This is a genomic window from Streptomyces sp. NPDC032472, assembly GCF_040636955.1.
Taxonomy (GTDB): domain Bacteria; phylum Actinomycetota; class Actinomycetes; order Streptomycetales; family Streptomycetaceae; genus Streptomyces.
In genome coordinates this window covers 1-57,671 of the sequence record NZ_JBEZVK010000038.1, presented here as the reverse complement: position 1 = coordinate 57,671, position 57,671 = coordinate 1, and the positions used below count along the sequence as shown (strand labels likewise).

Below are 57,671 nucleotides of genomic sequence, written 5' to 3'. Positions count from 1 at the left end.
CGGGCCTTCTATAGTCGTCAGCTGTGTGATGCGAAGGTGGCGATCACCCACTCCGTGATGGCACGCCCCAGGCCGGTGAAGAAGCCACCGATTGCAGCAGCTATCACGACGGACTTGCCCTTCTGGCCGGCGTTCTCTCGCTGCGTACCCTTGGTCATCGGGTCCCTTCCAGCTCGTTGGGTCCTGTCGATAGCCCGTCGGTTGGGTTGGACGCCTCCGGCGGGCTGTCCCAATTGCAGCGCCGGAACTACAGTGTTCAGGTATCAGCTGGATCATCCTGGACTTCACGGGGGCTGCAAAGACGATGGCCAACAGGCGGCGTCCGGTGTCCTCGGACATTCCGGCTGGGAGGTTCGCCAGCGAGCTGCGCGAGTTACAGCGTCAGGCCATGGCATCGGCAGGTTCTCTGGAGGCCATGCGCGCGCTGTCGGCCGAGCGAGTGGCGGCAGGGCGCGAGTGGCCCACCAGCAGATCTGCGATCTACGCGGCCTTGAACGGAACGAGTTTGCCTTCCGTGGAGACTCTGTGCGCGATGGTCGCGGCATGGGCACCACGCAGGGCCGCCGATATCGCTACCTGGCTACGTCGGCGCGACGAGGTGCAGGATGAGTCCATTGCGTGGCGAGCAGCCACAGCTCAACGACCAGCTCAGCCAGGCAAGGGGCGGCCTTTCTCCGAGGTCGACGCTGTTGAATCCCCAGTCATCCTTGTGGCCGAGGCCAAGCGGTCGCTCCGCGAGGCGCTGATCGCCAAGAATATGACGGTTTCGGAACTGGCAGCTGAGAGCGGATTGGGAAGGACAACGGTCTATCAGGCGCTTGACCCCTCTGGTGCAGTTCCGTCGCGTCGCACGATCATCAAGCTGGCCGGCCCGCTGGGCATGGAGGCTATGGACCTCTTCAACCTCTTGCTGTCTGACCTTTGATTGCTCGGCGTAGGTCTGGCTGGTGCAGTCTTAGGAACCCGGCGCACCTCGACGCCACTGAAGGGCCCAGCAGGGCATGGCGGTCGTGCTGCACACCAGGCCTCTGCTGCCGTTTACGAGTACACAAGCCATGCCAGGTACGCGAAGGCACAGCGGATCATGCAGAGGGCGACGAGTCGGCCGAGTCACGCGTCCGCTGAGGCTTCTGCATCACGCCGTGGGAGGACCTGCGCGAGGCCCACCTGGCCCGGCTCGCGGCCCAGCCCCGGCCGTCGCCTGATGGCCCCGCAGCACAGCCCGCACCGCGCCCGGATCGCCTTCTCCGACTCCGCCGCCAAGCAGCTGGAGAACATCACCAGCGAGGCCGAGATCCACGCGCTGGACCGCGCCCTGGTCGTCGTCTCCGACGACCCCGACGTCGGCGAGGCCCTGCCCGCCGACAGCGCCGGCCCCCAGCTGCGCCAGTACACCGACGACATCGAGCACGTCCGGCTCCTGTACTGGGTCACCGCGCTGCGCAGCGTGGTGGTCGTGGCGTATGTGGAGGTTTGAGCTCGGCGGGTGTGCGGTTTGTGTGCGGTTTGGGGTGTGGTTCGGCGTGTGGTTTGGTTACTGTGTGTGTAGGCTGCCGGGTGGAGGTGAGCCCTGTGACCACGGAGAACGAGCTGTTCAGTGCGGTGGATGCGCTGCTTGAGCACGTTGCCCAGGAGACCCTGCCGCCGCCTGCCGAGCGGAGGCGGCTCCGCGAGGCCGCCGGGCTGAGCCAGGACCAGATCGCCACTGCCCTGCAGACCCGGCGCGAGACCGTCAGCGGCTGGGAGTCCGGCCGCAGCGAGCCGCGCGCGCCGAAGCGGGGGGCGTACGCCAGGCTGCTGGAAGGGCTGGCGGAGCGGTTCCCGGCTCCGGAGGAGAGTGCCCCCGGGTCTGCCTATGAGTCTGCCTCTGAGGCTGAGCCTCCTCCCGTTTCCGGTTCTGTTGCTTCTGCCCCGGTCGCCGTGCAGGCGCCGGTGCGGGTGCCCTCCGGTGGGGGTGAGGGGCGGTTTCCGCATGGGCCGCTGGTTGTGCTTGATGCTGACGCCGACCGGCAGGTCGTTGCGTACGGTGTCGGCGGGCTGGTGTTGGACGTGCCCGCCAAGTCGCTTCCCGCCCTGGTGGAGTGGGCCCTTGGGGAGGGTGGGCTGGGTGCGGCCCGGCTTGTTGCGAACGGGCGGGACGCCGATCCGGTGCTCGTGCTGACCGATGCCGCTGCCGAGCGGTACGGGCTGCCGTCAAGGCTGTCCCAGGAGGAGCGGCACGCCGGCCGACTGCCGGAGGACCACAAGGTCGTCAAGCAGCTCACCAAGGCACAGTGGCAGCTGACCCGGCGCGGGCTCGGGCCGTGGGCGCGGATCTACCGGCCCGCGCAGGGCGGCAAGCGGTCGTGCGTCCAGTTGTGCGTACTGGGCTGGGACGCGCTCGACAGCCGGTCCTGGGGGCGGGCCGCCGAGCTGCCGCCGGCGGAGCTGGCGCGGCTGCTGGGTACGTACGCGACCCGGGTCATCACCCCGCGCGGGTCGACCGCGGTCAACGGCCTGGAGCTGATGACCGCTCTGCATCCGCCGACCCGGGCCGGGCGGCCCGATGCCGACGGGCGCAGGAAGAGCGAGTACAACCCCGGGTCGCTTGGCAGTCAGCCGGTGGACTGTGCGCCGCCGGAGGCTCCGGACGGGCATCCGCTGCTGGCGCACCTGCCCCGGTTCCACCAGCGGGGCCCGGCCGAGGTGCTGGTGGAGGAGGCGTACGACTGGGCGCGGCCGCTGACCGACGAGGAGTGCCTCAAGCCGTACGTGGTGGGCATTGATGTGAACATGGCCTTTGCCGCGGGGGCGAACGGGGCCGTTGTCGGGCTCGGGGCGCCTGTACATGTCGAGCGGCCTCGGTTCGATGTGAAGGTGCCCGGGTGCTGGTTGGTCGATCTGTCCCATGTGGAGCTCGATCCGCGGTTGCCGTCGCCTTTCACCCCGACCGGTGAGCGGCCCGAGGGGCCGGCCTGGTACGCCACCCCGACCGTCGCCTACGCGGTGGAGCTGGGGTACGAGGTGCGTCCTGCGGAGGGCTGGCTGCGCAGGGAGACCGGACGGTACCTGGACGCCTGGTACCAGCGGCTGCGCGACGCCTATGTCGCCACCATGGCCGACCTCGGTGTCACCACGGGCATGGAGCCGCAGGCCTTCCTGGAGGCGATGGCCCGGCACCGGGAGGTCGACCCGGAGCTGGCGCTGGTGCTGTCCGCGATCAAGGCGACCGTGAAGGGCGGTATCGGCAAGCTCCGTGAACGGCCCCGGGGTGGCGGCTGGCGCCCGGGTCAGCCCTGGCCGGCGCTGCAGCGCCCGACCTGGCGCCCGGACATCCGTGCGGCCGTCATCTCCCGGACGCGGGTCAACATGCACCGCAAGATGGTCAAGATGGCCGGCGCCACCGGGCTGTTCCCGGTCGCCGTGCTGTCGGACTGCGCCGTGTACGCCTCCGACGGGCCGAGCCCGCTCGACTTCCTCCCGTACGAGGACGGCAAGCCCCTCAAGGGAGGCTTCCAACTGGGTGTCTCCCCCGGCATGGTCAAGCACGAGGGGACGCAGACCGTGCTGTGGGCGGAAGGCGTGCGCGAGGAGTACGGGAGCGAGCTCAACCTGGCCCGGTACATCAAGGACGGCCAGATCACGGCCAAGGACAGCGGAGAGTAGGCGGGTCCGATGGCCACGGTCGGCGAAGGGCTCGAGGAGGCGCTGCAGCGGGCGTTCACCCGTCCTGTGCCCAAGAGCGCGGGCGCCCAGGTGCGTTTCCTCGTCAAGCAGTACAAGGGCCGTACCGGGGAGGTCGCCCGGCTGCTCGGGATCAGCCGGCGCACGGTGGAGCGGTATGTGAAGGACCAGCTCAAGCACCCCCGGCCGGAGCTCGCCGCCCGGATCGAGCGGGAGGTGCGCAGGCGGTGGCAGCCGCAGGTGCGGGCCAGGGCGAGGAAGGCCGCCGCCACGACCACCGGCATCATGATCGACACGCGGGCCCGGTTCGGCTACACGGCCGCGCCCGGCACCACCGACGACGCCCGGATGCGCCACCTGACCGTGGCCCTGCCGCCGGAGTTCGCCGGGAGGCTCTTCGACGCCCAGCAGGCGGGGGCCACCGAGCAGCGGCTGCGGCAGATCGCCGCCGAGGGGCTGCAGGAGACCTACTTCAAGGACCACGGGCGGCGGGCCCAGGGGCTGCTGGTCGAGTACACCGAGCTCGAGCACATCGAGTTCGAGCTGTAGGACGCCCGTACCGGGCCTGAGGACCGGCACGGAGCGGATGGGCCCCGTTGCGGTCCGCGCCCGGGTGTCGTCCAGCAGGACGAAATCGGGGGCCCGGTCCGGCTCGGCGAGCAGCCGTGGCTGCGTGCGGTGGCCATGCTCGGATCCCAGGCGCCCGGGAGGGCTCCTCGGCCTCCCCCTCCCCCGGTGCTCCCTCCCCCGGCTCGGGGGACTGAAGCCCGGCGAGCACGCTTCGGTCCCTGTCCCTTCGGTCCCTGCATAAACCTGCAGGTCAGGGGCTCGGGTCTCGGATCACAGGGACCAAAGGGACTCAAATCTCTAGTTATGAGCTACTCAGGCATACCCAGTAATACTTACGCGGGCGCATACACGCACGCACGTAAAGGCTGGAAGTAGGGATTCTGAGTCCCTTCAGTCCCTGGCTGTTGGCAGCTAAGGCTGTGACCTGCGGTTTTGTCCAGGGACTGAACGCGCAGGGACTGAACGAGGGTCTGGGCGATTCAGTACCTGGGGCGGTCCGGCGGAGGACGAGAGGAGCCGGGAAGCCGCTGCCGGGCACAGGGACCGAAAGGGACCGAGGAGTCGGACCGCCGGAGGGTGAGGGACTGAGTCCCTGCCCCGGACCGGGTCGCGACACGCCCGGGTGTGCACTGGCTTTGGAGAAGGGGCTTCTCGGGACAAAGCAGTTGGAAACTGTCAGGGACCGAGGGACTGAAGGGACTGAACTTCGGATACGGCGGAGATTGCATCCCGAGCGGTCACGATCTCTGGGGTAGTCTCCGACATAGTGAATCTTCAGTCCCTCTGGTCCCTGAGGTGCAGGTCAGCGCACACCTCGGAGAACAGCCCCGGGGACAGCAGCAGCCGCCACTAACAATGCGTCAAGGAAGAGCCAGTGCCCGTCCATTCCGAGAGCCTGCCACACGGTGAGAGTGGCAGGACGGCACGGGACGTGGCCGCCTGGATGGCCCGCAGGGGCTACCCGGTGCACCCCCTGGCGCCAGGGACCAAGACGCCCGCCCCGAACTGCCCCGACTGCCGCAGCGCCCAGCACCCGCCGCAGGAATGCCCCTGCCGGGTCCGGGGCCGCTGGTGCCACGGCTTCCACGCGGCCACCACGGACCTGCCCACGGTGCTGCGGTGGTGGGAGACCGAGCCGGCGTTCGGTGTAGGGGTCTCCTGCGGGCCTGCCCGGCTGGTGGTCATCGATGTCGACGCCCACCGCACCCCGCTGCCGGACCGTCAGCGGCTGCTGCCCGGGATCCCCGTCGACGACCGTGTGGACCTGACCGGGCTGCAGAACGGTTTCGACACCCTGGCGCTGCTGGCCGCGTTCCGCTCGCGGCCCCACCCGTGCGACGACGCCTCGACCCTGCGGGTGCGTACGCCCTCCGGAGGCATGCACATCTGGTACCGGGCGCCCAAGGACGGTCCGGGCTTCCGGTCCTCCAGCGGCTCGAGCCCCAAGGTCGCGCTCGCCTGGCAGGTCGACGTCCGGTCGGTCGGCGGATACATCGTGGCGCCCGGGACCCGTACGGCCGCCGGCGTGTACGAGGCCCTGCCGGGCGCGCGGCTGCCCGCGCCCCTGCCGCTCTGGCTGACCGCCGAACTCACCCGCACCGGGCACTCGGTCGGGGCGGGCCCTGCCGAGCCCTCCCGTGGGCCTGTGGCGGCTCGTACGCGGCGGCCAGGGGGCCAGGGACCCGGACGGGCCGGACAGCGCATCCTGGCCCCGCTCATCGACGAGGTGCGCGCCTGCGGGGCCAGCCCCGCGGGAACGGCCTTCAGCGAGAAGCTCAACCGGGCGGCGTTCACCGCGGGCGGGCTGGCCGCCGCGGGCCACTTTGCCGCCGAGGAGTTCCGCCGACTGCTCCTGGAGGCCGCAGACCAGGCACGACCCCACCAGCCGCGCCGGAACCGCCTCATCGTCGAAACAGGGCTGAACGCCGGAAGCAACCGACCCATCCACCCCAAGGAACGCCCATGAGCAGCGCCGAAAGCACGGGGTTCAACGCCCAGGCAGCGGCGGAACAGCTCGCCGCGTTCACCACGGACACCGTCACGCCCGCCCGGCGCCTGCCCGCCCAGCAGGGGACGGCCCAGGCGGCGACGGGGGCTGGCGACTTCATCGCCACGGGTCTGCTGCGCAACCTCACCGACCGGGGCAACGCCAAGCTGTTCGCCCACCTCCACCACGACCGGTTCCGGCACGTGGAGGGACTGGGCTGGTACGTGTGGGACGAGTACCGGTGGAAGCGCACGGGCGGGGAGAAGGCGGCGATCTGGGCCGCCGGCGAGATGGCGGAGGAACTGCCCGACCACGACCCGCGCGGCGTCTTCACCGACCGGGAGCTGGCGCAGCACCGCAAGCGCGCGATGTCCACCTCGGGCGTGAAGGCCATGCTCACCCAGGCCAAGGCGTCGCCCGAGCTCGCCTTGGACCCCGACTCCCTCGACGGCGACAAGTACGCCCTGTGCACCCCGTCGGGCGTCGTGGACCTGCGCACCGGAGACCTGCACAAGCCCGACCCCACCCGGGACCTGCACTCGCGCGCCACGCACCTGGCCCCCGAGGCCATGCCGACGCCCCGGTTCCACGACTTCCTGAACCAGACCTTCGGGGACGACGACAAGGGCAAGGAGATGATCAACTTTCTCCATCTCCTGCTCGGCTACTCCATCACGGGTGACGTGGGCGGCCAGGTGCTGCCCTTCCTGTACGGCGTCGGCGCCAACGGCAAGTCGGCCCTCCTCGACGTGGTCATCAAGATCCTCGGAGACTACGCGGACGTGGCCCCGCCCGGCTTCCTGATGGAGCGGGGCAAGTTCAACGAGCACTCGACCGAGTTGACGGAGCTCCACGGCCGTCGCCTGTTCGTGTGCAGTGAGCTCAAGCCGCACGACAAGTTCGACGAGGCCCGCGTCAAGCTGCTCACGGGCGGCGACCGCCTCAAGGCCCGCCGCATGCGGCAGGACTACTTCAGCTTCGAGCCGACCCACAAGCTGTGGCTGCTGGGCAACCACCGCCCCGAGGTCGGCACCGGCGGGCACGCGTTCTGGCGCCGGATCCGGCTGATCCCCTTCGAGAAGGTCGTCCCCGACCACCGTAAGATCGACAATCTGGCCGAGGCACTGGTCCAGGAGGAGGGTCCCGGCATCCTCCACTGGATGATCCAGGGTGCCAAGGCCTACCTTGCGACCAAGCCGGCCCTGACCGGGCCGAGCGTGGTCCGTACCGCCACGCAGGCCTACGCCACCACCGAGGACCACATCGGGCGGTTCCTGGCGGAATGCTGCACCACGGGGGCGGACCTGCCCGAGCCCCGCGACCTCAAGGTGGAGCAGGGCGCCCTCTACCGGGCCTACAGTGCATGGTGCCTCGACGGCGAGGGCCTGCGCCCCGCCACCACGCGTGCGTTCGCCACGCGTATCCGCGCCGAGGTCGGCGTCGCCTCACCCAGTGAGATGCTCCGTTCGAACGGACAGAAGTTCTATCCCGGCCTGGCCCTCCTGGCCGACGAAGAACAGCCACCGCGCGACGCGAACAGGGCAAACGTGACGTGATCGGCCGACGTGTGCCGCCTCCCCGGGGCGGGCACGCCTACGATGGACAAGGAAGATGAACAGACCCACCAGCCGGCGGTGGCCCACAGGGCCCTGCCGCATACCGGTATCGGCGTCGCTCGCGGCGTGGAGGACCCAGGGGCCCGGAAGGCCCGACGTGAACGAGGAAGGACCCAGGCCATGAGCTCGCTACTGACAGCAAGCGATCTCGCCCACGAGGACAAAGTGGTGTGGCTGGAGGACCCCGAAGAACTCGATTACGTGCGCCAGGCCCTGGACAAGACCCCCCGGCGCCGGGGGAAGCCGCGCTACCACCGCGACGGCCGCATGATCGGCTTCACCGAGCTGGGCGACACCGCGGAAGCGGACCCCGACAGCGGCCTGCAGAAGCGCCGGGTCTTCTACCTGCTCCCCCACGACCGGGACGCCGAGCCCGACGGCCTGTACCGCGAAGGGGCGCCCGGCGAGGCCGTGGACCCCCGTACGATCGCGCCGAGGCAGGTCGGCAGGAAGACCGCGCGCTCGCAGCGCGGGCTGTCCGCTCCCACCGTTGCCTGAACTCGGTCCCTTCAGTCCCTTGGGACCCTTCGTCCTGTTCAGTCCCTGTTTGCTGCCCTGAAGTGTGCACACCTGCGCCCTGTGGTGGCTGAAAACCGCCTGAAGGTAATGGCGAAATTCAGTCCCTTCAGTCCCTTCGGTCCCTCGGGGGGCGTTAACGGCGTTAACGCCGTCAGCGCCCCCGGCGTGGGGTCGGCCTCAGATGCGGGTCATCAGCAGTTCCGTGACGGCCTTGAGGTCGTCCGGGGTGAGGTGGGCCGTCAGGGCGTCCGCGATCGTCTCCGGGGAATCCGTGGCGATCATGATGCGGGGTGTGGCGGGCACGGGGGCGGGCGTGACGGGGACGGGCGCCTGGGGCCGGCCGGGGGCCGGTGTGGAGCGCTGGCGGGGCGGTGCCGGGGTGTTGATCGACTCCGTGGCCGCCGCCTCCTGCTGCTCCTGGGGCAGGCGGCCGATGCGGCGGGCCGGCTCCACCTTCAGCTCCCCCGTGTCGACCTTCTCCTGGAGGGCCGGGGTGAGGTTCAGCAGGGTCAGGCGCTGTGAGACCCAGGCGGGCGTCTTGCCGAGGCGCTTGGCGACCTGGGCCTGGGAGCCGTGGACGTCGACGAGCTCCTGCAGGGCGCGGGCCTGGTCCATCGGCGCCACGTCGACGCGGTGGACGTTGGCGATGAGCGCCGATTCCAGGATGTCCGCCGCCGAGGCGGCCAGGGAGTCGTTGACGTGGATGTGCATCGTCTTCAGGCCGGCGAGCTGCGCGGCCGCGAGGCGGCGGTTGCCGTCGATGACGACGTACGGGGCGCGGCCGAGGCCGTCGGTCTGGCCCGGGTGGGCCTCCATGAAGGCCAGGCGGGTGGCGACCGCGAGGGGCTGGAGCTGGCCGCGGGAGGTGAGGGACTGGGCGAGCTCGTCCAGTTCGGTCAGGTCCTCGCGCAGGTTGAACGGGTTGTGCGCGAGGGCTTCGATGGGGACCTCGGAGGGCGGCGTCACCCCGGAGGTGGGGGCGCCCGTGGCCTCGGCGATGGCGGCGCGGCGGGAGCTGACGCTCACGGGCTGGGCCCGGGCGAAGGACGCCGAGACTCCGAGTTTGTCGGCCTTGCTCATGAGATCTCCCGGGCCAGGGCGCGCAGGGCCACGGCCTGGTCGCCCTTGGGTGCGTAGACGAAAAGGGGCTGCTTCACGCGGACGGCCTCGCGCTGTTCCTTGAGGTCGGGTACGACGGCGACGACGCGCGGATCCTTTATGTCCATCCAGGCCTGGAGCGAGGACGTGGCGATGTAGCCGCGGCGGCCGTCGTAGAGGTTGACGACGAGGCCGAGGTAGTCGATGTCGAGGCTGAGGTCGTCGCGCAGGTCGTTGATCTGGGAGGTGAGGAGGTCGTAGGCGTCGGCCGAGGAGTCCTCCGCCTGGACGACGATCAGCGCGCCGGAGGCGCCCGGCTGCTCGGCGTCGCGGCGGCGGCCGTAGTAGATCGCGGCGTCCATGCTCAGGCCGAGGCTGGGTGGGCAGTCGATGAGGATGACGTCGTAGTCCGACTCGACGGGGGCCAGGGCCCGTTCGAGGGCGGCCTCGCGGGCGCGGACCGTGGAGAGGCGGACGTCGAGGAGGAAGGCGTCCGTGCAGGCGGGCAGGAGGTGGAGGCGGTCGCCGAAGCGGGCGTCCGGGATGGGGACGACCAGGTCGGACAGGGGGCCCTTGGCCTCGCCGGCCATGTGGCAGGTGAGGCTGTCACCGCCGATGGGCAGGGGCTGCTGGCCGAGCTGCTTGGTGAGGTGGCCCTGGGGGTCGAAGTCGACCAGCAGGACGCGCATGCCGAGGCCCGGGAGGTCCTCCAGGTCCAGGGCGTTCGGGTCGGGGGCGGCCGGGTGGGGGCCTGCGTCCGGGGCGTCTGCCGAGGAGAGGCGCGCCAGCTGGCGGGCCACGCGGACCGGGTGGAGGGAGTCGGGGTCCTCGGCGAGGGCCTCCGCGGTGCCGGCGGTGATGGCGGTCTTGCCGACGCCGCCCTTCTGGTTGCACACCACGATGCGGCGGACGACGGAGGGCCGCTTGACCGTGGGGGCCGGGTTCATCTCCAGCCAGAGGCGGACGGCTTGGGCGAGTCCCTGGATGAGGGAGACGCCGCGGTCCTTGGCGTCGGAGCGGAAGGACTCCCACTGGCCGGCCGGGAGCCAGGTGGAGAACGACTCGGCGCCGGAGGTGTCCACGGGGGACGGGGCGGAGGCGAGCGCGCTCCACTGGGCGATGCCCTGGTGGACGGCGTCCTGGATGTCCACGCGGAGTTGGGCGGTACGGATCTTCAACTCCTGGCGCAGCCACGGCGGGAGTTTGGAGACGACCTTCTCTCGGTCGCTCTGAGACGAGGGCGAAGTCATGAGAGGGACTTTACTAACGTTCGCGGCCGGATGTGAGCGCCACGCTTGGGTTTTGCTAACGAAATGCGGCAGGGCGGCCTCGCACCCGCCGTGGCGAGCACCCCCGTGGTTCACCACGGTGCCTGCGAGGCTGCCCTGAGGCGGTGGTCAGCCGGCGACCGGGACCGCGGGGGCGTCCGGGGCGGCGGCCAGCCCGAGTTCGGCTCGGCACGCGGGCGAGCCGGCCGGGTCGAAGAGCGGGATGCGGTCGGCGGGCACGATGCCCGGGAGCAGGAAGGTCCAGAGGTCGATGACCCGGCGGTGGAGGTCCTCACGGCCGGTGCGGACGTGCGAGGTGACCTGGATGCCGGTGAACGAGCCGACGAGGAACGTCGAGAGGGCACCCACGTCGAGCGGCGGGAAGAGGTCGCCACGCTCCTGGGCCGGCGTCAGACAGCTCCGACAGGTGTCGATCCAGGTCTCGTACGGGGTGGGGTCCGGGTGGGTGAAGGAGCCGAACTCGATGACGAGGCGGATGCCGGCGCGGATGCGGACGTTGGTGCGCAGCCCGAAGGCCATCCGGTGCGTCAGGTCGATGACCGTCTGCAGCCCGAGCTCCTCAAGCGCGCCTTCGGAGACCTGGAACTGCTCGTCCATCAGCGTGCGGGCCAGGGCTTCCTTGGACGGGAAGTGGAAGTAGAGCGCGCCCTTGGTGACCCCGGCGTGGCGCACGACGTCGCTGAGGCTCGTGCCGCCGAAGCCGCTGCGGTCGAAGGCGACGGCCGCGCCGTCGAGGATCGCCTGCCGGGTGATCTCGGCGCGTTCCTCCCTCGCCCTCGCCACGTGCGGTCTCCTGCTGGGGGGTTGGTGCCGGGCTGAACGAAGGTCAATTTAGTGGGCGAGCCACGAAAAAAACCAGTCGACAAGTACGTTTTAGCGAGACGGGAGCACCGCTTTGGTAGCAGGTATCCCGGTATGGAAGCAGCGTTAACGGCGTTAATGCTCACCCCGATCACGCCCGCCGACTCCTGGAAGTGTGGGGCGGTTCGTTGCCGCGTTACGGCTGCGGGCGGAGCCTGGGGCGGTGGGGGCATCACGTGATCCGCTCGAGGCCGTGCTCGTCGCCGTACCGATCATCGTGCTCGCATGCGGGGCGGCCGGCGCCCTGATGCGGCGGCTCGGGCAGACGGCCGTGGTCGGGGAGATCCTGGTGGGGATCGTGCTCGGGCCGTCGCTGCTCGGGTGGCTCTGGCCGGCGGGGAGCCGGTGGCTGCTGCCGGGGGAGGTGCTCCCGTACCTGGGGGTGCTGGGGAACCTGGGGCTGCTGATCTTCATGTTCCTCGTAGGGCTGGAGCTGGACGTCGGGCTGCTGCGGGGCCGGGGCCGGGCCGTCCTTGCGGTCAGCCAGGCGAGCGTGTGGGTGCCGCTGTGTCTGGGCGGACTGCTGGCCCTGGCGATGTACGAGGACTTCGCGCCGGGCGCAACCGCGCGGCCGACGTTCGTGCTGTTCGTGGCGGTCGCCCTGAGCGTGACCGCGTTCCCGGTACTGGCCCGGATCCTGGCGGACCAGGGCCTGTACGGAACGCCGGTGGGTGCGCTGGCGATGGCCTGCGCCGCCGTCGCCGATGTCGTGGCGTGGTGCCTGCTGGCCATGGTGGCGGCACTGGCCGGTCCGAACAGTGCCCTGGGATGGGGGATCGCCGGCATGGGAGTGCTGGCAGCGGCATTCCTGGCGGCCATGTGGTGGGCGGTACGCCCCCTGCTCCGCCGGGGCATCGAGCGGTGGGGTGGCGGCCGAGCGGGCGCCGGGGCGGTCGTAGGCCTGTGCAGCGGGCTCTGCCTGGCGGCGTACGCCACCCATGCGATGGGGGTGCACGCGCTGTTCGGGGCGTTCGTGTTCGGGGCGGTGGTACCGCGGGTGAAGACCGTCGAGGTGGCCGCGGCGCGGATGCGGGAGTTCGCGGTGCCGGTGCTGCTGCCGCTGTTCTTCGTCGGGAGCGGCCTCAAAACGGATGTGGGGCTGCTGGGCGACGGCACGGCGTGGCTGTGGGCAGCGGCGGTGCTGGCGGTGGCGGTCGTGGGGAAGTGGGGCGCGGGCACGGGGGCGGCCCTGCTGACGGGCCAGCCGGTGCGGGGTGCGGTGATGGTGGGCGCGCTGATGAACTGCCGCGGGGTGACCGAGCTCGTCGTACTGAACGTGGGGCTCGAGCTGGGGGTCATCGGCGGTGAGGTGTTCACCATGCTGGTGCTGATGGCTCTGGTCACCACCGCGGTGACCGGCCCGACGGTGAGGGCCTTGCGGGGGCGCCGCCGCGGGGCTGGCCTCCGGGGCGTTAACGCCGTTGATGCCCAGGCCTCCACCGGCCCGAGCATTAACGCCGTTAACGGTCTGCCCGGCGGGGGGCCCGAGCGTTGACGCCGTTAATGGCCGAGGGGGGGGGCGCGGGGGCGTTAACGCCGTTAATGCCCGGCCCCAGACGGCCGACGGACGCCAACGGAAGAGGAGCGCGTAGCGATCTGGGGCGCTCCCCGCTCCCGTCAGCCGTGTCGTCGAAGTCTGGTGGAGGCTAGAGCCCCCGGACACCCACCGACCCCGGTCCACCGTGACCCCGCCCCCGCCCCTGGCTCCCGCTGACCAGCCGGTCCCGGTCCTTGCTGGGGCTCTGCCCCAGACCCCGCGCCTCAATCGCCGGCGAGGCTGGATTTGCCGGGCCCACGTCCCAGACGTCAAGCGGAGGCGGGGACCTCCCGGATCCAGAGGGGGATGGTCCGAGGCTTCGCCCGGGGCGTTAACGCCGTTAACGCTGGCCCCGAGGCCTCGCCCCGAGCCGTTAACGCCGTTAACGCCGTTAACGGTAGGCCCGAAGCTTCGTCCGGGGGAGCGTTAACGCCGTTAATGCTGGGTGTGATCATCGTGGGATGAGTGATGAGCCGAGGATCCAGCCCGTCCGCGTGGGCGATGAGCGTGCCACCCTGACCGGTCTGCTCGACTGGCAGCGCGGCACGCTGATGGTGAAGTGTGCCGGGCTGACGGACGAGCAGTTGCGGCGCAAGGCGGTCACCCCCTCCGGGCTGAGCCTGCTCGGGCTGGTCCGGCACCTCGCGGAGGTCGAGCGGGGCTGGTTCCGCAATGTGTTCAACGGTGAGGACGTGCGCGGCTACTTCCCCAGGAACGAGGCGGGGGAGTGGACCGAGTTCCACGTCGAGGACGCGGACCCGGCGGAGTCGTTCCGGATCTGGCGCGAGACGTGCGAGCGGTCTCGGGCGATCGTGGCGGCCGCCGAGTCGCTGGACGCCATCGGGCGCTTCGGCGAGGAGGAGTACTCCCTGCGCTACATCCTGGGCCACATGATCGAGGAGTACGCCAGGCACAACGGGCACGCTGACCTGTTGCGCGAGGCGATCGACGGCGTGACGGGGGAGTAGGCAGGGGTACGCCAGTCACTGGCCGTTCGGACCGCGGGTGGTGGCGTCCACGGCGTCCAAGGCCAGCTGCCACGGGAAGTGCGGCGGGGCGTCGACGCCGGCCGGGCCGGGGACGAAGCCGTTCTCCCCGTACAGGACGGTGACGCCGGCGCCGCGCAGGGTGGCCAGGGACTGGTCGAACTGGGGGTGGGCGGCGAGGGCGGCGTTCGTGCACGGCATCGTGACGACGGGGGTGCCCTTGCCGATCGCCTCGGCGGCGACGCCGATCGCGAAGCGGTCGGTCAGCCCCAGGGCCCACGCGTTGAGGGAGTTGAAGGTCGCCGGGGCGAGGAGCAGGGCGTCGGCTGCCGGCCAGACGTCGGGCTCGCCCGGGAGCTTGTACTGCCAGCGGACGGGGTGGCCGGTCAGGGCGGCCAGGCCGTCGAGGCTGACGCGGAGCCAGTGGGCGGCGGTGGGGGTGAGGCCGAGACAGACGTCCCAGCCGCGGGACTGCGCGTCCTCGATCACGTGGGCCACGTCGAAGACGGGTGGGGCGGCAGAACAGAGCAGGTAGAGCGTCTTGGTGCTGGTCATACCGACATGTGATCACATTCCTTGACCTCAACCACAGTTGAGGCGACATCATCGGCCGCATGACCGAACAGGAACTGGCCGTCAAGGCCATAGCGCAGGTGGTCGCCGAGGTGCAGCGCACCCAGCAGGCGAAGGACGCGGAGGGCTTCCTCGCCCTCTTCCACCGGGACGCCCTGTGGACGACGGGGCACGGCAAGGTACTCATCGGGTTCGATGCGATCGCGGAGTTCACGCGCTCCGTGCTGCCCACGGCGAACTGGGACGGTCAGGTGACGTACGAGGTGGTGCACACCCAGTTCCTGCGGCCGGACGTGGCCGCGGTCAAGGTGCGCCAGCTGTACACGGGCACGGACGGCGAGCCGAAGGGCGAGGGGGCGCCGCTGTACGTGATGACGCGCGACGGGGACGCCGGTCCCTGGCTGCTGACCGCCTGCCAGAACACCCAGGTGCACGCCGAAGCCGAGTAGGCCGTTGCCCAAGCCCTTGCCGCCACTTCGGCATGTACTTGCTAATGTGGAAAGTACATGCCGGGCTGGAAGGTTCGAGAGGCCCGGGGACGACGGAGGGGTGTGCTGTGAGCGGACAGGCCGAGGCGGCCGCGGCGTTGAAGGGGATCGCCCGGATCGAGGCGACGACGCGCGGGCGAAGTGGTTGGTACACCGGCTACTTGTGGCTGTTCGCCGGGTGGCAGCTGGTCCTGGTCCCTGCCGTGCTGCTGTGGCACGGGCCGATCGGTACGGTCGTCAGCACATCGGTGAATGCGCTCGTGGTCTCGGGGTTGTCCCTGTTCGCCACTCGGCAGCCCGTGGTCCCGCGCGGTTTCGCGGGCAGGCACCTCAGAGTGATCGGCGCCTGGACAGCCACCTACCTCCTGTCCCTCGCGGTCGGCTTGACCGTTTTCCTGGACAGCGTCCCCTTCGCCGCCGGCGCTGCCCTCGCGTGCGCGCTGCCGGCCGCCTCCGCAGCCTGGCGGGAGCAGCGAGCCGTATGACGCCGGAAGTCGCGGCCGGCGCAGAGCAGAGTCCTCACCCCCGGCATGCACTCGCACCGCTCCTGGAGTCGGCGGTGCGTCTGTCGATCGTCGCCGCCCTGGTGGCCGTGGAGAAGGCCGAGTTCGCCTATGTGCGGGACCTCGTGGAGATCACGGACTCTGCGCTGTCGAAGCAGGTCTCGCGCCTTGAGGAAGCGGGCTGGGTGGCGGTCGAGAAGGGCCAGATCGGCCGTCGACCGCGGACGTGGCTGCGTCTGACCGAGGACGGCGTGGCCGCCTACCGGCGTCATATCGCCGCACTCATGGCAATCGCCGGCCCGCTGCACTGATACGGAGGCGTATGCGGGTGAGTCTCTCGACCATGTTCCGTCTCGGGGAGGCGGGATTGACTGAGGGCATGACGCAGAAGACACCGAACAGCATCCGGACCACCGTCACCGAGACCACCGCCTCCGCCCCCACCGCCCCCACCGTCCCTGCCACCCTCGTCATCGGCGGCCACGGCAAGACCGGCCGGCGCGTTGCCGTGAAGCTCCGCGCCGAGGGCCGTCCGGTGCGTATCGGGTCGCGGGTCGGGGAGCCGGCCTTCGACTGGAACGCGCCGGGCGGCTGGGCCGCTGCCCTCGACGGCGTCGACCGGGTTTACGTGACGTACCACCCGGACCTGGCCTTCCCCGGGGCCGACGAGCAGATCGGGGCCTTCGCCCGGGCGGCCGTGGCCGCCGGGGCGCGGCGGCTGGTGCTGCTGTCCGGGCGCGGTGAGGAGGCGGCGCAGCGGGCCGAGGAGCGGCTCAAGGAGTCCGGGGCGGACTGGACCGTCGTGCGGTCCAGCTGGTTCAACCAGAACTTCGACGAGAGCTTCTTCCTGGAGTCGGTACGGGCAGGGGAGATCGCCCTGCCGACTGCGGACGCCGTCGAACCCTTCGTTGACGCCGACGACATCGCGGACGTGGTCGTCGCCGCGCTCGGCGACGACCGCCGGCACATCGGGCGGACGTACGAGCTGTCCGGGCCGCGGCTGCTGTCCTTCGAGGAGGTCGCGGCCGAGCTGTCGAAGGCGACCGGGCGGCACATCGCGTACGTGCCCGTCTCGGGCGAGGCCTACCGCGCGGTACTGCGGGAGAACGGGCTGCCGGAGGAGTTCGCCGAGCTGTTCACCACCATTCTGGACGGGCGCAACGCGCACCTGGTGGACGGGGTGCAGGAGGTGCTCGGCCGCCGGCCCAGGGACTTCGCCGACTACGCCCGTGAGGCGGCGGCCACCGGTGTCTGGGACGTCTGAGACCCTGCGGCGAACGGCCCTCGCGCGGCGGGTGGCCCCCGGGCAGGATGGGCCCGTGGACACGCTGACCGGTCTCCTCGAAGGCCCCAAGGCCCGCGGGGCCTTCCTCCTCAAGTCCGTCTTCAATCCGCCGTGGGCCGTGCGGATCGAGGACCGGGCCCCGCTGTCGGTGGTCACGCTGACCGCCGGATCGGGCTGGCTGCTGCCCGACTGGGGCACGCCGGTGCGGATCGGTCCCGGGGACGTGGCCGTCCTGCGGGGGCCGGAGCCGTACACGATCGCCGACGAGCCGGGGACGCCGGTGCAGATCACGGTGGACACCGACCAGCGGTGCAGTACGCAGGGGGGCGTGGACGTCAGCCAGTCCATGGCGATCGGTGTACGGACCTGGGGCGCGCCGGTGCAGGAGGCGGGCTCGGCGGTGATGCTGAGCGGGACGTATCAAGCGCCGAGCGAGGTCGGGCGGCGGCTGCTGGGGGCGCTGCCGAGCGTGCTGGTCCGGCCGGCGGCCGCGGCGGACAGCACGTTGATCGAGCTGCTGGCCGCGGAGGTCGCGCGGGACGAGCCCGGGCAGGAGATCGTCCTGGACCGGCTGCTGGACCTGCTGCTGATCGGGGTGCTGCGGCCTGGCTCGCCGACCCGGAATCGGGGGCGCCGGGCTGGTACCGGGCCCACGGCGATCCGGTGGTCGGGCCGGCGGTGCGGCTGCTGCACGAGGACCCGGCCCACGGCTGGACGGTGGAGGAGCTCGCCCGCCGGGCGGGGGTGTCGCGGGCGTCGCTCGCGCGGAGGTTCGCGGAGCTCGTGGGGGAGCCGCCGATGGCGTACCTGACGGGGTGGCGGCTGGCCCTTGCGGCGGATCTGCTGCGCGAGCCGGACGCCACGGTCGCCACCGTGGCGCGGCGGGTGGGGTACGGCTCGGCGTTCGCGTTGTCGGCGGCGTTCAAGCGGGTGCGGGGGGTCAGCCCGCAGGAGTACCGGCGGCTGGCCGGTAGCGCCGCGGGCGACAGCCCCCAGCCGGCGGTGCCCGGGCTGCCGGGGCGGCCGCGGACCGTGGTGCTGCCGGGGGCGTAGCCGGTTTGGCGTCGGGCGCCCGCAGGCGTTAACGGCGTTAATGCCCCCGGGGTGGAGGAGGCACAGGCGTTAACGGCGTTAATGCTCCCCCGGTGGGGAGGGGGAAGCGTTAACGGCGTTAATGCTCCCGGGGCGGCGAGGCCGAAGCGTTAACGGCGTTAATGCTCCCCGGACGGGGAGGCCGAGGCGTTAACGGCGTTAACGCCCCCACGGTCAGGCGAGGTCCAGGACCCCCACGGTTTGGTTGCCGCTGAGTTCGCCGGTCAGGCGGAAGCCGAGGCCCAGGTAGAACGGCTCCGGGGTGCCCGGGCCTGGCTCCCACGTGACGTACGCGCGGGCTGCACCGCGGGCGCGGAGCTCGGCGGTGACCGCCTGGACGGCGAACCGGCCGTAGCCCTTGGACTGGTGGGCGGCGTCGATGTTGAGGCGCCAGATCCCGGAGCGTATGTCGGCGGGGTCCCGGTCCGGGTCCCAGGCGATGTCCAGGAAGGCCATGACGAAGCCGACGACCTTGTCGCCGTCGACGATGGCCCGCGGCCAGGCGGCGGTTGCGCCGTGCACGTAGGCCTCGGCGAGGGACTTGACGACCGGTGAGACGAGGTGTTCCTGGTCGGGGCTGACCCGGACGGCGCAGACGGCGTCGAAGTTGGCGGGGGTGACCGGTTCCAGGCGCAGTGCGGAGGTGCTCATGGCGGCACCCTACCGACGCCGGGCGGCGGGCCTCCGACCCGTTTTTCGCAATGCGCGGGCAGGAAGCCTGCCCGGATGGCACGATCAGCTGCCCGTGGGCGCGGGCGGCAGGACGTGCGAAGACTGCTCAACTGACTGTTGGAAGCCACCAGTGAGGACGCATCCATGAACTCCGTTTCAGCCGGCTCCGGTTCCCGGGTTGCCACCGTCCTGCTCGCGGGCGCGACCGTGCTCGTCGGGTTGATGGCGGGCCTGTTCTTCGCCTTCGACGTGTCGGTGATGCCGGGGCTCGCGCAGGGCGACGAGCGCACGTACGTCGTCGCTATGCAGAACTTCAATGCGGCCATCGACGGCAACGGCCTGTTCGGGGCCGTCTTCGTCCTGGCGCTGCTCGCCGCCGCGGGCTCGGCCGTCCTGGAGTACCGCAAGGGCAGACGTGCCGTCGCGGTGTGGGCCGCGACGGCCGCCGTGCTGTACCTGCTGGTCCTCGTCGTCACCTTCACGGTGAACATCCCGCTGAACAACGAGCTCGCCGACGCGGGCAACCCGGCGAAGCTGACGGACTTCTCGATCGTGGAGCGGTTCAAGGGAACGTGGGTGGCCACCAACATCGCGCGCACGCTGCTGTGCACGGCGGCCCTGACCGCCCTGTCGCGGGCGCTGGTGCTGTACGGGCGGGCCACCGCGCGCTGAACGACGGGCCCGGCCGGGGCAGATCGGGCCCCGGTCAGATGCGGGCCCCGGCGATCAGCGCCCAGGCGAGGCAGCCCAGGGCCAGGGTGCACAGGGCGGTGCGCCAGCGGTTGGCGGGGACCCAGCGGGACTCGAAGGCGTGGCGGACGGCGGCCGGGTCGGGGATCCGGTCGACGGGGCCGGCCTGGTCCAGGGCGTTGTTCAGCGGGATGTTGATCCGGCCGGTGATGCCGAGTTGGAGGACGTAGGCGACGAGGGCGGCGGTCAGGGGCCAGGTGGCCGGGCCGCCGTCGTTGCCCGCCAGGTGCAGGGCCAGGGCGAGGGCCGTGAAGGCGAGGGCGCCGAGGAAGGCGAGGAGGAACAGGCCGTTCACGATGGCGGTGTTGATGCGCTGCATGACCTGGATGAGGGTGCGGTCGTCGGAGCGTTTCAGGGCCGGCATCACCGAGATGTCGAAGGCGAAGAAGAGGCCCGCCATCAGGCCCGTCGTGACGGTTGCGGCGATGAGCGAGGCGAGTCTGGCGAATTCCACGGTTCGTTCCCCCCTGTTGGTGGCCTTGGTCTGGTCGTGGTCATGCACGGGTCATCGAATCGTCAAGGCTGCCGATCGTAGGCCCGGTGTGATCCGCTGTCGCGCAGGATGCGCGGGACGGAAGAATCTCTTCGCGGCGGCCGTGGTGCCCCGCTGCTCACGCGCTCCGTTCGGAAGCGACCGGCGCTCGCGGGCCTGCGGACACCATGCACCTGCCGCAGCCCGCGTACCCGCATGTAGTGCACTTCTTGGAGGGACACACGTGAAGGACCCGAAGGACAGGCTGGAAGACCTGCGAGCCGACGTCGAGCGCCGCAACCCCGCCCAGCCCGAGTTCCACCAGGCGCTCCGGGAGGTCCTGGAGACCCTGGCGCCCGTCTTCGCCGCCCGGCCCGAGTACGCCGACCCGGCGGTGGCGCTGCTGGAGCGGCTCACCGAGCCCGAGCGGCAGATCGTCTTCCGGGTGCCGTGGACCGACGACCGGGGCCGGGTCCGGGTCAACCGCGGCTATCGCGTCGAGTTCAACAGCGCGCTCGGCCCGTACAAGGGGGGTCTGCGCTTCCACCCGTCGGTGGACATCGGGGTCGTGAAGTTCCTCGGCTTCGAGCAGATCTTCAAGAACGCCCTGACCGGGCTCGGCATCGGCGGCGGCAAGGGCGGCAGTGACTTCGATCCGCACGGCCGGTCCGACGCCGAGGTCATGCGCTTCTGCCAGTCGTTCATGACCGAGTTGTACCGTCACGTGGGTGAGCACACCGACGTCCCTGCCGGTGACATCGGCGTGGGCGGTCGCGAGATCGGCTACCTCTTCGGCCAGTACCGGCGCATCACCAACCGCTGGGAGGCCGGGGTCCTGACCGGCAAGGGGCAGGGCTGGGGCGGCTCCAAGATCCGCCCGCAGGCCACCGGCTACGGCAGCGTGCTGTTCGCCGCCGAGATGCTGAAGGTGAAGGACACCTCCCTGGACGGGCTGAGTGCGGTCGTATCCGGCTCCGGAAACGTCGCGCTGTACACGATCGAGAAGCTCCAGCAGCTCGGCGCGAACCCGCTGACCTGTTCGGACTCCCAGGGCTACGTGGTCGACGACAAGGGCATCGACCTGGCGCTGCTCAAGCAGATCAAGGAGGTCGAGCGCGGACGCGTCAGCGAGTACGCGGAGCGGCGCGGGCCCTCGGCGCGGTTCGTGCCCGGCGGCCGGGTCTGGGAGGTCCCCGCGGACGTGGCCTTCCCGTCGGCCACGCAGAACGAGCTGGACGCGCAGGACGCGCGGGCGCTCGTCGCGGGCGGGGTGAAGGCGGTCTCGGAGGGCGCCAACATGCCGACCACGCCCGAGGCCGTACGGATCCTGCAGGAGGCCGGGGTCGCCTTCGGGCCCGGCAAGGCCGCCAACGCGGGCGGGGTCGCCGTCAGCGCGCTGGAGATGAGCCAGAACGCCGCGCGGGCGGCGTGGAGCGCCGAGCGGGTCGAGGACGAGCTGGCGGGGATCATGCGTTCGATCCACGCTGTTGCGTACGAGACGGCCGAGCGGTACGGGGCCCCGGGCGACTACGTCACCGGCGCGAACATCGCCGGGTTCGAGCGGGTCGCGGACGCGATGCTGGCGCAGGGCGTCATCTGAGGCGTCTCCTGCGTACGGGGCGCCCCGGCGTCGGCGGTTTCCGCCGACGCCGGGGCGTTCCCGGTCTTCGGGCCGCCGTAGCCTGGGCTTCTGGACCCGCCGGTGGTGCGGGTGAGACACAGGCGATGCGACCGCAGGAGGCTGGGCGTGCTGACCGCGCTGGACGGGGTGTACGGGGACCGGAAGGACGCGGTCTGCGTGGCCGGGCGGACCGCCTCGTACGAGGAACTGCTCGGCGCGGCGCGGGCGGTGGCCGCCGATGTGGCCGGGGCGCCGGCGTTCGCGGTGACCGCGACGGCGTCGCTGGAGACGGTGGCCGCGGCCGTCGGCGCCCTGCTGGCCGGGGTGCCGTTCGTACCGCTGCCGCCCGATGCCGGGCCCGCGGAGCGCGAGCACATCCTGCGCGACTCCGGGGCGGTGCTCCTCGACGTGGACTTCGCGCGGCGCGCGACCGGCTCGGCTTCGGCCTCGGCGTCGGCCGGGTTCGCGGCGGGCGCGGGGGCCGACGATCCGGCCCTCGTGCTGTACACCTCCGGGACGACGGGCGCACCCAAGGGCGTCGTGCTGACCGGCGCGGCGATCGCCGCCGACCTCGACGCGCTCGCCGGGGCCTGGCAGTGGAGCGCCGAGGACACCCTCGTGCACGGGCTGCCGCTGTTCCACGTGCACGGGCTGGTGCTGGGCGTGCTCGGGGCCCTGCGGACCGGGAGCAGGCTCGTGCACACCGGGCGCCCGACCCCGCAGGCGTATGCGGAGGCCGGCGGCAGCCTGTACTTCGGGGTGCCGACCGTGTGGTCCCGGATCGCCGCCGACCCGGAGGCCGCCGGCGCGCTGTCGGGGGCCCGGCTGCTGGTGTCGGGGAGCGCGGCCCTGCCCGCGCCGGTCTTCCGGGACCTGGAGCGGCTGACGGGGCTGCGGCCCGTGGAGCGCTACGGGATGACCGAGACGCTGATCACCGTCAGCGGGAGGGCGGGCGGCGAGGTCCGCCCGGGCACCGTCGGCACGCCGCTGCCGGGCATCCGCACGCGGATCGCGGCCGAGCCGGGTGCCGAGATCGGGGAGCTGCAGCTGACGGGGCCGACGCTGTTCGCCGGGTACCTGGGCCGGCCGGAGGCCACCGCGGCCGCGTACACCGAGGACGGCTGGTTCCGTACGGGCGACATCGCGGCCGTCGACGAGGCGGACGGGGTGCACCGGATCGTCGGCCGGGCCTCCATCGACATGATCAAGTCGGGCGGCTACCGGATCGGGGCGGGCGAGATCGAGAACGCCCTCCTGGACCACCCCAAGGTGAGCGAGGCCGCGGTGGTCGGCGTCCCGGACGCGGACCTGGGGCAGCGGATCGTGGCCTTCGTGGTCGCCGAGGGGGTCACGGGCGCCGAGTTGACGGACTTCGTGGCCGCCCATCTGTCGGTGCACAAGCGGCCGCGGGAGGTGCGGTTCGTGGCCTCCCTGCCCCGCAACGCCATGGGGAAGCCGCAGAAGAAGCTGCTGCTGTCGGGGGAGTTCGGCGGGCGCTGAGCGCCGCTGTTCTGAACGCCGCTTTTAGCCGTCGTTTAGCCGCGCCGGGAGAATGGAGGGGACTGGGCCCTCATGGGCTCCGGCTTCTGACGGCCTGTCGTGGACGGCCGTGGTTCTGTCGACGGGTGAGGTCGGCGCAGGCGGACGTGGAGTGGGGCTCATGGTGTCGGCGGGACGGGTGTCGGAGGCGCGCAGCATGCTGCTGGACGGACCGGTCGAGGTCGGTCCGGAGGGTCCCGAGTGGGACCGGGCCGGTGAACTCGTGCGCGGCGGCGGAACCGCCCTCCTCTACGCGCCGCTGGAGCGGCTCCGGGCCGGGAAGGCCGCGGTGCCCCCGTGCGCGGGCGGCGGGCTGCGGGCCGGGCTCGTCTCCGCGACGGAGCGCGAGCAGTACGAGGGCGCCCGGGCGCTGCTGGAGCGGCTCGCGTGCGCGGTGCGCGGCGACGGCACCGGCCGCGTCGAGTGGGGCGTGGCCGGGCGACCGGTCCTCGCCGGCTGCGAGGGCGTCGACGTCGCCGTCAGCTGCGCGGAGGGCATCGTCCTGGTCGGAGCCAGCGGCGCGGGCCTGATCGGCGTGGACGTCGAGCGGACGGACCGGATGCTGTACGGCTCCGGGGCCGGGCGGCGCGTGTGCACCCCGTACGAGCTGGTCTCCCTGGCCAAGCTGGCGCCGCCGGAGCGGGATGCGGAGCTGGCCCGGCTGTGGACGCTGAAGGAGGCGTACCGCAAGGCCGTCGGCTGGGGTGCCGGGTTCCCCTTCGGGCAGTTCGGGTTCGGCCCCGACGGCAGGCCGGTGCGGGTCCAGCGGCCCGACGGCACGGCGGCCCGGGGCGAGGAGTGGGAGTTCCGGTCGGCGGAGCTGCCGGGGGGCTTCCGGATGGGGGCCGCTCTGTTCACGCCGCGGGGGGCGGCCGCTTAGCGGCTGGTTCCGGTCGGGTGGTCTGCCGGTTCTGCCGGTTCTGCCGGTTCGGGTAGTTCTGTTGTTTGTGTTGCTTGTGCTGCCTCGGGTGTTTCCCCTGCTTCTGCTGCTTCCGCTGCTTCCGCTGGGTTTGCCGTTCGTCAGTTGTCCTCGTTCGGGATGGTCAGCGTCGTCAGGATGATGTCGTTCTCGGTGGTGTAGTGGCCGGTGAGCGTGGTCGGGTACGGCGTCGGCCGGTGCGGGAAGATCTGCGCCGTGAACGTACGGCTCTCCGGGTGCGGCGTGATGAGCGCGTCCTCGAACTCCAGCGGCTGGGCCGTGAGCGGGTACCAGGTCTTGTAGACCGTCTCCTTGATCGAGAACAGCAGCCGGTCCCAGTGGGTGCCCGGGTGCGTCCGCGCGTGTCGGCGCACCCATGCGCACTCGGCCGGCAGGGCGATCGACTCCAGCACCCCCTCCGGCAGCGGCTGGTGGGGCTCGGCGTCGATGCCGATGGCCCGGGTCCGGGAGCGGTGCGCCACGGCCGCGGCGCGGTAGCCGGCGCAGTGCGTGATGCTGCCGGTGACGCTCGGGTGCCACTGCGGGGCTCCGCGGTGGCCGGGGGTGATGGGCGCCGCGGGCAGGCCGAGCTGGGCCAGGGCCCGGCGGGCGCACCAGCGGGCGGTCGTGTACTCGTGCCGGCGCTTCGGGACCGCCTCGCGGATGTGTGCCTCCTCCTCGGGGAAGAGGGTGAGCTCGTGCCGGTCGTGGTGGGTGTCGACTGCGGCGATGTGGCGGGGCAGCAGCTGCTGGATCACGGTGTCCCCCGAAACCTTGCGAGTGGTGGGTGGTGGGTGGTGCGCGGCCCCTGGCGGGGCGTGGTTCCACCGTGCGGCGGGGCCGCTGCCGGGCCCAGCCGGGAGGGGGCTGCGGGGGTGCACCCGGTGCCCGGGGGGCCTTGCGGGGGTGCGGGCTTGTCACGGGTGGCGGTGCGGGGGCAGGGGCTTGTCACACGGTTGCCATGCCGGGGGTGGCAGGCGTCGTACGGAGGCGGTAGAGCGCGGGGCGCGGGGCGGGTCCGCGGCGCCGTGCGGGGTGGCGCAGGGGGCGGGGAGGGGTGGGGTGCAGTAGTTGCCGTGCAGGTTGCGGCCACCGGCCGCACCGCCACGACCTGCATAAGGTGACGTTGTCGACGGTGGTGACCGCCCCCTTTCCCTCCCGCGGGCGGGCGAGGGCGGCAGGTCCGTGACCGGCCGCGGGCAGGGGTCTTCCCCCGCGGATCAGAGGTTCACCGGTGCTGGAGTAACGGGGGCAGTGGTGTTGAACGGGCGTGGATATCAGTGGGGACTGCTCGATCGGGCCGTGGCCCAGGCGGCCGCGGGGGCGGCCCGGGTGGTCGTGGTCGAGGGAGCGGTGGGCTGCGGGAAGTCGGAGTTCGCGGACACGGCGGCCGAACGGGCCGCCGGCGCGGGTGCGCTGGTGCTGCGGGCGATGGGCACGCCGGCCGAGAGCGGGATCGAGCTGGGCGTCATCGGGCAGTTGGTGGCGGACGCGCCGCCCGGGACGTTCGGTGAGGACGCGGGCGGGCTGGGTGGTCTGGGTGCCTCGGGCGGGCTGAGTGGCCCCGGTGGGTCTGTTGCGTCCGGTGGGCCTGGCGGGCCCGGCGGTTTGTGGGCGGCCGATGCCGGGGGCGGTGTGGGTCTCGGTGCCGGGGGTGCCGGGGGTGCCGGTGGTGCCGGTGGCGCTGGTGGGGTTCAGGCGATGCAGGCGTTCTGTGCGCAGGTGCTCGCCCTGGCCGAGCGGGTTCCGGTCGCGGTGTGCGTCGACGACCTGCACCTGGCCGACGAGGCCTCGCGCCGCTACCTGCTCCACCTGGCCCGCCGGGCGCGGGCCGACCGGGTGCTGATGGTGCTCACCGAGTCGGTGCACGAGCGCAGCGACGACCCCGTCCTGGGTACGGAGCTGCTGCGCGCGCCCGGCTTCGTACGGGTGCGCCTGGAGCGGCTGGGCGCCGAGGAGGTGGCCGCCGTCGTCGCGGGCGCCCCGCAGTACGCGGACACCGAGCCGGCAGGGCAGGAGCTCGAGCGGTTCACCGCGCTCAGCGGGGGCAACCCGCTGCTGCTGCGGGCGCTGCTGGAGGACCACCGGGCCGCGCTGGAGGCTCCGGCGGGCGACGCCGGGCAGCTGCCCGCGCCCGGTGCGGCGTTCACCCACGCGGTGTGGGCCTGCCTCCAGCGGTGCGGGGTGGTGACGCTCGCGGTGGCCCAGGGGCTGGCCGTGCTGGACGGGCTCGCCTCGGTGGTCGGGGCGGCCGAACTGGCCTCCACCACCCAGGCGGTGGCCCGGCAGGCGGTCCTCGCCCTGGGCGCGGCCGGGCTGCTGGACGGGGTGCGCTGGCACCCGGCGGCCCGGGCGGTGGTGCTGGAGGGAATGGATCCGCTGGTGCGGGTGGCCTGCCACCGGCGGGCCGCGCGCTTCGCGTTCCGCAGCGGGGCCCCGGTGGCCGAGGTCGCCGGGCAGCTGCTGTCCGCCGGGCACGCGGGCGAGGAGTGGGCGCCGGGCGTGCTGCGCACCGCCGCGGACGAACTGCTGGCCGGCGGGGACGCCGCCGGGGCCGTACGGGTGCTGGAGCTGGCGCTCGGCGCGCCGGGCAGCGATGCGGCCCGGGCGGAGCTCGCCGCCGCGCTGGCCGTGGCCGGTGCCCGGGTGGATCCGGCCGCGGCCGAGGCGGCCCTGCACGGCCCGGTCGACGCGCTGAGGGCCGGCACGCTCGACACCGCCGGCGCGGCCCGGCTGGGTCGGCTGCTGGTGGTGCAGGGGCGCGTCGAGGAGGCTGCCCTCGCTTTGGACACCGTGTACGCCGCCGGGCAGCCCGGGGCCGGGCAGTCTGCGGGGGGCGTGGCGGGCGTGGTGGGCGTGCGGGATGCCGCCCTGCAGGCGCCGCTGGACGGGCTGTTCGCCTTCCCGCGCTGGAACGGCCCGGACGGCGCCGCCGATGCGCTGCCGGCCGCCGCGCCGGTGGCGGCACCGGCTGCGGCCGCGGGGCGCGGCTCCGGCGGCTCGGCAGCCGCCCTCGCGGACCGTACGGCCCGCCGCGGCCGCCCCGGCAGCGGCCTCGGCGAGGCGGCCGCGTTCTGGGGAGTGCCCGGCTACAACCGGCACGGCGGCGCCGCGAACCGGGCCGAGCTGTTCCTGCGGGGCACCGCCCTGTCGCAGGCGACGCTCGCCCCGGTGCTGCAGGCCGTACGGGCCCTGCTGTACCTGGACGGGCCGCTGCGGGCGCTGCCCTGGACCCAGACGTACGCCGAGCAGGCGCTGCGCCAGGGTGCGCCGGGCTGGCGGGCGGAGTTCGCGCTGCTGCGCACCGAGGCGCTGCTGCGCCAGGGCGACCTGGCGGGCGCGGCCGAACAGGCCGGGCTGGTGCGCGGGGCGGCGGCGGGGGAGCAGGCCTCGCTGACCGGGACCTGGGCCTCGGCGCTGCTCGCCCGTGCGTACACCGCGATGGGCCGGCCCGACGAGGCCGCCCGGGAGCTGGCCCGGCCGCTGCCGCAGACCCTGCCGGGCACGGTGCAGGAGCTGGCCCGTATGCAGGCGACCGGGCTGCACCACCTGGCCACGAACCGCTACCACGCGGCGCTGTGCGACTTCCTGGACATCGGCAAGGCGGTCCGCCACTGGGGCCTGGACCGGCCGCTGCTGCTGCCCTGGCGCACCGGCGCGGCGGAGGCGCTGCTCCAGCTCGGCGAGGTGCGCCAGGCGGCCCGCATGGTCGCCGAGCAGCTGGAGCACGCCGACGCCGCCCACCCGTGGACGGCGGGCGTCTCGCTGCGCCTGAAGGCGTGGACGGGCGCGCCCGGCGAGCGCCAGGCGGTGCTGCGGCGGGCCGTCGACGAGCTGCGCCGCTCCGGCGACCGGCTCGAACTGGCTCGCGCGATGGCCGACCTGGGGCGGGTGCTGAAGGAGTCCGGGGAGCCGGGCCGGGCCAACATGGTCAACCGGCGGGCCTGGCACCTGGCCAAGTCCTGCGGGGCCGACGCGCTCCAGGAGCGGATCCTGCCCGGCCACGTGCCCGCGCCGGCGCCCGCCGCGCAGGAGACGGAGGCGGCCGGGCCGCGGGTGGCGTACACCGAACTCGGCGACCGGCTCAGCGACTCCGAGAAGCGGGTGGCGATGCTCGCGGTGCACGGGCACACCAACCGGGAGATCGCCCTGAAGCTCTACATCACGGTGAGCACGGTCGAGCAGCACCTGACCCGGGTCTACCGCAAGCTCAACATCACGCGGCGCCAGGACCTGCCGGCCGACCTCCAGCTGATGGCCGCGCACGAGCTCGCGTGAACGCGGACGACATGGACGTGAACGACATGGACGAGACGGACGAACGAGAAGGAGGACGGGAAGCGATGACGCAGCCGTTCGAGGACGACGCGGCGCAGTACCTGGCGCTGGTCAACGACGAGGGCCAGTACGCGGTGTGGCCCGCGGGGGCGGAGGTCCCGGCGGGCTGGCGGGTGGACCTGCCCGCGGACACCCGGCAGGCGGTGCTGGACCACATCGAGCGGGAGTGGACGGACATGCGGCCCGCCCGGCTGAGGGAGGCCGGTTAGGGCCGGGGCCCGTCCGGCGGGGCGAGCCGGGCCAGTGACGCGCGGGCGTACACGGCCTGGCAGCCGGGGACGATGAACAGCGACTCGCGGAAGCTCGTCGCGGACTCGGGCATCAGCTCGGGGACCGCGGCGGGCTCCTCGTACAGCAGGGCCCGTTCCAGCTCGAAGAAGTAGAGGTTGAAGGAGTCCACCCGGCGCTGGTAGGCCCACCAGGCGCGGCCCTCCTCGGGGCTGCCGTGCTCGGCCAGGTAGGCGGCGACGAGCTGCTCCTCCAGCCGGTGCGCCAGGCGTTCGGAGGCCAGCTGGGTGCGGATGCCGGTGCCGGGGCGGGTGCGTTCGTACAGGCAGTGGCCCAGCTCGTGCGCGACGCCGGCCAGCGCCTCGACGGTCGGTGCGTCGCCGCCGAGGATGACGGCGGACTGCGGTTCCCCGACGGTACGGAACGGGGTGCCCGGGAGCGTGAGGCTGGACTCGTCCAGGATCCGCTCGACCAGGGCCCGGCGGTGGCGCAGCTGGGGCAGCCGGGGCAGGATCTCGGCGGCCGGCGCGTGGGTGGGGTGGGACAGGATCACCGCGTCCGCGGGCAGGGGCAGGGCCAGTTCGGCCAGGCAGACCAGCATGTCGCGGCGCAGCGGCAGGATCCGGGCGTAGGCGGGGTGGGCCAGGATCTGGCGGACCTGCCGGTGGGTGGAGTCGAACAGGCGGCGCACCCAGGTGCTGCGCCGCAGCTCGGCGAGGCGGGTGCGGCGGCCGGCGAGCAGGGTTTCGATCAGCTCGCCGCGGCCCAGGACGGCTTCCTTCTGCAGCAGGCGCCGCTGGTCGCGGTACGCGGCGATGGCGCGGGCGTCTCCGGACAGGTGGGCAGGGCGGTGGGCCGGTCGGTGGGCAGGGCGGGGCGCGGACGGCATTTCCCGGCCCCGCTGCCTCGTCACCGGTTACGCGTTGGGGTTGTTGTTGTTCATGGTGTTGTTGTTCGCCATCGCGTTGTTGGCGTTGTTGTTGGCGTTGCTGTTGTTGATGTCGTTCATGATCGCCTCGAGGTCGGCCGGGACCACGCTCTGCAGGCGCGGGGCGTTCATCTCGTTGGCCGTGTAGTCGGTGTTCTCGTTCACGGCGAGGGAGTTGTTGTTCGAGGCGTTGTTGTTGTTGCTGTTGTTCGCGCTGTTGCTGGCGTTGTTGTTCGACATGTTCGACATGTGGGTCTCCACGAGTGAGAGGGGACAGCGGGACAGCGGGTTCATTGACGGGTCTGCCGCTAAAGCCGCAGATGCGTGGGGCTGAGGGCGGCCCTCGGGCGGCGTACGGCGGGTGTATGGGGTAGGCGCGCGGCAGGCGTATGGCAGGCGTATGGCAAGCGCGCCCCGCCGGGCGGCCGGTATGGCAAGCGCCTGGCAGCCCGGAGGCCCTCGGACGGGCCGGGGTGGCCCCTGGGCCGGCCCGGGGTTGAGCGGTTGCCTGCGGTCCGGCAGGTTCAGGCGTACACCGCCGAACCGGGAGGCCGCACCCCATGACTCACCCGACGACCCACTCCGCACCCGCCGCCGTCGTGGCACCCGCCCGGGCGCGGGCGGAGCTGCTCGAGAAGGTCGAGGACCGGCTGCACGCCCTCCTGAACGACGAGTACCGGCGCCGCACCGGTGACCTGCGGGCCGCCGTGCTGATCGAGTCGCTGGCCGAGCTGGTCAGCGCGGGCGACGGCCGCGTCCGGCCGCAGGTGCTGCTCACCGGGTACCTCGCCGCGGGCGGCAGTCTGGAGGGGCCCGAGGCCGAGGCGGCCGTCGATGCGGCCGCCGCCCTCGAACTCCTGGACACCTGCACCCTGGTGCGCGCGGACGTCTACGACAACGCGCCCCTGCGCCGGGGCCTGCCCGCCCTGCACGTCCGGCACGCCGGGGACCACGAGCGCAACGGCTGGGCGGGCGAGTCCCGCCGGTTCGGCGAGTGCGCGGCCACGCTGGGCGGGGACCTCGCCCTGGCCTGGGCCGACCGGCTGGCGCGCCGGCTGCCGCCGGAGGCGGTACGGCTGTGGGAGGAGCTCCGGACCGAGCGGGCCCTCGGCCTGTACACGCACGAGGCCACGGCCGCGGCGTACCTGGAGGACCCGTGGCCCGGGCAGTGCATCGCGGGCTGCACGGACGGCTGTGCGGCCGGCTGGTACGCGCTGCGCCATCCGCTGCTGCTCGGCGCCCACCTCGCGGGGCGCCCCGACCTGGCCGGCACGTACGCCGACTACGCGCTGCCGCTGCACGCGGCCTGGCGGATGCGCGGGTTCCTGTCCGGGGGGCCGGAGTACGACTGGGAGGCGGAGCTGCTGCGCGAGGTGCTCCTGGAGGACCGCGAGCGGGCGGTGGCCGAGGAGATCATCCGCGACCTGACGGACCGCGCCGGCCGGGTCGCCGCCGGCAGCGCCCTGTCCCCGGAGTGGCGCGAGGAACTGGCCGCCTTCGCCGGGCGCGTGACGGCGGGCTGAGGTCCCGCAGAGCCCTCCTCCGTGGCGTTCACCCTCAATTCATTGCAACGAATGCAGAGTGTTCGTTGCGTTGAACTTAGCGCCATTGCAATGATTTTGCGGCATTGACCTGCATGTTTGATGTTCGTGCGCAACGAATATGTTGCCCAAGCCTTGAATGCAACGTAGCGTTTCTCTCGTCGGAAACAGCGGGCCAAAGGGGCCCGCGCCCCAGACGAGGAGCACACCACCATGCAGAAGTTCGCCACCGCCGCCCCGGTTTCCGCCGTCCTCGACATTGCCGCGGGCCGTATCCGGCTCGTCGCCGCCGAGCGGACCGACACCACCGTCGAGGTCCGGCCGGCCGACGCCTCCAAGAGCCGCGACGTCAAGGCGGCGGAGCAGATCGAGGTCGCCTACGCCGACGGCGTGCTGCAGATCCGCACCCCCGAGCCCAAGAACCAGCTCTTCGGCTCCTCCGGATCGGTCGAGGTCACCGTCCAGCTCCCCGCCGGCTCCCGTGTCGAGGCCAAGGCCGCGCTCGCCGAACTCCACGGCGTCGGGCGGCTCGGCGACATCGCCTTCGAAGGCGCGCAGGCCACCGTCCGGCTCGAGGAGACCGCGAGCGCCCGCCTCACCCTCCAGTCCGGCGACGTCACCGTCGGCCGCCTCGGCGGCCCCGCGGAGATCAGCACCCAGAAGGGCGACCTCCACATCACCGAGGCCGTACGCGGCACGGTCACCCTCCGCACCGAGCACGGCGGCATCTCCGTCGGCGCCGCCCAGGGCGTCTCCGCCACCCTCGACGCCGGCACCGCCCACGGCCGCATCCACAACGCGCTGCAGAACAGCGACGGCGCCTCCGCCGCCCTGAACATCCGGGCCACCACTGCCTACGGCGACATCACCGCCCGCAGCCTCTGACACCCCACCTCCCCACCTCCGCATCTCCACCCGCCCGATCGATGTTCATGACAGACACAAAGGAGCACACCGCCATGTCCCTCCGTCCGGAGCTGCAGAAGGCCGTCCAGGAGCTCGTCGATTCCGGGTGGGCCGGCGTGCAGCTGCGCGTCAACGACCGGCAGGGCGAGTGGGTCGGCAGTGCCGGGGTGCGCAAGCTGGGTGACAGCGCCGCACCGCCGACCGACGGTCACTTCCGGATCGGCAGCAACACCAAGACCTTCACCGCGGCGCTGGTGCTGCACCTGGTGGCCGACAGAAGGATCGGGCTGGACAGCCCGGCTGACGACCACCTGCCCGAGTTCGGGCTGGACCGGCGGATCACGGTGCGGATGCTGCTGCAGCACACCAGCGGGCTGTTCAACTTCACCGGCGAGTACTACGAGGACGGCACGACCGCGCCGGGCATCGCCTGGCAGGGCCAGGAGTGGGTGGACAACATGCTGCGCACCTACCGGCCCGAGGAGCTGGTCCGGCTGGCGCTGTCGAAGCCGGCGCGGTTCGAGCCGGGGACGGACTGGAGCTACTCCAACACCAACTACGTCCTGGCCAGGCTGCTGGTGGAGAAGGTCAGCGGCCGCCCGTTCGCCGAGGAGATGCAGCGGCGGATCCTGGGGCCGCTCGGCCTGACGGGCACCTTCCTACCGGAGGCCTCGCCGGAGATCCCCGAGCCGCACGCCCACGGCTACTACACGTACCGGGACGCCGGTGCGTGGAAGACGGTCGACGTCACCCGCGCCAACCCCTCCTGGATCTCCGCCGCCGGAGACATGATCTCGACCACCCGGGACCTGCACACCTTCTTCTCCGCCCTGATGGGCGGCAGGCTCCTGCCGGCCCCGCTGCTGGCCGAGATGCGCACGCCGCACCCCAAGCTCGGCTACGGCCTCGGGCTGTTCGTACAGGAGACGGAGTCCGGCGGCACCGTCTACACCCACAACGGCGGCATGTGGGGCTGGGGGGCGCTGATGTACAGCTCGCCCGACGGCGCCACGACCCTGACCGCCTCGCTGACCACCGGGGAGGCCGAGCTCGACTTCGCGCAGGTGGGGGAGTTGTTCGCGAAGGCCCAGCAGAGGCTGGTCAACGAGGTGTTCTCCGGCGGGCGGTCCGGGTCGGGCCGGCCGACGGACTGAGCACGCGGGGCGGCCGCACGCCTACTGCGGCGCCGTCCGGGGTGCGCCCGGGCGCAGGCCCGAGAGCCAGGCGCGCAGGGCGTCCTTGCGCAGGGTGCCGTCCTCGGCCCGCGGGAGGGAGCCCACCAGTTCCAGCCGGGTCGGCAGCGCGGCGGGGGCCAGCCCCGCCCCGGCCAGCCACTCCCGTAGCTCCACCAGGCCCGGCGACTCCGCCTCGACGGCCGGTACGACCACCGCGCAGGGCAGTTCGCCGTGCTCGGGGTCCCCGTACTCCACGACGGCCGCCTCCCGTACGGCGGGATGCGCGGCCAGGGCCTCCTCCAGTTCGGCCACGGGTACGAGGAACGCGGCACCGGTGCGGTGGCCGGCGCGGCCGGTGACGCGGGTGGCGTCGCCGCGGTCGCCGGTGGCGAGCCAGCCCTCGTCCTGCTCCCAGGGCAGGACGGCCCGGTCGGCGCCGAACGGCCACACCGCGTGGGCCACGGCCGGGCCGCGCACCCACAGCGCACCGCCCTCGCGGGAGTCCAGTTCCAGGCCGGGCAGCGGTGCGCCCTCGGTGGGGTCGTGGACGCCCCCCAGGGTGCCGAGGGCCACCTCGGGTGCGCCCCACAGCGAGCGCACGGGCGCGCCGAGCGCCTCGGGCAGTGCGGCGAGCAGCTCCGGCGGGGTGGGGGTGCGGCCTCCCGAGAGGATCAGGCGGAGGGCCGGCCGCGGGTCCGCCGCCCGGGTTGCGCGGGCGGCGCGGGTGCGGTGGGCCGTCAGGACCTCGGACCACTGGGCCGGGGAGGCGTACGCCTGGTGGACGCCCGCCTCGGCGAGCAGGTCGAGGTACCGGTTGGGGTCCCAGACGTCCTGCAGGACGCCGGTGCCGCCGAGGGCGAGCGGCCAGCACAGGGAGTGGGCCAGGGACGCGAGCGAGGTCAGCGGCAGGGCGGAGCAGAACACCTCGCCCGGCTGCGGCACCGGCCCGGGCAGGGTGCGGGCCGCGGCCAGCGGTGCGTGGAGGGTGTCGGGGGAGTGGAGCACGGCGCGGAACCGCTCGCCCAGGGCCATGACCGTGATGAGCAGTGCGGGGTCGCCGGGCCGGGCGCCGGGCAGGCCGGGCGGGCAGGCGTGGGGTCCGCGTTCGTGGGCGGTGCGGGTGAAGTACGCGTCGAAGTCGAGGGCGCCGTCCATCGCCGGGGCGGGGGCGGCGGTTTCGGGGCCGGGGGCGGTGCGGATGACCGCCCTGCGGCGGAGCCACGGCAGGCGGGGGGCGAGGCCCGCCAGGACCTCGGCGTGGCGGTGGCCCTCCCACACGTCCGGCACCACGCACAGGCGGGCCTGGGTGGCGGCCAGGATCCGCTCCAGGCCTGCTGCCCTCACGACGGGCAGCACGGGCACCGCGACCGCCCCGATGCGCCAGACGGCCAGGGTCAGCGCGGCCGCCTCCCACCAGCTCGGCAGCTGGTAGGCGACCGGGTCCCCGGCGCGCAGGCCGAGAGAGCGCAGGGCGGCGGCGTACCGGTCGACGTACGTGGCCAGTTGGGCGTAGCTCAGGCGGCGCAGCCGCAGCCCGGCCGGGTGGTGCGCGCGGTCGGCGACCAGGGCGGTGCGGGTGCCGTCGGCGGCGGCGGTGCGGTAGAGGTCGTCCAGGAAGGTCCCGGTGCGCCACCAGCCCGCCGACCGGTACGCGTCCGCGACGGCGGGCGGCGGCCCCGCCGAGCTCCAGAGCGCGGCGGGCGGCGGACCGTCGGCGGCGGCCATCGGCTCGATCGTCATGACCACCGGCCCACCGCCCAGGCAACCTGGACGCGGGAGGCGCAGCCCAGGCGGCGCATGATCTGGCGGACGTGGTTGACGACCGTCCACTCCGAGATCTTCAGGCGCTCGGCGATCTGGCGGTTGGTCAGACCCTCCGCCACCAGCATGGCCACCTGGACCTGGCGGCCCGTCAGCGGCTGGGCCACCGGTACCGCGGGGCCGCCCGGGGCTGCCGCGCGGGTCGGGAGGGGCTGGGCCAAGGCCTCGTCCACGGCCCCGGCCGGGTCCAGGCGCAGGCCCTCCGCCCACGCCACCGCGGCGGCCGCGGGGTGCATCCGGGTCCGCAGGCCCGTCAGGGCCTCGGCGACCCGGGCGCGGTGCGCCGGTTCCGCGGCCGAGCCGAGCCGGCCGCGCAATGCCTCGGCGGCGCCCAGCAGGCGCAGGGCGAGGGGCTGGGCGGTGGGGGCGGTGCGCAGCAACGTCAGCGTGTAGGCCTCCAGGACGGCGGGCAGGCGGGTGCGTTCGTTCAGCTGTGCGTAGAGGGACAGGGCCTCGCGGAGGGACTTGAGCGCCGTCAGGTCTCCTTCGGTGGCTGCCTGGGGGGCCGGCTCGTTGGCTTCCTTGTTGTGTGCCGGTTCTGTTGCTGTTGCGGTTGTCGTTGCCGCTTCTGCCGTTTCCGTCAGGGCTTCCGCCAGGCCTCGGGTGGCCTGGATGCGGCGATGGGTGTCCAGGGCCTGGTCGCGCAGTTCGGCGGCCTTGCGGGTGCGGCCGGTGGTGCGCAGGGCGCGGGCCAGCGCGGTTGCGGCCTCGGCCGCCGGGGCCGTGGCGCCCAGTGACTCCAGGGCCGCGAGCGCGGGGCGCAGTGCCGCCTCGGCGGCCTCCGCGTCGGGCAGGGCCAGCAGGGCGGTGCCCAGTCGGGCCGTCACCAGCGCGCTCTGGCGGCGGTCGCCGAGCCGCTTGCACAGGGCCAGGGCGCGCCGGTGGCGCCGTACCGCCAGGTCCGCATCGCCCAGGGCGAGGGTGAAGGAGGCGGACAGGTCGATCAGCCGGGCCTGTACGGACTCGGCGGGGGCGGGCCGGCCGGGCTGTTCGGCGAGCAGCCGCTCGCAGCGGCGCACCCCCTCGGCGAGGTGGCCGTGGGCCAGCCAGGGCGTGCGCAGGGCGAGGAGCATAGCGGCGGCCGCGTCCCGGTCGCCGCGGGCCTCCAGGCGGTCCAGGGCGGTGAGGGTGTTGGCGTGCTCTGCGGCCAGGATGCGCAGCCAGCGGCCTTCCTCGGGCCCGGCGAGGCGGGGTTCGGCGGCCAGGACGAGCTGGTGGTAGGCGTCGGCGTGGCGGTCCTGGGCCTCCTCCAGGCGGCCGTCGCGGGCGAGTTGCTCGCGCAGGTGGGAGCGGACCGGTTCGGGGACGGTGAGGTGCGGCTCGGGGGTGTCGGAGCCGGTGGTGACCAGGTGGGCGTCGAGGAGGGTGTCGAGCAGGGCGTCGACGGGCGGTTCATCGGCGCGGGTCCCCCGGGGGGCGCGCAGGGCGCGGTCGGCCATGGGCATGCCGAAGCCGGGGGCGAAGACGGCCAGGCGTTCCAGCGTGCGGCGGGCTTCGGGGGCCGCCAGGTCGGCCACCTGGGAGGCGGCCAGGGCCGCCAGCGAGCGGTGCCGGTCGGGGGCGTCGGCCGGCCCGCCCGACAGGCCGGTCAGCGCGGCGCCGCCCTGGGCGAGGCGGCCCAGCAGCACCTGCGGGGTGAACAGGCGCAGCCGGTCGGCGGCCAGGACCAGCGCGAGCGGCAGTCCCTCCAGCAGGGTGCACAGGCCGGCCACGGCCGCGGCGTTCTCCTCGGTCAGGGCGAAGCCGGCGCGGGCCTGGGCGGCCCGGGCCACGAGCAGGGAGACGGAGGGGAACCGTTCGAGCTCGGTGGGGTGCAGGGCCTCCGGGTACGGGGGAGGCACCGCCAGGGGGGCCAGGGCGAGGAGCTGTTCGGCCGTGGCGCGGACGGGGTGGCGGGAGGTGAGGAGGACGGCCGGGGGTGTGGTGTGCGGCGTGTGCGGGGTGTGCGTGAGGGCGCGGGCCAGTTCGGGGCCCGTGGCTCGGCAGTCGTCCAGGACGAGCAGGCCGCCGGGGCCGTGGGCGGTGGCGGTCTCGCGGACGAGGGTGGCCGCCTGGGCGGGGGAGGCCGCATCCGACAGGTCTGCGTATGTGAGCTTGCCGAAGCGTTCGGCGAGTTGTGGCAGGAGGGAGGCCACGAGGGCGCTCTTGCCGATGCCGCCGGGGCCGGTCATGGTGACCAGGCGGCCCGTGGCGAGCCGTTCTGCCAGGGCTCGGGCCTCGGCTTCGCGGCCGATCAGCGTGGCGGGGGTGGGCGGGAGCGGGGCCGTGCCGGTCGTTTGGGCCGGTGGTGGTGTCACCGTGGCCATGGTCGTGGCCGTCGCCGTCGCCGTTGTTGTCGCCGTCTCCGGGTGGAAGGTCTGCGCCGTCATCGGGCCCCCTGTGCTCTCGGTTCCGGCCCGGGCCGCGGGTAGGTCGCGGGGCACCCGCGGGATACGGCCGGGCACGGGCCCCGCCACCCTCGCCGGTACCGCTGAAGGGGCGGTAAAGCCGGGGCTTGGCCGCTCTTCGGCGGGGGGCCGTCCCTCGGCTTGGACGGCGGCTGGTCGGGGGCCTTACGCGGGTCGGGGCCGGGGCCCTGCGGGGCATGTCCCCTACCCGCCCTTTCACCGTTTCCCGGGCTCCGCCCGGACCCTCCCCCAGCTAACGCTGGGGTACCTCCAGCGCTCAAACGCCGCGCGGGCTGGAAAGGCCGGGTCGGGTCTGCTGCGCTCCGGCGCCCCGGGGTTGGAAGTGCACGGGTTGGGTCGGTTGCGCTCCAAGGTCCCGGGGGTTGGAAGTGCCGGGTCGGGTCGGTCGCGCTCAAGGGCCGCGCGGGCTGGAAATGCTGGGCCGGGTCTGCTGCGCTCCGGCGCCCGACGGTTGGGAGTGCACGGGTCGGGCCGGTTGCGCTCAAGGGCCGCGCGGGCTGGAAAGGCCTGGTCGGGTCGGTTGCGCTCCAGGGTCCCGGGGGCTGGGAGTGCACGGTCGGGTCTGTCGGGCTCCAGGGTCCCGGGGGTTGGGAGTGTACGGGGCGGGTCGGTTGCGGTTACGTGCCGTGCGGGCTGGACGTGTTCTGGCCGGCGGGGAGGTTGCGGGTGGGCTGGGGGGCCTTGCCCGGAGTCGTTGCGGTCAAGCGCCGCTCGGGCTGCACGTGCCCGGCGCGGAGGCGCCAGATGCCCGGGCGGACCTCGCGGTGGTGGCCGTTGCCCTCGGACGCGGCGCGGGCCGCTCGGCGGGCGTACGCCTCCAGGCGTTGCTCGCCGAGCGCCCGGGCCACCTGGCGGGCCTGCTCGAAGCAGGCGGTGGAGGCTTCCGTGTCACCTTCCTCCAGGGCCAGCAGCGCGGTGGCCCGCAGTGCGTCGAAGCGGGCCCGGCCGGGGCCGGGGCACTGGGCCAGCGCCTGGTCCAGGAGTTCGCGGGCGCGGGCGTGGGCGCCCTCGTCCAGGTGCAGGTCCGCCAGCGAGGCGAGGGCCCGGCCGTGCTCCTCGTACGCGCCACAGTGGCGGGCGGTCAGCAGCGCCTGCTCGTAGTGCGTACGGGCGGTGGCCGTGCGGCCCTGCTGCCAGGCGAGGTCGCCGAGGGAGCGGAGCATCCGGGCTTCGGCGTGGCGGTCGCCGCTGCGGCGGGCCGCGTCCAGGGCCAGGGTGTGGGTACGGGCCCACTCGGGCCATGCCGCGCCCGCCTCCACCGGCGCGGTGAGGGCGTCCGCCAGCCGTACGACGCTGGCCCACAGGCCGGCCGCGTACGCCTCGGCGACCGCCCCGACGAGCGCGGCGGTTCCGGGCTCCGCGGCCCGCCACGGGCCCAGGCCCGGCCAGGCCGTGTCCTCCTGGGGCCGGGGCGGGGCTGCGGTCCGGGCGGCCGGTGCGGGGGGCTCCGGGGCGGTTGCCCACCAGGGCAGGTCGTACCCGTCCTGGGTGGTCGGGCGCGTGGCCGCGTCCACGTCGGGCTTCGCGGCATGCGGCACCGCTTGCGCGGGCCGGCGCGCTGCGGTGGAAGGGTGCCGCTCCGCGGCCTTTCCGGGGCCGAGGGGTGACGGCCTGGTGGGTCGGCCGGCTTGCTGCGCCGCGGGCGCGGTCCGGGCGTTCGCCGTGGCGGCGGGCTCGCGACGGAGTGCTGCCCGGGGCTTGGTCGTCGGGGGGCGGCCGTTCGGCGCCTTGCCGCTGATCACGTGCCGGGCCCCGGCCTCCACCGTCGCGGCGTCCAAGAGGGTGGGGTCGGCCGTGAGGATGCGGTGGTGGAGGTGTTTAAGGTGCGGGCCCGGTTCGATGGCCAGGTCCGCGACCAGGGTGCGGCGCAGCCGGGCGTAGGCCTCCAGGGCCTCGGCCTGGCGGCCGCAGCGGTACAGGGCCAGCATCAGCTGCCCGTGGAGTTCCTCGCGCAGCGGCTGCCCGGCGGCCAGTTCGCCCAGCTCCGCCACGAGTTCGTGGTGGCGGCCCAGCGCCAGTTCCGCCCGCAGCCGGGCGTCCAGGGCCGCGGCCCGGGTCTCGGCCAGCCGTACCGCGGCGGCCTCCAGCAGGGGGCCGTGCGGGGCGTCGGCGGCCAGGGGGCCGCGCCACAGGGCCAGGGCCCGGCGGTGGAGTTCGGCGGCGCCGGCCGGGTCGCCGGCGGCCTCGGCGGCGCGCCCGCGGGCGTGGAGCCGCTCGAACTCGGTCACGTCCAGGCGGGCCCGTCCCAGCTGCAGGGTGTAGCCGGGGGGCCGGGTGAGGAGGGTGCCCGGACCGTGGTCCGGGTCGGCCGCCCGCAGCACCTTGCGCAGCTGGGACACGTACACCTGGAGGGTGGTGGTCGCGGTGCGCGGCGGGTCCGCCGGCCACAGCTCGTCGATCAGCGTGCCCGCCGAGACCACCTCGCCGGCCCGCATCAGCAGTGCGGCCAGTACCACCCGTAGCTTCGCCGCCCGCGGGGCATGGCTCACCCCGGGGGCCTCGCCGGTGAGTTCCACCGGGCCGAGGAGCCCGAATTCCATCAGAGAGGCCGTTCCCTAGTCCCTAGGAGTCCTGGTCCTGGACCACGCGGGCGCGGGCGTCCGCGACCGGGCGGCCGTTCTGCGTCACCGTCAGCGCCGCCTCTCTCTCGCGCCGGTGCGCCCCCTCGCCGGACAGCACCGTGCAGTGCAGCGGCAGGTCGTCCGCCGCGTAGCCGGTGAGACGCACGTCGATGGAGCCGAGCACGGCCCGGTCCACGTCCACCCCGGCGCCGCTGCGTGCGGCGGCCAGCAGGGCGCTCTGGCGCATGCCTTCGAGGAGGAGCAGAGGGGACAGGCTGCCGCCGTTTCTGTCTTCGCCTCCGCCGTTGTCGCGACGTCCGCCTTCGCCGTTGTCCCGGCGTCCGGCTTCGCCCCGGCCCGCGAACAAGGGGTTGCCCGGTTGCGGCACGATCCAGGTCGACAGCCGGCCCGGTGCTGCAGGCTCGCTCAGGTCCTCGCGCACCACCACGTTGGCCTCGCTGCGCCGGCCCACCTCGGCGGCCGCCACCGGCCAGGCGCTCTCCTCGTACGAGGGCCCCTCCGCGGGGGCGTCCCGCAGGGCGCGCCGGCTCTGGGCGACGTGGCTGCGGTGCAGCGCCGGCATCAGGAAGACCAGGCCCGCGCTGCCGGTGGCGCACACCACGTCGTCGATCGCGGCCTCGAGGCGGAGCTCCAGTCCGCGCGGGACGCCTGCCAGGCTGTGGGTCGGGCGGACCGCCAGGCGGGTCAGCAGGCGGGCGGCGCGGCCCGCGTTCGAGGCCGGGGCCGTGCGCCAGGGGGCGGTGTCCGTGAGGTCGAGGGCGAAGCGGTGGAAGAGGCCCGGCCGGTCCCGGGGCACGCCGAAGTACTGGTGGCCGACGAACTCGCCGATCTCGCGGAGCGTGTCGGTCAGCAGCTGGGGGTCGTGGAGGTGGCCCGGGCCGTCGTTGAACAGGGGGTGCGCGGTCGGCAGTTCCCCGGCCAGGACGAAGTGCTCCTCGCTGCTGCCCGGGGCCTCCAGCAGGTACCGGTCCCATGACGGCGGGCAGTGGATGAGGTGGCGTACGGCCGTTCCGTGGCCCAGTTCCGCCACCGGTGCGTGTGCGGTGGCCGGTCCGCTCGTGAAGTCCGGTCCGCTCGTGGGGGCGGTGGTCGTGGACTCGACCGTCATGGTGTTCTCCTCGGGCCGGCGACGTCGTGCGGCGGCAGGCGGTACCCCGGCGCCGCGGCCGGGTACGCCCGGCCGCCGACACCAGCCCCCCGGCCCGGTCCTCTTGCAGGTCCAAGCGTGCAAAGCCGTGTCCGGTTCCTGCCAGCGCAGGCCGGTGACAGGAACCTGCACGGCAGATAGTTACGGGTTGCGCCCGGGGGGCCGGACCTGCGATGTCGGCGCTGGTCGCAGGCATGGGCGGGGGTGTGGGCCGGGGGCGTCGGGTGGGGGTGTCGGGCGGGGTGCGCGGGGGTCGGGGTGGGTGTGGGTGGGTGGGGGTGGGCCCGGTGGGTGCGGGGCGGTGCGCGGATAGGGGTTGAGGCAGGGGGACTGCGGCGGGCGGGCGCTGCCTACGCTCGGGCCGCATGGTCCGGGACGGTCTTGTTCGCTCCGGTTTCTTCGTTCTTCTTCCGTCTATTGCTCAGGGAGCGCCATGGCCGACGTCAGCAGCCGCATCGCGAGCCGGCGGGCCCGGACGGACCTCCTCGACCCCGTGCTGGGGGTGTTCAACCGGCGCTACGAGGACGAAGCCGCCGAGGCGGCGGCCCGGCTGGACGCCGCCGCGGCGGCCGGCGAGGACACCGGCCCGCTCCACGGGCTCGCAGTCGCCGTCAAGGACCTGATCGCTACCCGGGAGGCCCCCGTCACCGGGCACTCCCGCGTCAACGACCCGGCCTGGTACGCCGGAGCCGACGCCCCCGTCGTCGCACGGCTGCGCCGGGCCGGGGCGGTCGTGGTGGGCTCCACCACCCTCGCGGAGCACGCGCTCGGCCGGCCCGACCCGGACCTCGGCCTGGTGGTGCCGCGCAACCCGTGGGACCCGGACCGCTATCCCGGCGGGTCCAGCAGCGGCAGTGCGGCGGGGCTGCCGCACGAACTCTTCGACGTCGGCCTGGGTACGGACACCGGCGGCAGCATCCGTATCCCGGCCGCCCTGTGCGGGGTGACCGGGATCAAGCCGACGCCCGGGCTGGTGCCGGCGGACGGCTGCCTGCCGCTGGCCCGGAGTCTGGACACCGTCGGGACGCTGTCGCGGAGCGTGCGGGAGGGTGCCGAGACGCTGGCCGTGCTTGCGGGGCGGGAGCCTGGGGGTTTGACGTGGCAGCAGCCGGCCGGGCCGTTGCGGATCGGGGTGCCCGAGCGGGCCCTCGCCGAGTCCGGGCAGCTCTCGGAAGGGTGCAGCGCCGCCTTCGACGCCGCGCTGGAGGAGCTGCGGGCCATGGGCGCGGAGCTGGTGCCCGTGGAACTGCCCGAGCTGTATCCGCTGTTCGCCGCGCAGGTCATCACGTTGCTCGCCGAGGCGTACGAGGTGCACCAGGCGGGGCTCTCCGGGCGCTGGGCGGAGTACGGGCGGCCGTTCCGGCGGACCGTCGTCCTGGGCGGGTTGATCAGCGCGTCCACGTATGTGCGGGCGCAGCGGGTGCGGGACTGGGCGGCGGCCAACATGCGGCGTCGGTTCGCGGGGCTTGCGGCCGTTGCCACGCCTGCCTGGCCCGGTGTTGCGCCGCGGTACGACGATGCCGAGGGGCTGGGGGCGATCTCCTGGCTGCCGGGGCTGTGGAGCGGGGTGGGGTTCCCTGCCATTGCGTTGCCGATGGGGTTTGACGGCGGGCTGCCGGTGTCGCTGCAGTTGGCCGGGCTGCCCGGGAGTGACTTTGAGCTGGCTGGGCTGGCCGATGCGTATCAGCGGGGGAGCGGGTGGCACTTGCGGCGGCCTGAGGCGGTGCCGGTGCCTGGGCGGCTGCCTGCGCCGGGGCGGGCTTGGGCTGTGCCCGGGGTGGCCGGCGGTGTTGAGGGGGCCGGAGACAGTGAGGTGGGGCGGGGGCTCGGGGTGCGGTTGCGGGAGTTGGGGGTTGAGGTGGGGGCGCCGGAGCTGGACGCGTTGTGTGGGCAGTGGGCCCTGACGTCCATGCTGTTCGGGTTTCTGCCGGATCCCTTGCCGGGGGGGTGAGGGGGTGGGTGGGCCGGGCCTTGGGCCCCGGGCCGGGTTTATTTCCCCCACCCCGCCCCTTCCCGAAACCGGGGCCTGCGGCCCCGGGCCCCCTGCGGGGCCTGCGCCCCGCACCCCTTCGGGGGCTCCGCCCCCGGACCCCCGCGCCTCAAACGCCGGCGGGGCTGGATGGTGCCGGCGGGGGTGGATGGTGCCCGCGGGGCTGGATGGTGCCCGCGTGGGCTGGATTTGTGTTGATTTTTGCCGTTTGACCGAGCCTGAGGAGGCTTCCATGAGCTCTCGTCCCGCTACCGACAGTGTCTGGCTGCGTCGCTATGGTGACGCTCGGCCCGGGGCTCCGCGGCTGGTTTGTTTTCCGCATGCCGGGGGATCGGCCAGTTTCTACTTTCCCGTTGCGCAGGCTCTTGCGCCTGATGTCGACGTGCTTGCCGTCCAGTATCCGGGCCGTCAGGACCGGCGCGCGGAGCCGCTGATCGACAGCGTTGCCGTGCTCGCCGACCGGATCTTCAGTGAGCTTGCAGCCCTGCTGTCTGCCGAACCGGACGTGCCGCTGTACCTGTTCGGGCACAGCATGGGCGCCACCGTTGCCTTCGAGGTGACGCGTCGGCTCCAGGACGCTGCGCTGCCCGGGCCCGTGCGGTTGTTCGCTTCCGCGCGGCGTGCTCCCTCCCGTACCCGGGCCGACCGGGTGCACACCCGGGACGACGACGGGCTCATCCAGGAGCTGCGCCGGCTCAGCGGCACCGACGCCCGGGTCCTGGGCAACGAGGAGATCATGCGCATGGCGATCCCCTCCATCCGCAACGACTACCGGGCCGTGGAGACCTACCGGGCGGAGCCCGGTACCCGGATCGACACCCCGGTCTCCGTCCTCGTCGGCGACAACGACCCCACCACCACTCTGGCCGAGGCACGCGCCTGGGAGGAGCACACCACCGCCGGCATCGAGCTGCGGGTCTTCCCCGGGGGTGGCCACTTCTACCTCGCCGACCGGCCCGAGGAGGTTCTCGATGTCATTCGGGAGCGGGTGCTGGTGAGTGTGGTCGGGGCGGGGTGACCACGCCCCCGCAGTGCGCCCGGTCGGCTGTTAGGGGTCGGGCCGGGAACGGTAGGGGTCCGCAGATCAAGGCCGGGACCCTAGCGTGAAGTGAAGTTCCTGACGTCGCAAGGATTGGGAATCACGGTGAGCCCGAGAGCGTGGAGAGCGCTGAGTCATGGCGCGGACGACGCGGTCACGCTGGTGGTCGATTTCACCGGCAGTGGCCGCGAGCAGGCCCAGTTCGCCGACCTGGCCCCGCTCCTGGACCCGCCGCTGACCGTGTGGGCCAGCCTGCCGCCGATGCCGGCCGACGAGGTCGCCCGCACCGGCGGGGCCTACCTCGACTGGTGGCTGGCCGGGCTGCGGGACGCGGGCACCCGCGTCGCGGCCGTGGCCGGCTACTGCGCCGGTTCGGTCTTCGCCACTGCCCTCGCCGACCGGATCGGCGAGTGGCAGGAGCGGCCGCAGGTGATCCTGCTCGATCCCGAACTTCCCTCCTGCGAGGGGATGTTCCGGAACTTCCATGGGGTCGGGGGCACTCTCGCCGCCGTGCTCGACGAGGCGGAACTCGCGGCCTTCCATGCGGTGGGGCACCGGCTGGAGGAGCGGGGCGGCCCCGACGCGACGGGTGAGGTCCTCGCCTCCACCGGTCTGGTTCTGGAGCAGGCCTTCGGCGAGGCCGTCGCCACCACCGCCGAGCGCCTCGACCTCGACGACGACATCCGCGACGAGCTGTCCGGCGCCTTCAGCGCGCTCGTCGGCTACCTGACCGCGGCCGCCGACCTTGCCGACCCCGCCGCCTGGGCCGGGGCGAGCGCGGTGACCTCCGCAGCCCCCCGCCACCCGGTCGGCCGCGAGCTGCGCATCGACGTCCCCCACGACGACCTGCTGCGTGCCCCGGCCGCGGCCCGCGCCCTGAGCGCCCTGATCGCCTCCGACCGCCACCGACAGCCCGCGGGCAGGTGAACCACCCATGACCATCGCCACCACTGGCCGGCCCGTTCAGCCCGCTGCCGATTCCGCTGCCACCGGGCTCGTGCCGGAGTTGCTCGCCGCGCAGGCCCGACTGACGCCCGGGGCCACCGCTCTCGTGCACGGCGGCGCCGCGCTCACCTACGCGGAGCTCCACGAGCGTGCCGACCGGCTCGCCCGGTACCTCGTCGCGCGGGGCATCGGGCCCGAGGACCTCGTCGCCGTCGGGCTGCGCCGCTCCGCGGAGCTCGTCGTCGCCTTCCTCGCCGTCCTCAAGGCCGGCGCCGCGTACCTGCCGGTCGACCTCGACAACCCGCGCGAGCGTCTTGCGTACATGCTGGAGGATTCCCGCCCGGTCCTCCTCGTCACGAGCGGTGAGGGTGGTGCCGGCCTCGGTACCGCGGGTTCGGTCGTTCTCCTCGACGACCCGGGCACCGTCCGGGCGCTGGACGCCATACCCGCGCACCCCGTCTCCGACGGCGAGCGCCGTACGCCGCTGGATCTGGACCATCCCGCGTACGTCATCTACACCTCCGGCTCCACCGGCCGTCCCAAGGGCGTCGTGGTCACCCACCGGGCGCTGGCCGCCTACCTGGGCGACGCCCGCGCCCTGTACCCGAGCGCCGCCGGCAGCGCCCTGCTGCACTCCTCGGTCGCCTTCGACATGACCGTCACCACCCTGTACGCGCCCCTGCTGCACGGCGGCGCCGTCCGCATCGCCGCCCTGGAGGAGCCCGGCGGGCAGCAGGCCAGCCTGCTGAAGGTCACCCCCTCGCACATGGCGCTGCTCGACACCCTCCCCGACGGCGCGGCGCCCACCGGGCAGCTCGTCGTCGGCGGCGAGCAGCTGCTCAGCGAGGTCGTCGACACCTTCCGCCGCCGCAACCCCGGCGTCACCGTCGTCAACGAGTACGGGCCCACCGAGGCCGCCGTCGGCTGCTGCGTGCACGTCCTGGCCCCCGAGGACCCCCTGACCCCCGGCGCCGCCGTACCCATCGGCCGCCCCACCAGCACCACCCGCCTGCACGTCCTCGACGACCTGCTGCGGCCCGTCGCCCCCGGCACCCCCGGCGAGCTGTACATCGCGGGAACCCAGCTGGCCCGCGGCTACCTCGGCCGCCCCTCCCTCACCGCCGAACGCTTCGTCGCCGACCCGTACGGCCCGCCCGGCAGCCGCATGTACCGCACCGGCGACCTGGTGCGCGCCGGGGACGACGGGGTCCTTGAGTACCTCGGCCGCCTCGACGGGCAGATCAAGATCCGCGGCTACCGCGTGGAGCTCGGCGAGATCGAGACGGCCCTGCTGCGCCACCCCGACGTCGGCCGCACCGCCGTCACCGTGCACCGCGAGCCGTCCGGCGAGGTGCACCTGGTCGCGTACGCCGTCCCGGCCGCCGGGATCGACGTACTGGACGAGCGCCGGCTGCGGTCCCACCTCGCCCGGACCCTGCCCGACTACATGGTGCCGACGGCGTTCCTGACCCTGGACGCGCTGCCGCTGAACGCCAACGGCAAGCTCGACACCGCCGAGCTGCCCAAGCCGAAGTTCACCGCGCGCACCGCGTACCGGGCCCCCGAGACCCCCGAACAGGAGCTGCTGTGCTCCCTGTTCGCCCAGTTCACCCAGGCCCCGAAGGTCGGAGTCGACGACGACTTCTTCGCCCTCGGCGGTACCAGCCTCGGCGCCGCACAAGTCGTCGGCCGGGCCCGCAGACACGGGCTGCGCCTGAGCCTGCAGGACGTGCTCGAACACCGCACCGTCCTGCGGCTCGCCCCCGCCGACTCCCGCCCACCGCACCACCCCACTCACTGAGGAGATGGAACAAGGATGCAGCTCCTGCAGCTCGCCGGCATGGGATGGATCTCCCGCTCCCTGGGCGTCGCCGCCCGCCTCGGCATCGCAGACCACCTCGCCGACGGCCCCAAGACGGCCGAGGAGATCGCCGAACTCACCGAATCCCACCCCGACGGCGTGCTCTACCTGATGCGCGTCCTCGGCATAGTCGGCGTCTTCCACGAGAACGAGGACGGCACGTTCGGCCACACCGAGCTCTCGCAGCAACTGCGCGACGACCACCCGCGCTCCATGCGCTACTGGTGCGTGCTGGGCGGCGAGATGTACTACGACGTGTGGCGCGACCTGCTCACCACCGTCAAGACCGGCGCGCCCTCCTCCCGCTCCGAGTACGGCAGCTCCATCTACGCCTACATGGACCGCGACCCGGAGGCCGGCGAGGTCTACGACCGGGCCATGGCCGACATCACCCGCCCGGCCGCCGCCGAACTCGCCCGCGACTTCGACTTCTCCGAGATCAGCCACGTCATCGACGTCGGCGGCGGCACCGGCCACCTGCTCAAGGGCATCCTGTCCGCCCACCCCGACATCACGGGCACGGTCGCCGAGCGCGGCGACGTCGCCGCCCGCGGCGCCCGCATCCTCGCCGAGTCCGGTGACACCGACCTGCAGAGCCGGCTGTCCTTCACCGAGGCCGACTTCTTCACCGAGGTCCCCAGCGGCGCGGACGCGTACTTCCTCAAGAACGTCCTGCACAACTGGAGCCCCGAGAGCAGCAGCAAGATCCTGGAGAGCGTCCAGCGCGCCATGGTCCGCACGATCGAGGAGTCCGAGGGCGTCGCCGCCGAGCCGGTCCTCTTCGTCATCGAGCCGCTCCTCGGCCACGACAACGCCTCCGCCATCCGCTCCCTGTTCCAGATGGTCGTCTGCGAGGAGGGCACCCGCATCCGCGGCGAGGACGACATGCGCGCCCAGGCCGCCAAGGCCGGCCTGGAGGTCCGCTCCATCAAGAACCTCTCCACGGAGCACAGCGTCATCGAGTGCGTTCTGGCCCGCGACTGAACCACGAGCCATCGAGCCATCGAGCGACCGAGCGACCGAGCGGCTCGTGCCGCCGGAAAGGAAAACCCCATGTTGTGGGACAGCCGTTTCGAACCCATTGTCAGGCCGCACCTGACCTTCCTGCCCGACGACGCCGAATTCTCCGCGGACCTCGACCTGCGTGACTTCGGACTCGATTCGCTCGGCATCGTCGACCTGCTCATCGAGCTGGAGAACACCTACCAGGTCACGTTCACCGACGACGCCCTGGCCATGGAGACGTTCGCGACCCCCGGCTCCCTGTGGGCCACGCTCACCGGGCTGTTCGCGGCCGCGGCCTGAGCTCCGCCCGAGCCTTCGAAGGGCGCGGCAGCACTTGTGCTGCCGCGCCCTTCGGCGTGTGGTCACACCGGTCCGATAGGGGTCGTCAGGGGTGGTTCGGCCGCGTGGCCCGAAATAGCCTTGTCAGAGCGATCAATGTTTTCCGCATTTCCGTATTCCTGTATTTCTGTATTTTCGCATTTTCGTTTTCCCGTATCTCCCGTTCTTCCGCGAGGTGGACCACGTGTCGGCAGAGTCGAACGAACAGAAGCTCCTCGACTACCTCAAGCGGGCGACCGCAGAGCTGCGGGAAACCCGGCGCCGCCTGCACGAAGAGGAAAGCCGGCAACGCGAACCCATAGCCATCGTCGGCATGGCCTGCCGCTACCCCGGTGACGTCACCACCCCCGACGAACTGTGGGAGCTGCTCGCCGACGGCCGCGACGCCGTCTCCGCGTTCCCCGAGAACCGCGGCTGGGACACCGAGGGCATCTACGACCCCGACCCCGACGCACCCGGCAAGACGTACTCCCGGCACGGCGGATTCCTCGACCGCGCCGCCGACTTCGACGCCGACTTCTTCGGGATCAGCCCGCGCGAGGCCCTCGCCACCGACCCGCAGCAGCGCCTGCTCCTGGAGACCTCCTGGGAGGCCCTGGAGCGCACGGGCATCGACCCGCAGAGCGTGCGCGGAGCACACCTCGGCGTCTTCGCCGGCGTCATGTACCACGACTACGGCTCCCGCCTGAGCGACGTCCCCGACGACCTGGGCGCCTTCCTCGGCAACGGCAGCGCGGCGAGCGTCGTCTCCGGCCGCGTCGCATACGCGCTCGGCCTGGAGGGCCCGGCCGTCACGATCGACACCGCCTGCTCCTCGTCGCTCGTCGCCGTCCACCTCGCTGCCCAGGCCCTGCGCAACGGCGAATGCACCATGGCCCTGGCCGGCGGTGTCACCGTCATGGCCACCCCCGAGACCTTCATCGACTTCAGCCGCCAGCGCGGTCTGGCTGCGGACGGCCGCTGCAAGCCGTACGCGGAGGCCGCGGACGGGACGGGCTGGGGCGAGGGCGTGGGTGTTCTCGTCCTGGAGAAGCTCTCCGATGCACGGCGGAACGGCCACCGCGTGCTGGCCGTCGTCAGCGGCTCCGCCATCAACCAGGACGGCGCCAGCAGCCAGCTCACCGCCCCCAACGGGCCCGCGCAGCAGCGCGTCATCCGTCAGGCGCTCGCCAGCGCGCGGCTGACGGCCACCGACGTGGACGTGGTCGAAGGCCACGGCACCGGTACGAAGCTCGGCGACCCGATCGAGGCGCAGGCACTGCTCGCCACCTACGGCCAGGACCGGCCGGAAGGCCGGCCGCTGTGGCTCGGGTCGGTGAAGTCCAACCTGGGTCACACCCAGGCCGCGGCGGGCGTCGCGGGCATCATCAAGATGGTCCAGGCGCTGCGCCACGAGAGCCTGCCCATGACCCTCCACGTGGACGCCCCGAGCAGCCACGTGGACTGGGCGGCGGGCGCCGTGTCGCTGCTGACCGAGGCCCGGCCGTGGCCGGCGGGGGAGCGCGTCCGGCGTGCCGGTGTCTCCTCGTTCGGCATCAGCGGTACGAACGCCCACGTCATCGTGGAGGAAGCCCCGGCCGAGGAGCCCTCGGACGCGGCGGAGGCGGACGCCCTCCCCGTGGTGCCCTGGCTGATCTCCGCCAAGACCCCGGACGCGGTCCTCGACCAGGCCGCCCGTCTGCGCGAGTTCCTCGCCGCCCGGCCCGGACTGGACCTCGCGGCCGCGGGCCTCGCCCTCGCCACGCAGCGCACGCCGTTCCCCCACCGGGCGGCCGTCGTGGCCGCCGACCGCGACGGGCTGCTGGCCGGCCTCGACCAGCTGGTCGACGGGCAGAGCGCCCTGCGGGGCACGGCGGCCGGGGGCCGACTGGGCTTCCTGTTCACGGGGCAGGGCAGCCAGCGGGCCGGGATGGGGCGTGAGCTGTACGCGCAGTACCCCGTCTTTGCGGCAGCGCTGGACGAGGTGTGCGCCGCGCTGGATGCGCACCTTGAGCGACCGCTGAAGGACGTGCTGTTCGACGAGGATCCGGCTGATCTGAACCGGACCGAGTACACGCAGCCTGCGCTGTTCGCCATCGAAGTCGCTTTGTACCGGCTGGTCGAGGCGTGGGGTGTGCGTGCTGATGCGCTTGCCGGGCACTCGATCGGTGAGCTGGCCGCCGCGCATGTGGCCGGGCTGTGGTCCCTTGAGGATGCGGCTCTGCTGGTCGCTGCTCGTGGTCGGCTGATGCAGGCGCTGCCCGCCGGTGGTGCGATGGCCGCCGTCCAGGCCACCGAGGAGGAAGTGCGCGCCGTCCTGGGCGATGGCGTGGGGATCGCTGCCGTCAACGGGCCGACCTCGCTGGTCGTGTCGGGTGCGGAGGCCGCCGTCGAGGCCGTCGTTGCGCACTTCGCCGCGGCCGGACGGAAGACCAAGCGGCTCGTCGTCAGCCACGCCTTCCACTCGCCGCTGATGGAGCCGATGCTCGCCGAGTTCGGTGAGATCGCGGGTCGGCTGACGTACTCCGAGCCGAGCCTGCCCATCGTGTCCACGCTGACCGGCAAGCCCGCCTCGTACGAGGAGCTGTCCGACCCGCAGTACTGGGTGCGGCACGTCCGCGAGGCCGTCCGCTTCGCCGACGCCGTCACCACCCTGCAGCGCCAGGGCGTCACCACCTTCTTCGAACTCGGGCCTGATGCGGTGCTCACCGCCATGGCCGCTGAGTCCCTCGACGCGGGCGCCACCGCCGTCCCCGCCGTGCGCCGTGACCGGGCCGAGGCGCAGGCGATTGCCGAGGCGCTGGCCAGCCTCCACATCCACGGGGTCGCGGTCGACTGGACCGCCTTCCTCGGCGGCCCCCGCACCCCGTGCGAGCTGCCCACGTACGCCTTCCAGCACCAGCGGTACTGGCTCGACGCCGACGGCAGCGGCCTGCACGACGTGGCCGCGGTCGGGCTCGCCGACGCCGAGCACCCGCTGCTGGGTGCGGCCGTCGAACTGCCCGACTCCGACGGGGTCCTGTTCACCGGCCGGCTGTCGCTGCGCAGCCACCCCTGGCTCGCCGACCACGCCGTCGGCGGGACCGTCGTCCTGCCCGGCGCGGCCCTGGTCGACCTGGCCGTTCGGGCCGGCGACCACGTCGGCTGCGGGACCGTGCAGGACCTCACCCTCCAGGCCCCGCTGGTCGTTCCGGCGGACGCCTCGGTGCAGCTGCGCGTCCAGGTCGGCGGCGAGGAGCCGCGCAGCCTCGCCGTGTACTCCCGTATCGGCGACGAGCCGTGGATCCGGCACGCCGAGGGCTCGCTCGTCCCGGCCTCCGCCGCGGCGGCCCCCGAGGCCCTCACCGTCTGGCCGCCGGCCGGCGCCGAGCCGCTCGACGTCAGCTCCCTGTACTCCTCGCTGGCCGCCGCCGGGCTCCAGTACGGGCCGCTGTTCCAGGGCGTCACCGCTGCCTGGCGCGACGGTGACGCCATCGCCGCCGAGGTGTCGCTGCCCCAGGACACCGCCGTCGACGGCTTCGCCCTTCACCCGGCGCTGCTCGACGCCGCCCTGCACGGCATCACCCTGGCCGACCCGGCCAACGAGACCGCCGAATTGCCGTTCACCTGGTCGGACGTCACCCTGCACGCCACCGGTGCCCGCGCGGCCCGGGTCCGGATCGTGCCCGGCCGGGGCGACTGGACCCTGCACATCGCCGACGCCCAGGGCAGCCCGCTCGCCACCGTCGGCGCGCTCGCCCTGCGCGCCGTGGAGACCGCCGGACCGGCCACCGCGCAGGTCCGCGACCTGTACCGGGTCGCCTGGTCCCCGCTGCCCGCGGCCACGGAGCCTGCCGACGAGGGCGTGCTCGTCGAGGTCCCGGCCGGGGCCGGCGCCCACGAGGCCGTCGGATACGTGCTGACCCGGCTCCAGGAGCACCTGGAGACCGAGGACCGCCTGGTCGTCGTCACGCGTGGCGCCGTCGCCACCGCGGAGGGGGCGGACGTCGCCGACCCGGGGCAGGCCGCCGTGTGGGGCCTGGTCCGGGCCGCGCAGGCCGAGCACCCGGGGCGCTTCGTGCTCCTGGACGTCGACACCGACACCGCCACCGACGTTGCGGGCCTTGCGGCGCTGCCCGCCGGCGAGCCCGAACTCGCGCTGCGGGACGGGGAGCTGTTCGTCTCCCGGCTCGTCCGGACCACTCCGGAGGCAGATGCTCCTGCCGCCGACGCCCAGGCGCCGGTGTTCCGGGAGGGCGGTTCCGTTCTGATCACCGGTGGTACCGGTGGGCTGGGTGCGCTGACGGCCCGGCACCTGGTGGCCGAGCACGGGGTGCGGAGGCTGGTGCTGACCAGTCGTCGGGGTGCCGAGGCGCCGGGGGCTGTGGAGTTGGCTGCGGAGCTTGAGGCTGCGGGTGCGGCTGTGGTGCTGGCGGCCTGTGATGTCGCCGACCGGGATGCGGTGGCGGCGCTGCTCGCCGAGCACCCGGTGACTGCGGTGTTCCATGCGGCGGGTGTGGTCGACGATGCGACGATCGGCTCGCTGAGCGGCGAGCGCGTGGCCAAGGTCCTCGCGCCCAAGGCGGATGCCGCCCGGTACCTCCACGAGCTGACCGCCGGGCAGGAGCTCGACGCGTTCGTCCTCTACTCCTCCGCCGCCAGTACGTTCGACGGCTCCGGGCAGGGCAACTACGCCGCGGCCAACGCCTATCTGGACGGACTCGCCGCCCACCGGCGGGCCCACGGCCTGCCCGGGCTGTCCCTGGCCTGGGGCCTGTGGGACCCCGAGGCCGGCGGCATGGCGTCCGACCTCACGGCCGCCGACCTCCAGCGCATGGCCCGCACCGGTGTCCTGCCGCTGGGCAGCGAACGGGGCATGGCCCTCCTCGACGCCGCGCTCGCCGGGCCGCACGCCCAGGTGCTGCCCGCCGCCCTCGACACCCGCGCCCTCGAACAGCGCGCCCGCCGCTCCGACCTGCCCGCCATCCTGCGCGGCCTGGTCCGGCCCGCCGTCGTACGCCGCACGGCGGCCGCCGCCGACAGCACTGACGCCGGGCTCGCCGAGCGCCTCGCCGTGCTCGCCCCGGCCGACCGCGAGCGGCTCCTGCTGGACCTCGTACGCCGCCACGTCGCGGCCGTCCTCGGCTACTCGGGTGCCCACGAGGTCAGCCCGGACCGGCCGTTCAAGGAGGTCGGCTTCGACTCGCTGACCGCCGTCGAGTTCCGCAACCGCCTCGCCGGCGAAGCCGGGATCCGGCTCCCCGCCACGCTCGTCTTCGACTACCCGACACCGGCCGTGGTCGCCGACTTCCTCCGCATCGAGCTCCTCGGCGACACCGCCGACCAGCTCCCCGTCCCGGCCGCGGGCGCCGGTGCCGGGGCTACGGGCGCGGCCGGTGGCGACGAGCCGATCGCCATCGTCGGCATGGCCTGCCGCTACCCCGGCGGCATCACCTCCCCCGAGGGCCTGTGGCAGCTGCTCGCCGCGGGCGGCGACGGCATCTCGGCCTTCCCGGAGGACCGCGGCTGGGACACCGAGGGCATCTACGATCCCGACCCCGACGCCGCGGGCAAGACGTACTCCCGGCACGGCGGCTTCCTGCACGACGCCGCCGAGTTCGACCCGGTCTTCTTCGGGATCAGCCCGCGCGAGGCCCTCGCCATGGACCCGCAGCACCGGCTGCTCCTGGAGACCTCCTGGGAGGCCCTTGAGCGCGCCGGGATCGACCCGGCGAGCGCCCGGGGCACGGCGACCGGCGTCTTCGCGGGCGTCATGTACCACGACTACTCGGTCGTCCTGGAGCAGTCCGACCACCACAACACCGAAGGGTTCATGGGCGTCGGCGGCAGCATCGCCTCCGGCCGCGTCTCGTACGCGCTCGGCCTGGAGGGTCCGGCCGTCACCGTCGACACCGCCTGCTCTTCCTCGCTCGTGGCCGTGCACCTGGCGGGCCAGGCGCTGCGCAACGGCGAGTGCTCGCTCGCCCTTGCGGGCGGTGTGACCGTGATGTCGACTCCGGACACGTTCGTGGACTTCAGCCGCCAGCGCGGTCTGGCCGCCGACGGCCGCTGCAAGCCGTATGCGGAGGCCGCGGACGGGACCGGCTGGGGCGAGGGCGTGGGCGTCCTCGTCCTGGAGAAGCTCTCCGATGCACGGCGGAACGGGCACCGGGTGCTGGCGGTCGTCAGCGGCTCGGCGGTCAACCAGGACGGTGCCAGCAACGGCCTGACCGCCCCCAACGGGCCTGCGCAGCAGCGGGTCATCCGGCAGGCGCTGGCCTCCGCCCACCTGACCGCGGCCGATGTGGACGCGGTGGAGGGCCACGGCACGGGTACGCGGCTCGGCGACCCGATCGAGGCGCAGGCGCTGCTCGCCACCTACGGCCAGGACCGGCCGGAAGGCCGGCCGCTGTGGCTCGGGTCGGTGAAGTCCAACCTGGGCCACACCCAGGCCGCGGCGGGCGTCGCGGGCATCATCAAGATGGTCGAGGCCCTGCGGCACGAGACCCTGCCCATGACGCTTGGCGTGGACGCCCCCAGCAGCCACGTCGACTGGAGCGAGGGCGAAGTCAGCCTGCTGACCGAGGCCCGGCCCTGGCCGGCCGGGGAGCGGACCCGCCGCGCGGGTGTCTCGTCGTTCGGTATCAGCGGTACGAACGCCCACGTCATCGTGGAGGAAGCCCCGGCGACCGAGGAGGCGCCCGCTACGGCGGCTGCCGTCCTGCCGGTCGTGCCGTGGGTGGTCTCCGCGAAGAGCGCCGACGTCCTGCGCGAGCAGGCCGCGCGGCTGCGGGAGTTCGTGGCCGCACGGCCCGAGCTCGACCCGGCCGCCGTGGGGCTGGCCCTGGCGACCCAGCGGACGGCGTTCACCCACCGGGCGGCCGTGGTCGCCGAGGACCGCGACGGGCTGCTGGCGGGCCTGGAGGCCGTCGCCGCGGGCGCGGCCCCGATCGCGGGCACGGCGGCGGGCTCGGGCAACGCCTTCCTGTTCACGGGGCAGGGCAGCCAGCGGGCGGGGATGGGACGCGAGCTGTACGACCGGTACCCGGTGTTTGCGGCTGCGCTGGACGAGGTGTGCGCTGCGCTGGATGCGCACCTTGAGCGGCCGCTGAAGGATGTTCTTTTCGATGAGGATCCGGCTGATCTGAACCGGACGGAGTACACGCAGCCCGCGTTGTTCGCCATCGAAGTCGCGCTGTACCGGCTGGTCGAGGCGTGGGGTGTGCGTGCTGACGCGCTTGCCGGGCACTCGATCGGTGAGCTGGCCGCCGCGCATGTGGCCGGGCTGTGGTCCCTTGAGGATGCGGCTCTGCTGGTCGCCGCTCGTGGGCGGCTGATGCAGGCGCTGCCCGCCGGTGGTGCCATGGCCGCCGTCCAGGCGACGGAGGACGAGGTCACGGCCGTTCTGGCCGATGGTGTCGGGATCGCTGCCGTCAACGGGCCGACCTCCCTGGTCGTGTCGGGGGCCGAGGCCGCCGTCGAGGCCGTCGTCGCGCACTTCGCCGCGGCCGGTCGGAAGACCAAGCGGCTTGTTGTGAGCCATGCGTTCCACTCGCCGCTGATGGAGCCGATGCTCGCCGAGTTCGGTGAGATCGCTGCCGGGCTTGTCTACGACGAGCCCCGGCTGGCGATCGTGTCCACGCTGACCGGGCAGCCGGCCTCGTACGAGGAGCTGTCCGACCCGCAGTACTGGGTGCGGCATGTGCGGGAGGCCGTGCGGTTCGCCGACGCCGTCACCACCCTGCAGGAGCAGGGCGTCACCACCTTCTTCGAGCTCGGGCCGGACGCCGTGCTCACCGCCATGGCCGCCGAGTCCCTCGGTGAGGAGTCCGTGGCGATCCCCGCGGTCCGCCGTGACCGCTCCGAGGCCCAGGCCCTGACCGAGGCCCTCGCCCGCCTGCACGCCCGGGGGATCGGTGTCGACTGGCCCGCGTTCTTCGGCGCGGCCCGTACCGGGGTCGTGGACCTGCCCACGTACGCCTTCCAGCACGCGCACTACTGGCCCGCTCCGGGCACGCGCGCCGGGAACGTCGTGGCGGCCGGTCTCGCCGAGGCCGGGCACCCGCTGCTGGGTGCCGCGGTCGAACTGCCCGACTCCGACGGGGTGCTCTTCTCCGGGCGGCTGTCGCTGCGCACGCACGCCTGGCTCGCCGACCACGCCGTCGGCGGGACCGTCATCGTCCCCGCCGCGGCCCTGGTGGACCTGGCGATCAGCGCCGGCGACCACGTCGGTGCCGGCGCCCTCCGGGACCTCGCGCTGTCCGCGCCGCTGGTCCTGGAGGAGAGCGGTGCTCTCGCTCTGCGCGTCCAGGTGGGCCGGCCCGACGAGGCCGGGCAGCGCCCCGTCGGCATCTACTCGCGCGCCGAGGACGCCCCCGACGCCGAGTGGACCCGGCACGCCCACGGCGAGCTGGTGGACCACCGTCCGGAGGCCGGGTTCTCGCTGGCCGCATGGCCGCCGGCGGGCGCCGAAGCGATCGACGTCAGCTCCCTCTACGAGGACCTGGCCGCGACCGGCCTGCAGTACGGGCCGCTCTTCCAGGGCGTGACCAGCGCCTGGCGCGACGGTGACGCGGTCCTCGCCGAGGTGTGCCTGCCGCAGGACACCTCCGTCGACGGCTTCGCCCTGCACCCGGCGCTCCTCGACGCCGCCCTGCACGGCATCTCCCTCGACGCGAACGACAACGGCGAGGCCGAACTGCCCTTCACCTGGTCCGACGTCACCCTGTACGCGTCGGGGGCCGGCTCCCTGCGGGTGCGGATCACGCCCACCGGGCAGGGCCGCGGGTTCGCCCTGCAGCTCGCCGACGCCCAGGGCGCCCCCGTGGCCGCCGTCGGCGCACTGTCGCTGCGGCCGGTGGCCGCGGGCGAGCTGTCCGGCGCACGCCGGTACTCCCGCGACGCCCTCTTCCACGTGGAGTGGGTCCGCGAGACGTCCGCCGAGACCGTGACCGTGCAGAACGCGACCGTGTACGAGGTTCCGGACACTGATGCGGTCGTGGCGGTGCTGGGTCGGGTGCGGGAGTGGCTGGCCGATGAGGCCGCGTCGCAGGGGGCCGGGCCGCTGGTGGTCCGGACCCGGGGTGCGGTGGCGGTGCGGGCCGGTGAGGACGTCGCCGAGCCGGAGACCGCTGCGGTGTGGGGCCTGGTGCGTTCCGCGCAGGCCGAGCACCCGGGCCGCTTCGTCCTCCTCGACGCCGAAGGCGATCTCGACTCCGACGTGCTGTCCGTGCTCCCTGCCGGGGCTCCGGAACTTGCGCTGCGGGAGGGGGAGTTCTTCGTTCCCCGGCTGGCCCGTACGACCCCGGAGCGGGTCGAGGGTCCGGTGTTCCGGGAGGGCGGGACCGTTCTGATCACCGGTGGTACCGGTGGGCTGGGTGCGCTGACCGCCCGGCACCTGGTGGCCGAGCACGGGGTGCG

General features: G+C 73.4%; 43 protein-coding genes and 1 pseudogene. 30 read left to right on the top strand and 14 right to left on the bottom strand.

Annotation, left to right across the window (positions count from 1 at the left end):
• Window positions 1–17: 17 nt before the first annotated feature.
• Entirely contained in the window at window positions 18–158 is a 141-nt protein-coding gene (locus AB0F11_RS24495) for a hypothetical protein (protein WP_362177528.1), read from the bottom strand.
• Between the two features lie 167 nt (window positions 159–325).
• Between AB0F11_RS24495 and AB0F11_RS24490 the strand changes: the two genes are divergently transcribed.
• The 7 genes from AB0F11_RS24490 to AB0F11_RS24460 all read left to right on the top strand — a co-directional run bounded on the left by AB0F11_RS24490 (window position 326) and on the right by AB0F11_RS24460 (window position 8,334).
• Window positions 326–925, top strand: a complete 600-nt coding sequence (locus tag AB0F11_RS24490) for a helix-turn-helix transcriptional regulator (protein ID WP_362177526.1) — start codon at window positions 326–328, stop codon at window positions 923–925.
• A 279-nt stretch (window positions 926–1,204) separates the two neighbouring features.
• Window positions 1,205–1,477, top strand: coding sequence for a hypothetical protein (locus AB0F11_RS24485; protein WP_362177524.1), 273 nt, complete (start codon window positions 1,205–1,207; stop codon window positions 1,475–1,477).
• Between the two features lie 95 nt (window positions 1,478–1,572).
• Window positions 1,573–3,645, top strand: coding sequence for a helix-turn-helix domain-containing protein (locus AB0F11_RS24480; protein ID WP_362177521.1), 2,073 nt, complete (start codon window positions 1,573–1,575; stop codon window positions 3,643–3,645).
• A 9-nt stretch (window positions 3,646–3,654) separates the two neighbouring features.
• Window positions 3,655–4,212 carry an XRE family transcriptional regulator gene (locus tag AB0F11_RS24475; RefSeq protein WP_362177518.1) on the top strand — a complete coding sequence of 186 codons (558 nt, stop codon included), beginning with the start codon at window positions 3,655–3,657 and terminating at the stop codon, window positions 4,210–4,212.
• A gap of 952 nt (window positions 4,213–5,164) precedes the next feature.
• A complete protein-coding gene (locus tag AB0F11_RS24470) occupies window positions 5,165–6,199 on the top strand; it encodes a bifunctional DNA primase/polymerase (RefSeq protein WP_362177516.1) in 1,035 nt (344 codons plus the stop codon).
• Entirely contained in the window at window positions 6,196–7,776 is a 1,581-nt protein-coding gene (locus AB0F11_RS24465) for a phage/plasmid primase, P4 family (protein WP_362177513.1), read from the top strand. The genes AB0F11_RS24470 and AB0F11_RS24465 overlap by 4 nt, the downstream gene beginning before the upstream one ends.
• A 180-nt stretch (window positions 7,777–7,956) precedes the next feature.
• Window positions 7,957–8,334, top strand: a complete 378-nt coding sequence (locus tag AB0F11_RS24460; protein WP_362177510.1) for a DUF6009 family protein — start codon at window positions 7,957–7,959, stop codon at window positions 8,332–8,334.
• 198 nt (window positions 8,335–8,532) lie between these two features.
• Here AB0F11_RS24460 and AB0F11_RS24455 read toward each other — a convergent pair whose 3' ends face one another.
• The 3 genes from AB0F11_RS24455 to AB0F11_RS24445 all read right to left on the bottom strand — a co-directional run bounded on the left by AB0F11_RS24455 (window position 8,533) and on the right by AB0F11_RS24445 (window position 11,525).
• Entirely contained in the window at window positions 8,533–9,435 is a 903-nt protein-coding gene (locus AB0F11_RS24455; RefSeq protein WP_362177508.1) for a ParB/RepB/Spo0J family partition protein, read from the bottom strand.
• On the bottom strand, window positions 9,432–10,703 hold the full coding sequence (locus AB0F11_RS24450) for a ParA family protein (RefSeq protein WP_362177505.1): 1,272 nt from the start codon (window positions 10,701–10,703) through the stop codon (window positions 9,432–9,434). The genes AB0F11_RS24455 and AB0F11_RS24450 overlap by 4 nt, the downstream gene beginning before the upstream one ends.
• Before the next feature lie 147 nt (window positions 10,704–10,850).
• Complete coding sequence (locus AB0F11_RS24445; RefSeq protein WP_362177502.1) at window positions 10,851–11,525, bottom strand: ScbR family autoregulator-binding transcription factor; 675 nt, start codon at window positions 11,523–11,525, stop codon at window positions 10,851–10,853.
• A 241-nt stretch (window positions 11,526–11,766) separates the two neighbouring features.
• On the opposite strand from AB0F11_RS24445, the gene AB0F11_RS24440 reads away from it, so the two are divergent.
• Complete coding sequence (locus AB0F11_RS24440; RefSeq protein ID WP_362177499.1) at window positions 11,767–13,098, top strand: cation:proton antiporter; 1,332 nt, start codon at window positions 11,767–11,769, stop codon at window positions 13,096–13,098.
• 503 nt (window positions 13,099–13,601) lie between these two features.
• Window positions 13,602–14,108 carry a DinB family protein gene (locus AB0F11_RS24435; protein WP_362177497.1) on the top strand — a complete coding sequence of 169 codons (507 nt, stop codon included), beginning with the start codon at window positions 13,602–13,604 and terminating at the stop codon, window positions 14,106–14,108.
• A gap of 15 nt (window positions 14,109–14,123) precedes the next feature.
• Here the strand turns inward: AB0F11_RS24435 and AB0F11_RS24430 are convergent, their stop codons facing one another.
• Window positions 14,124–14,681 carry a flavoprotein gene (locus AB0F11_RS24430; RefSeq protein WP_362177494.1) on the bottom strand — a complete coding sequence of 186 codons (558 nt, stop codon included), beginning with the start codon at window positions 14,679–14,681 and terminating at the stop codon, window positions 14,124–14,126.
• A gap of 59 nt (window positions 14,682–14,740) precedes the next feature.
• Between AB0F11_RS24430 and AB0F11_RS24425 the strand changes: the two genes are divergently transcribed.
• From AB0F11_RS24425 to AB0F11_RS24405, 5 genes and pseudogenes are all read left to right on the top strand, one after another.
• Complete coding sequence (locus tag AB0F11_RS24425; protein WP_362177491.1) at window positions 14,741–15,148, top strand: SgcJ/EcaC family oxidoreductase; 408 nt, start codon at window positions 14,741–14,743, stop codon at window positions 15,146–15,148.
• Between the two features lie 107 nt (window positions 15,149–15,255).
• Window positions 15,256–15,672, top strand: a complete 417-nt coding sequence (locus AB0F11_RS24420; protein WP_362177489.1) for a hypothetical protein — start codon at window positions 15,256–15,258, stop codon at window positions 15,670–15,672.
• A 74-nt stretch (window positions 15,673–15,746) separates the two neighbouring features.
• Entirely contained in the window at window positions 15,747–16,001 is a 255-nt protein-coding gene (locus tag AB0F11_RS24415) for a transcriptional regulator (RefSeq protein WP_362177486.1), read from the top strand.
• Window positions 16,002–16,069: 68 nt separating this feature from the next.
• Window positions 16,070–16,954 carry an NAD(P)H-binding protein gene (locus AB0F11_RS24410; RefSeq protein ID WP_362177484.1) on the top strand — a complete coding sequence of 295 codons (885 nt, stop codon included), beginning with the start codon at window positions 16,070–16,072 and terminating at the stop codon, window positions 16,952–16,954.
• A gap of 55 nt (window positions 16,955–17,009) precedes the next feature.
• Window positions 17,010–18,028 (top strand): annotated as a pseudogene (locus tag AB0F11_RS24405) (AraC family transcriptional regulator).
• Window positions 18,029–18,241: 213 nt separating this feature from the next.
• Here the strand turns inward: AB0F11_RS24405 and AB0F11_RS24400 are convergent.
• Entirely contained in the window at window positions 18,242–18,718 is a 477-nt protein-coding gene (locus AB0F11_RS24400; protein WP_362177481.1) for a GNAT family N-acetyltransferase, read from the bottom strand.
• 165 nt (window positions 18,719–18,883) lie between these two features.
• Here AB0F11_RS24400 and AB0F11_RS24395 point away from each other — a divergent pair, with 165 nt between their 5' ends.
• The gene (locus AB0F11_RS24395; RefSeq protein ID WP_362177478.1) at window positions 18,884–19,411 is read left to right on the top strand and encodes a DUF1772 domain-containing protein; all 528 of its coding nucleotides are present in this window, start codon (window positions 18,884–18,886) and stop codon (window positions 19,409–19,411) included.
• 34 nt (window positions 19,412–19,445) lie between these two features.
• Here AB0F11_RS24395 and AB0F11_RS24390 read toward each other — a convergent pair whose 3' ends face one another.
• Complete coding sequence (locus AB0F11_RS24390) at window positions 19,446–19,943, bottom strand: anthrone oxygenase family protein (protein ID WP_362177475.1); 498 nt, start codon at window positions 19,941–19,943, stop codon at window positions 19,446–19,448.
• 262 nt (window positions 19,944–20,205) lie between these two features.
• Between AB0F11_RS24390 and gdhA the strand changes: the two genes are divergently transcribed.
• The 3 genes from gdhA (at window position 20,206) to AB0F11_RS24375 (ending at window position 24,001) form a co-directional block, all read left to right on the top strand.
• Window positions 20,206–21,561, top strand: coding sequence for an NADP-specific glutamate dehydrogenase (gdhA, locus tag AB0F11_RS24385; RefSeq protein WP_362177472.1), 1,356 nt, complete (start codon window positions 20,206–20,208; stop codon window positions 21,559–21,561).
• Window positions 21,562–21,708: 147 nt separating this feature from the next.
• Window positions 21,709–23,082 (top strand): AMP-binding protein, encoded by a 1,374-nt coding sequence (locus AB0F11_RS24380; protein WP_362177469.1) that lies wholly within the window; start codon window positions 21,709–21,711, stop codon window positions 23,080–23,082.
• Window positions 23,083–23,242: 160 nt separating this feature from the next.
• Complete coding sequence (locus AB0F11_RS24375) at window positions 23,243–24,001, top strand: 4'-phosphopantetheinyl transferase superfamily protein (protein WP_362177466.1); 759 nt, start codon at window positions 23,243–23,245, stop codon at window positions 23,999–24,001.
• Window positions 24,002–24,141: 140 nt separating this feature from the next.
• Here AB0F11_RS24375 and AB0F11_RS24370 read toward each other — a convergent pair whose 3' ends face one another.
• A complete protein-coding gene (locus tag AB0F11_RS24370) occupies window positions 24,142–24,798 on the bottom strand; it encodes a 4'-phosphopantetheinyl transferase superfamily protein (protein ID WP_362177463.1) in 657 nt (218 codons plus the stop codon).
• Window positions 24,799–25,225: 427 nt separating this feature from the next.
• On the opposite strand from AB0F11_RS24370, the gene AB0F11_RS24365 reads away from it, so the two are divergent.
• Together AB0F11_RS24365 and AB0F11_RS24360 are read left to right on the top strand one after the other, a co-directional pair.
• A complete protein-coding gene (locus AB0F11_RS24365; RefSeq protein ID WP_362177460.1) occupies window positions 25,226–28,318 on the top strand; it encodes an AAA family ATPase in 3,093 nt (1,030 codons plus the stop codon).
• Between the two features lie 65 nt (window positions 28,319–28,383).
• Window positions 28,384–28,587, top strand: a complete 204-nt coding sequence (locus tag AB0F11_RS24360; protein ID WP_362177569.1) for an MbtH family protein — start codon at window positions 28,384–28,386, stop codon at window positions 28,585–28,587.
• On the opposite strand, the gene AB0F11_RS24355 is transcribed toward AB0F11_RS24360, so the two are convergent.
• Window positions 28,584–29,495 (bottom strand): hypothetical protein, encoded by a 912-nt coding sequence (locus tag AB0F11_RS24355; RefSeq protein ID WP_362177457.1) that lies wholly within the window; start codon window positions 29,493–29,495, stop codon window positions 28,584–28,586. The genes AB0F11_RS24360 and AB0F11_RS24355 overlap by 4 nt on opposite strands.
• Window positions 29,496–29,522: 27 nt before the next feature.
• Window positions 29,523–29,783, bottom strand: a complete 261-nt coding sequence (locus tag AB0F11_RS24350) for a hypothetical protein (protein WP_362177454.1) — start codon at window positions 29,781–29,783, stop codon at window positions 29,523–29,525.
• A 311-nt stretch (window positions 29,784–30,094) separates the two neighbouring features.
• Between AB0F11_RS24350 and AB0F11_RS24345 the strand changes: the two genes are divergently transcribed.
• The 3 genes from AB0F11_RS24345 (at window position 30,095) to AB0F11_RS24335 (ending at window position 33,135) form a co-directional block, all read left to right on the top strand.
• Window positions 30,095–31,057, top strand: a complete 963-nt coding sequence (locus tag AB0F11_RS24345) for a polyprenyl synthetase family protein (protein ID WP_362177452.1) — start codon at window positions 30,095–30,097, stop codon at window positions 31,055–31,057.
• A gap of 231 nt (window positions 31,058–31,288) precedes the next feature.
• Window positions 31,289–31,960 carry a DUF4097 family beta strand repeat-containing protein gene (locus AB0F11_RS24340; protein ID WP_362177449.1) on the top strand — a complete coding sequence of 224 codons (672 nt, stop codon included), beginning with the start codon at window positions 31,289–31,291 and terminating at the stop codon, window positions 31,958–31,960.
• A 74-nt stretch (window positions 31,961–32,034) separates the two neighbouring features.
• A complete protein-coding gene (locus AB0F11_RS24335; RefSeq protein ID WP_362177446.1) occupies window positions 32,035–33,135 on the top strand; it encodes a serine hydrolase domain-containing protein in 1,101 nt (366 codons plus the stop codon).
• A gap of 21 nt (window positions 33,136–33,156) precedes the next feature.
• On the opposite strand, the gene AB0F11_RS24330 is transcribed toward AB0F11_RS24335, so the two are convergent.
• From AB0F11_RS24330 to AB0F11_RS24315, 4 genes are all read right to left on the bottom strand, one after another.
• Window positions 33,157–34,896, bottom strand: a complete 1,740-nt coding sequence (locus tag AB0F11_RS24330; protein ID WP_362177443.1) for an AMP-binding protein — start codon at window positions 34,894–34,896, stop codon at window positions 33,157–33,159.
• Window positions 34,893–37,346, bottom strand: a complete 2,454-nt coding sequence (locus AB0F11_RS24325) for a LuxR C-terminal-related transcriptional regulator (RefSeq protein ID WP_362177440.1) — start codon at window positions 37,344–37,346, stop codon at window positions 34,893–34,895. The genes AB0F11_RS24330 and AB0F11_RS24325 overlap by 4 nt, the downstream gene beginning before the upstream one ends.
• 656 nt (window positions 37,347–38,002) lie before the next feature.
• Window positions 38,003–39,925, bottom strand: coding sequence for a BTAD domain-containing putative transcriptional regulator (locus tag AB0F11_RS24320; RefSeq protein ID WP_362177437.1), 1,923 nt, complete (start codon window positions 39,923–39,925; stop codon window positions 38,003–38,005).
• Between the two features lie 22 nt (window positions 39,926–39,947).
• Entirely contained in the window at window positions 39,948–41,075 is a 1,128-nt protein-coding gene (locus AB0F11_RS24315; RefSeq protein WP_362177434.1) for an AfsA-related hotdog domain-containing protein, read from the bottom strand.
• A 472-nt stretch (window positions 41,076–41,547) separates the two neighbouring features.
• Here AB0F11_RS24315 and AB0F11_RS24310 point away from each other — a divergent pair, with 472 nt between their 5' ends.
• From AB0F11_RS24310 to AB0F11_RS24280, 7 genes are all read left to right on the top strand, one after another.
• Window positions 41,548–43,065, top strand: a complete 1,518-nt coding sequence (locus AB0F11_RS24310) for an amidase (RefSeq protein WP_362177431.1) — start codon at window positions 41,548–41,550, stop codon at window positions 43,063–43,065.
• 271 nt (window positions 43,066–43,336) lie between these two features.
• A complete protein-coding gene (locus tag AB0F11_RS24305) occupies window positions 43,337–44,122 on the top strand; it encodes an alpha/beta fold hydrolase (protein ID WP_362177429.1) in 786 nt (261 codons plus the stop codon).
• Window positions 44,123–44,248: 126 nt separating this feature from the next.
• On the top strand, window positions 44,249–45,070 hold the full coding sequence (locus AB0F11_RS24300; protein WP_362177426.1) for a hypothetical protein: 822 nt from the start codon (window positions 44,249–44,251) through the stop codon (window positions 45,068–45,070).
• A gap of 7 nt (window positions 45,071–45,077) precedes the next feature.
• Window positions 45,078–46,889 (top strand): non-ribosomal peptide synthetase, encoded by a 1,812-nt coding sequence (locus AB0F11_RS24295; protein WP_362177422.1) that lies wholly within the window; start codon window positions 45,078–45,080, stop codon window positions 46,887–46,889.
• A 15-nt stretch (window positions 46,890–46,904) separates the two neighbouring features.
• Window positions 46,905–47,933: a methyltransferase gene (locus AB0F11_RS24290; protein ID WP_362177419.1), complete on the top strand. Its 1,029-nt coding sequence runs from the start codon at window positions 46,905–46,907 to the stop codon at window positions 47,931–47,933.
• A gap of 69 nt (window positions 47,934–48,002) precedes the next feature.
• Window positions 48,003–48,254: an acyl carrier protein gene (locus AB0F11_RS24285; protein ID WP_362177416.1), complete on the top strand. Its 252-nt coding sequence runs from the start codon at window positions 48,003–48,005 to the stop codon at window positions 48,252–48,254.
• A 223-nt stretch (window positions 48,255–48,477) separates the two neighbouring features.
• The coding region (locus AB0F11_RS24280) for an SDR family NAD(P)-dependent oxidoreductase (protein ID WP_362177413.1) at window positions 48,478–57,671 on the top strand (9,194 nt) is incomplete at its 3' end.

Bases quoted from the DNA above. Each gene is read 5' to 3' on its own strand.
- AB0F11_RS24495 (WP_362177528.1), bottom strand. From the start codon at position 158: ATGACCAAGGGTACGCAGCGAGAGAACGCCGGCCAGAAGGGCAAGTCC.
- AB0F11_RS24485 (WP_362177524.1), top strand. From the start codon at position 1,205: ATGGCCCCGCAGCACAGCCCGCACCGCGCCCGGATCGCCTTCTCCGAC.
- AB0F11_RS24475 (WP_362177518.1), top strand. From the start codon at position 3,655: ATGGCCACGGTCGGCGAAGGGCTCGAGGAGGCGCTGCAGCGGGCGTTC.
- AB0F11_RS24465 (WP_362177513.1), top strand. From the start codon at position 6,196: ATGAGCAGCGCCGAAAGCACGGGGTTCAACGCCCAGGCAGCGGCGGAA.
- AB0F11_RS24460 (WP_362177510.1), top strand. From the start codon at position 7,957: ATGAGCTCGCTACTGACAGCAAGCGATCTCGCCCACGAGGACAAAGTG.
- AB0F11_RS24455 (WP_362177508.1), bottom strand. From the start codon at position 9,435: ATGAGCAAGGCCGACAAACTCGGAGTCTCGGCGTCCTTCGCCCGGGCC.
- AB0F11_RS24450 (WP_362177505.1), bottom strand. From the start codon at position 10,703: ATGACTTCGCCCTCGTCTCAGAGCGACCGAGAGAAGGTCGTCTCCAAA.
- AB0F11_RS24435 (WP_362177497.1), top strand. From the start codon at position 13,602: ATGAGTGATGAGCCGAGGATCCAGCCCGTCCGCGTGGGCGATGAGCGT.
- AB0F11_RS24430 (WP_362177494.1), bottom strand. From the start codon at position 14,681: ATGACCAGCACCAAGACGCTCTACCTGCTCTGTTCTGCCGCCCCACCC.
- AB0F11_RS24425 (WP_362177491.1), top strand. From the start codon at position 14,741: ATGACCGAACAGGAACTGGCCGTCAAGGCCATAGCGCAGGTGGTCGCC.
- AB0F11_RS24410 (WP_362177484.1), top strand. From the start codon at position 16,070: ATGACGCAGAAGACACCGAACAGCATCCGGACCACCGTCACCGAGACC.
- AB0F11_RS24400 (WP_362177481.1), bottom strand. From the start codon at position 18,718: ATGAGCACCTCCGCACTGCGCCTGGAACCGGTCACCCCCGCCAACTTC.
- AB0F11_RS24395 (WP_362177478.1), top strand. From the start codon at position 18,884: ATGAACTCCGTTTCAGCCGGCTCCGGTTCCCGGGTTGCCACCGTCCTG.
- AB0F11_RS24375 (WP_362177466.1), top strand. From the start codon at position 23,243: ATGGTGTCGGCGGGACGGGTGTCGGAGGCGCGCAGCATGCTGCTGGAC.
- AB0F11_RS24360 (WP_362177569.1), top strand. From the start codon at position 28,384: ATGACGCAGCCGTTCGAGGACGACGCGGCGCAGTACCTGGCGCTGGTC.
- AB0F11_RS24355 (WP_362177457.1), bottom strand. From the start codon at position 29,495: ATGCCGTCCGCGCCCCGCCCTGCCCACCGACCGGCCCACCGCCCTGCC.
- AB0F11_RS24350 (WP_362177454.1), bottom strand. From the start codon at position 29,783: ATGTCGAACATGTCGAACAACAACGCCAGCAACAGCGCGAACAACAGC.
- AB0F11_RS24345 (WP_362177452.1), top strand. From the start codon at position 30,095: ATGACTCACCCGACGACCCACTCCGCACCCGCCGCCGTCGTGGCACCC.
- AB0F11_RS24340 (WP_362177449.1), top strand. From the start codon at position 31,289: ATGCAGAAGTTCGCCACCGCCGCCCCGGTTTCCGCCGTCCTCGACATT.
- AB0F11_RS24335 (WP_362177446.1), top strand. From the start codon at position 32,035: ATGTCCCTCCGTCCGGAGCTGCAGAAGGCCGTCCAGGAGCTCGTCGAT.
- AB0F11_RS24330 (WP_362177443.1), bottom strand. From the start codon at position 34,896: ATGACGATCGAGCCGATGGCCGCCGCCGACGGTCCGCCGCCCGCCGCG.
- AB0F11_RS24325 (WP_362177440.1), bottom strand. From the start codon at position 37,346: ATGACGGCGCAGACCTTCCACCCGGAGACGGCGACAACAACGGCGACG.
- AB0F11_RS24320 (WP_362177437.1), bottom strand. From the start codon at position 39,925: ATGGAATTCGGGCTCCTCGGCCCGGTGGAACTCACCGGCGAGGCCCCC.
- AB0F11_RS24315 (WP_362177434.1), bottom strand. From the start codon at position 41,075: ATGACGGTCGAGTCCACGACCACCGCCCCCACGAGCGGACCGGACTTC.
- AB0F11_RS24310 (WP_362177431.1), top strand. From the start codon at position 41,548: ATGGCCGACGTCAGCAGCCGCATCGCGAGCCGGCGGGCCCGGACGGAC.
- AB0F11_RS24305 (WP_362177429.1), top strand. From the start codon at position 43,337: ATGAGCTCTCGTCCCGCTACCGACAGTGTCTGGCTGCGTCGCTATGGT.
- AB0F11_RS24295 (WP_362177422.1), top strand. From the start codon at position 45,078: ATGACCATCGCCACCACTGGCCGGCCCGTTCAGCCCGCTGCCGATTCC.
- AB0F11_RS24290 (WP_362177419.1), top strand. From the start codon at position 46,905: ATGCAGCTCCTGCAGCTCGCCGGCATGGGATGGATCTCCCGCTCCCTG.
- AB0F11_RS24285 (WP_362177416.1), top strand. From the start codon at position 48,003: ATGTTGTGGGACAGCCGTTTCGAACCCATTGTCAGGCCGCACCTGACC.